This window comes from Pseudoalteromonas sp. SANK 73390, assembly GCF_054966645.1.
This window is the reverse complement of sequence record NZ_ARPN01000018.1, coordinates 1-43,525: the sequence shown is the minus strand read 5'-3', so window position 1 is coordinate 43,525 and position 43,525 is coordinate 1. Positions and strand designations below refer to the sequence as shown.

Below are 43,525 nucleotides of genomic sequence, written 5' to 3'. Positions count from 1 at the left end.
ATACATGACCAGCTCAGCAAGTGACCCAGATGGGACCGTAACAAACTATCAATGGTCACAAAAATCAGGTTATGCAGTGACCATCCGAGATAAAAACCAAGCTAATGCTTCTTTTACCGCCCCCGTACTAGATGCTGATACAACACTTGAATTTGAGTTGGTTGTTAGGGATGACAAAGGGGGTGAAGCAAAGGATACGATTAGCATTACAGTAAAGCGAGCGGCGCAAGCGCAAAGTGGCTTTGACAGTTGTAATGTTGAGTTGGCTCGTAGCGCTTTGGACACCTATAAGCAAACGATGAACTTTGAGTCGAAAATAGCACTTAAAAAATGGTTATGTAGTGCTCCATCGCTACAGAATAACGACCTTGCAAAAAGTGTTAGCAATATTTTTTCACTAGATGATAATAACGTTGATTTAGATGAATGGAGAGCCACCCATTGCTCCGATGATGACATCAATTTTGCAGACAGTAAGTCATCTCATGTTTTACTGCACACAGCGAGCGAAAAAGCATCATCAACATGGACGCAGTGTATGCAAAACAACAACGCTTTGGCGTGCTATGCTACGCAAGGCGACCGAATACAGCCTGAGAATAAGCATTCTGTTGTACTTAACATTAATGTAAAAGCCGATAGTGGAAAGTTACTCAATACGGATATTGTTACAACTAATTTAACCACGGTAGATAATGTACCAAGTGCTTTAAAGTCTGGAAAAACACAGCTACATTATAAACTGAATGATGCTAACGGTGAGGCTCACTTTGAGATCAGTGGCAATACCAACAATGAAAATGTATCTTGTGCTTACAGTATGCCAACAAAGCCGACAATTGAGGCAGATGCATGTGAGGTGTTTAGGACACAATCATTTGTACAAGGTAGACTCTCAGAGCGCGATTATGAGTATTTGAAAGAAACCGATCAGGTGCCACTTTTCAGCTCTAATGATGGCAATTTAGTTGGGTATTACTCATGCTCACTTTATAGCAACTAAATGCGGATGGTTATTAATAGCAAATAGCCTAAAGGTAAAAAAGAGCACTGTGATGCGATAGCATCACAGTGCTCTTTCGTTTTTTAATTGGTTAATGAAAAAGGTAAACTGTCGCGTAGCGCTAAGCGGTGCATCATTTCTTGCTCACCATCGGAAGCCAAATAGCCAGATAAAAACCCTTGAGTGACAATAAGTTGGTTTTTACCTTCCTGCTTGGCATCTAGAGTGTTGATTTGGGTGTTATACAACTGTGCCGTAATCGTCGACGTTTTTACTGAGATGACTTTATCAAGTTCCCCGTCTTGAGCAATTAAAGTATCTTGCGTGCTTAAGTATTGGGCATTTTTTAATATGCCTTGAGCAATGAGTAGAGGATGATCTTGTGTGACAGTGAGCGTTTTACCATGCTGAGTGTGAATGGTCACAACTTCTATTTGTTGTATATCGGTTTTTTCAGCGTTAATTGTGACTTTTTCTTCTTGATAATATAGATTATTTAAAGTCGCGTGCTCTCCAATCACAATCAATTTCTGTACTTGCTGTGTGTAAGCATCATAAACAGATAATTCACCTTGAGCAAAAAGTAAATCGGTGGCTGGATAACCACTGTTAGCCACGCAAGAGAGCCATGGTGAATAGCCATGGCTCTCGCAATTGGCCATCCTTACTCTCGGAGCTGAAATCCAGTCATTGAAGTTTGCTGCTTTGGTGAAAGATGGGTAGATGGGACGTTTACGCTGTTTTCCATAGTCGTCGTTAACATAGTAATCATACGTTCGAGGGAGAATATGCCCGCATCGTAAGGCCCATTCATTTCTACCGAGCGCTTCAGAAGGAACGAGTGAGTCTTGAATGCCACAGCGCTTTTTTACTATGTCAGTATTTCTTGATGAAAGCGCTGCTGCATTACTGATAATAAGAAATGATACAGTCAATAAAGTGAGGCTGCTTGTTTTTATCATACTTAATTCCTTGTGTGTTTTTAGTTTCTGAGGGTGATATAAATGATTACTACGACTCATACCTAACTTTAAACTTGATGCAGATCGCAGAGTTCAACCAAAGGTTGTCAATACGTCGCAACCCCTCCAATTTTTACGTATTGCTTCAAAAAATGATGAAAGTGAGTTGTATTTCACACTATTTAATATGGTTAAAGCTGGAGAGAATCATATTACAGTGGTTTAGTTGCCACTGTTAGCTCCAGTCACTTTTCAGGTGGATTATTGTAAGTAGTCTTCAGGATCAGGGCCTGGACCAATACCAACATCAGGGTTGTTGAACATTAAAGAAGAACAAGTTACGCTTTTTATATTAGTGGGTATTTCGCAACGATTTGGTGCAGCTCTTGATGTGGTCGGCGCACTAAACTGTTTTTCAGGATTGTTAGCATAGTAGTAAGCGTTATAGTAAACATTCAAACGAACTTGACCAGAGTCTAAATATTTGTAGAATTTGTATGTCCTTATTGACATGTGTCCACAAAATGCTTCCCAAGCATTTCTGCCAATTGCCTCATTATGATATAGATGATCGTTGCTACAGATTTGCATCGTTTCATCCAAAGTTGCGGAAAAGGAAAGGTTACTTTTTATTATAATTGATATATTCAGTATAATGATTATTACTTTAGTTATTTTGTTCATTATTAATTCCGTTTAAAAGGTGCAATTAAAATTGCACCATAAAATAGCTTAATTGTACTCAGCGCAGCTATAGTAGCCAATCATCTTATTTGTTCTACTTGAAAATAATGGCACTTGGTTAGTTTCTTTTAGATATTCATAGTCATATGGAGAAATCCTATTATTTAAAAATGATTGCATTCTAAAGTCTTCACAGCGCTGCAACTGATCTCTAGGTAATGATGAGTTATCAAGCACAGTACATTTAAGCGATTCAGTATACTGGTTGTTATTACCTAAATCACAGCTTGCACCTGCATATGTAGGTGCTTCAAACCAGCTATAGAAATCATATGGTTTGTGATAGGTATTATAATTTGGCGTTTCTTTATATGTACCGTCTTGGTTATACATATAATCGTTGTATGTACCGCGACTTATATGGCCACACTGGCGAGCCCAATCGTTTCGAGCTTTTGCTTGTGAAGCCGTAAGATTGTCATCAAGTTGACAGCGTTTATCTTTTCTAGAAATATTTGCATCAGCATTAAAGCAAAGTACGAGTAACGCAATTAGAGTAAAAATTTTGACTTTCATTATCCTTCCTTAATTTTTTTAAGTTCTTTGTGCAAGTTTGAGCGCATTGCTGCTGAGTTGTTCAGCTTTAACAAGCGCAAGTTGGTCGACATAATCTACTAATTTTGCATGCTTATCACTGTAAGTGGCATTTGTTTTATAAGATTCCCATGCTTCTTTGTGATAAACAGCTAGCACCATACCCAGTTCGACTTTGTCACCTACAAGTGAGCGTCGTAAATCAAGATCTTGCTCAGGTTTTACGTTGTCATGATAAAGTGCATCCAATGCGAGTTGTTTGGCATTATCTAATTGGGGTGAGTTGTATTTACCAACAAGTACAGTCGTAAGGTACTCAATTGAGTCTAAACGTTGCCTTTCTTGAACGAGGTCTAGCTCTTTTTCATTTACATCTTTAAGTAAGATCTTACGGCTAGCATCAACTAATTTAGTTTCATACATTAGTTGAGCAAGTCTATCTTTGTCAGCAATACTCATAAGTGGCTTATTCGATAATTCTATAAACTCTTTAAATTCAGGGGTCACCTTCCTCCATTCAAGTTTATTTTCTTCCACTCTGTTCTCTCGAATTGTGGTGTCAACTTGAGCATTTGTAACTTTACTGTCAGCTTCAGTCACACCAGGATTAGGTGTGGCAGAAAGCTGTTCAGACGTTGCTAATAGCTTAGTATTATGTACATTTGTAGAACTTGACGTATTGGTTGTTAAAAGGTGATCTTTATCAGGGTTTTTATCCACGACCACAAAAACTATCAATGCGACAACAGCAACGGCTAACACCTTTAAAAGTGATTTCAATTTAACCTCCATTTATAAGCAGGCCGAAGCCTGCTTTAACTCAATTAGATCAAATCACTTGGTAGGCTATCGCGTAACAATAATCTGTTAACGTGATTAGCACCGGTGTTTTGGTAATACATTGAACCTGAAAGGAAACCCTGTGCCACAACGATTTGGCCGTTTAGGATAACGCCTTCTTCACTATCTGAGTCAGGGCGCACGTTATAAACCTTTCCTAAAAATTCAACCTCTTCGATTGATGTGATCTCATCGAATTCGCCATTTTCAGCAATTAATGAATCGCCAATTTGGATATCTTCAGCATTTTTCATATGACCAGTTGACAAGATGAGTGGGTGGTTTAATGTCACTTTTAGTGAACCACCATTTTTTGTCTTGAACTCTAGTATACGGTGTACTACGTCTTTGACTGACTCACTATAAGCGTCAACATTACGAACTGTATAAGAGATATTATTTAGGTTTGCGTCATCATCTAATGTAACTATACGACTAACACGGCGAGTGAACGCATCATAAATAGCCAATTCACCTTCAGCAAATAGTAGCTTTTGATCTGGTGTATAACATGAAGAAAGACACGTGATCATCGCTGTGTGTCCATTCAGACCACATGATCCACCTTTAGCTGTTGGCGCGCGGAACCAATCGTCAAAGTTGCCAGGTTTATAGAAACTTGGATAATATACACGAGAGCGACGGTTTCCCCAGTCATCATTTATATTGTAGTCAAATGTACGTGCTGAAATATGTTGACACTGAAGCGCCCAATCATTACGGCCAACACCAGCACCTGTACTAATTGAGTCATCTTCACAACGTTGCTCAACACGAACAGGGTCAAGTGCAAGAGCAAAGTCTGATACTACAACTAGTGCTGCTGAAACTGCTAATAACTTAAATTTCATAGTAAAAGTCCTTTTTAGTTAGTGAATAATGAACAAGCGTAGTTACCAATTAAGCCACCGTGACGGCTGCTGAATAAAGGAACTAGATCATAATCACGTAAGTAGTTGTAGTCATAAGCTGTGATTTTGCCTTGTGATAGCGACTGCTTTCTGAATACTTCACATGCGCCGGCATCAATAGTTGCTTTTTTGGGTACTGTGTATGAACAAGAAACGTTTTTATAGTCAGTATTACCATTTAAGTCAAAGTAAGCCTCTTGACTCTTATTATCAATGGTATATCTGATGTTCGCTTCGCCAGGCCATAACTCGTCGGGTACACGATTTACTGCGGTCATGTTGGTACCAACAATGTCAGTGTTAACAACATTACCGCTACCATACTTAACATCAATCTTCATTAGTAGTGAGTCGTGTGTTTCTTTAGCATAACAAGATAGCGTATTATTGTTCTTGTTTTGCATACACTGTGACCAAGCGTTTACAATAGTATCGCTCGCTTTTTGAATTAGCACATGTGAAGCTTTACTATCTTCATAAGACCGATCATCTTGAGAACAGTGCTCTTTTTTCCACTCCTTGACGTTACCACCGCCGCCGCCAAAGTTGAAAATACCGATAACATCCAAAGATAGGTTACCACCTGCGTCGCCTTTGCTGTACTCCGAACTACAAACCCACTTTTTAAGTGCGATTTTAGACTCAAAGTTCATGGTTTCTTCGTAATTATCGAAAACGCCGCCAGCAAGAATGGCATTACAGCTTTCATATTGATCTGCTGCATGTGCCGAAATAGAGGCAGCTACAGAAGAGAGTAAAAAAGGTAAAATATAACTTTTATTTTTCACGATTAATTTCCATTTATAAAGCTTAAAATGCAAATGTCACACATAATTTTCAGTTTAATAAAATGCTGACATCCTTGATTTCCTTGTTGGTTTAAATTCTATTTAAAATATATAAAAACCAACAGGGAGATGGTAACTATGCATTTTATCTTTGGCAATACGGTTTTTTATAGTTAATTTAAACATTGTTGTGTTTTGTTTTATGGTTTTATTTTTTATATATGGTTTTTCATATTTTTGTTTTTTAGATTGTTGTGCTTTTTTTCTCTTTATTTCCCCAGTTGTTTGTGTTGTAAGGTTATTTTTTCATGATAGTTTGGTTTTTTTGTTTATTTTTAGTCGTGGTTTTTTTGGTTTTTTTAGTTCTCTTTGTTTTTATACAATAAATGTAAACTAAATAAAATTATGATTTTTATAAAAATAGTTCTTATGTGTGGTGTGTGTTTTTTTGTGTTAATTTTGTTTTGAATTTTCCTTTTTTAAAATAGTGTCTTTAATAAGGTGGGTGGCTTTATTTTTTAGTTAAAGTTCACACATGCAATGTGATTTATATGTTTTCTGGTAAGTGGTTAGCTATTGAAAATGGGTGTGAAATGAACGAAAGTTATAAATGTAGTTTTAACTTTAATTATCATAAAATTTAAATGAGGTTAATTATTATAAGTCAGGCAGGGTAAGCTGATTTTACATGCTTTATAGCTTGTTTTAGTTTGATAGAAAAAAAATTAATAGTGGTATTGTTAAAGATTTTTGATGATAAAAATATCCAAGAAAATAAACCCCGAAAATAAAACGGGGTTCATCATCAACCTAAAATATAATTAATTCTAAATTAAATCATCAGGCAGGGTGTCACGTAGGAGGTATTTATCTACATAGTTAAAGCCAGTGTTTTGGTAATACATAGATCCTGACAAGAAACCTTGTGCAACAACAATTTGGCCATTCAAAATAACTTCATGTTCACCATTTGAATTTGGCTCTACGTTATATACCTTTCCATAGAACTCAATTTCTTCAATTGCGGTTATTTCGTCAAAATCACCACTTTCGGCTATCAGTGAGTCGCCAATTTGAATGTTTTCTGCATTTCTCATTTGTCCAGACGATAAGAGTAGTGGGTGATTAGGCGTTACTTTTAAAGACCCTCCATTTTTTGTTTTGATGACTAAGATCTCGTGTGAAACATCAACAAGGGATTCACTATATGCTTTAAGATCTCTAACAGTATAAGTGATGTTATCGAGGCTGGCATCATCACCTAAGGTAACAATCTTACTCACTTTTCGAGTAAAAGCGTCAAATATTGTGAGCTCCCCTTCAGCAAACAAGAGCTTTTGGTCTGGTGTGTAACATGACGCTTGACATTGCACATTTGGAAGGTAACCTGCTGGTACATTACAAGAGGCATTTTTTGTGGTTGGCGCGATCCAGCCTAGGGTATGATTCGTTCCTTTTATAAAAGTTGGATAAATAGGTCTCGCTCGTTGTCGGCCATAATCATCATTCATATAAAAATCATGAGTTCTTGGTGAAATTTTCCTACATTCTTTGGCCCAATCGTTACGGCCTTTAGCTTGAGAAATACTGAGAGAGTCAGTTTCACACCTTTTACTAACACCCACCATCTGTGCTTGAGCGACCATGCTGGTTAATAGTGTGGCTGCTGTTGAAAGTACAATTAGCTTTAATTTCATCTTATTCTCCTTATTGTATGAAGCCATCACAGGTAAACATTCCTATAAAACGGCCATCCTGATAGTCGAATAAAGGCACCTTGTCATGTTCTTTCATAAACTCGTACTCGCGTGCAGAGATTTTGTTTTGTATGAAAGATTGTTTTCGAAATACTTCGCATGCTTCTCTTTCAATCGTGGGCCTAGGCGGGGGTGAATATGAGCAAGACACCGAACCATTATCATCATTTCCGTTTAATTCAAAATATGATTCAGTGTTTTTGTCATTGATTTGGTAGCGAATGCTTGTTAAGCCTTGCTCGATGATTGTAGGCTCGTCAGCTTCAGGCGTGAGGTTAGTAGTGTAATTTGTTACATTTACTAAGCTACCATTAATAGAGTTGGCATCGATATTCACGACAAGTGCATTACCAGCTTGTTCGGCATGACATGATAGAGGGCTATCATTGACTTCTTGCATACATTGAGACCATGCAGACACTGTGCTGATGCTTGCTGATTGAATGAGTGCATGAGTTGCTTTGCTGCCTTGATATGATTTGTCATCGGTCGAGCAATTTTTATTTTTCCACCTATTAAGGCCACCAACGTGTCCATCTACAGAAAAAATGCGCGCTGCGTCTTTTGCTAAATTGCGAGCGGAATCATCCGAACTAAAATCTGAGCTACAAATCCACTTCTTTAGCGCTATCTTAGTTCTGAAAAACATTGTGTTCTCATAAACATTTAAAGCGTTATGAGCGAGGATTGCATTACAGCTTTCATATTGTTCGGCTGCGGATATTGGTATGGTAGCCGTTGCACATGTTAATGCAAGCGGTAAGATATAGAGTTTATTTTTCACGCTTAATTTCCATTTAAATAATTAAATAAAATGTCTTCACTATTTAATTTAAGCTTCGACATCCTTGAATTAAAAGTTGGGGTTGCAATTTATGATTAACTCACCTCAAAGGCGATTTAACCCAACGTTACAAATGTTATCGTCTAGTATATTTATTGGCAACAGTTGTTTTTAATGTGTTTTTACTTTGTTTTGTTTTTTATTATAGGTTTTTTTGATTTTCACTATTGTGTATGTGCAATAATGCATTTTGCAGAATGGTTTGACCATGAAATAGAGTGGAGGTTAATGTTATTTTGTTTTTTTAATTATTGTTTTTTATTATGCTTGGTTTTTGAGGTTTTGATTTTTTAAACAATAAATTTAAAAAATTATATAAATGGAGCAACTGGTTATGTTCTAAAGTTTGGTTACTATTTCTTTTTGCTTTGTTACCAAATAACTAACTAGTCGATTCTAAATATTAATGCTTTTGTGCTCAGGCATTTTTTGAACGGCTTCATCAAGACTGAGCGTTATGCTTATCTTTGTTATCCGCTGATATAAAATCCAGGCATAAAAAAGCCATTGTCTCGCTAGCGTTTTACGACAGTTTTGGCCCACGCCTGCCAGCACTGCCTCAATCTATTACCCAACTTTTTGCTCAGACCTTGGCTTAGTCGGTTGTAACTTTGGCGAGAGCAATGCCACACTTTTTAGCAAACCCAATCCGGTTACTACGACATTTATCTAGCAGTTTGCTGTCCGTTAGATGGCAAATATTTTTCACCATCACCGTGCTATCTTCGACAACGTCTCTCAAACTGGACGGTTTAATCGTCTTACTTTGAAGACCAGCGTCAACGATAGCATCAACTCTGCGCCATGCTCACCTATTCGCTTACGAAAGCACGTCATTGAACTTGGGTCACAAGGCGGCTCGTGAGTAAAAAATTGCATGCCATAAAAATATTGCCAAGAAGGGCTTTTACACACATTGCCACCGTATTTTCGTCTGACAATTTGTGGGTTTGTTTAAGATATTCAAGCCGGAAGAGAAGACAAATGGGCTTTGCGCCAGCGCTTTTATCGCTATAGTGCTGCCTAAATTCAATGTATAGGCGTTGCCAATCAATGAGTTTGCAAGTTTCACTCACTCATGACGTGGTAAAACAATATCAACGCGTTCGAGCTCAAATAATCGTTTTTGTGGTGCATTAGGGGTCGACTTTGGTTTCATTTTTTATACTCAAATTACAATGTTTTGGTTGTGTGATTTACAAAAAAGTTGCAATTTTAGGGCCGTAAGACTGCTTAGATCTTCAGTAATTCAAAGAATTAAATTGGTATCAGGATAGACTAATTGGCATTTTTTCATTACCAGTTCCTTATTATGGAGTCTGGTGAGTTTTATACTTATTTGATTTTAAGCACATTTCATGTTGTGTTAACGAGAGTGTATTGTCGGTATATACAAGAGAACAGCTTTTAGTTGAACAATAAAAAGACCGCATAAAAGAAAGCAGCCTATTTATTTTTGATTAAGATCACTTGCTGGTAATAAGAGGTAATGCTTCAATATTATTTGGAACATCAATATATTGCGCTTGAGTGAAGCTTTGTTGCTTAATCGCATCAAAGCTAATTGTATACGGAATAGGTGAGTCATACTTACGAATTTGATACTCGCCATGGGTTAGGTCTTTAACAACAACCCATTGCGTATAGTCACTACCAGTACTATTTTGAGCGTCGCCATAACGAGTTACACCTTTTGCTAAATCAACGGAGTTAATTAAGTGATAGGCAAGCGTTTTAGCGTCTTTTGCTGTTTTTATGTGGTATCCGGCTTGTGCATCGGTTGCAAATTGCTTTAAAACAGCTGTTTTTACAAATCGTGACGCAGGGATAGGATCACCGGGTAACCCTGACAGGCCATATCCCTCACCTTGTGGTGAAAGTATTGGGCACTGTACTTGAGAAGGGTTGTAAGGGCTAAATTTATGCAACCTAGCCATGTGATTTAGATTAGCGAGCTGTTCGGGAAAAGTAGGCGCATTAGTTAATACACCAACATGATTGTCATAAACACTAGGCAACCCATCACTGGATGTGAACTCTACCACAATGCTTTTGCCTGCACTGTCTGTAATAGGAAAGTGCAGCGGCAGCGGATAGCCATCAACTTCGTAAAAACGGTAATCACCCGATGTTATAGCCTGTTTTACTTTTTCAGTAGAGCTAAAGTTACCTAATACCCAATTGTTAAATAGGTAAACAGGTATGCCATTTTCTTTAAAGTTAGATGATGTGATGTATTCAGACCCCGGCAGCCATAACGAGCCACATGTTAGGCCTTGTTCATTCATGCCATCAGATAAGCAATTGGCTAATACTGGCGCTTTGTCATCTTTTATATTTACACCCACGATATCGTATTGGTGGTGTGCATTGGTACTGCCATAAGAGTAGGGTTGCTCACCTTTAGGTAATATTACAATTTGCCCATCGGCAACGGATTGTTCACCAAACTCCATTGTTCTGCCGACAATAACAGCATTTATGCTGGAATTAGAGTTGGATTTTTGGGTGTCGAGGTCAATAGCTGTAATAACAAAATTGGTACACATAGTATTCTCCTTGAAGTTCATAAAGAGTATAAAAGTGCAACCGAAGGATAGCTATTACGCCTTATTACATGCGCTGAGCACGAAGCTCAGCGTTTTGGTTATTGTTCGATATAACAGATAATTGCTTCTTGTTTCGGGTTTTGCTGTGTGTCTTCAATCAAGTAGCTAGACTTTTTGCTATTTTGACACAAGCACATATCATAGTGGTTAATCATGTATGCATTACCTACGGCGTCTTCATCTGTTTTTTCGATGCTACAAGTAGGCTCTCGCCAAATTGGATCCCAGCCGCTTTGGCCAATAGCAACAATTTTTATGCTTTTTTCTGCTGCAGGAGATAATGCTTGTTCAGTATTAGCAAGTGCACTTAGTGAGAGTGTAGCGGTGATCGCAAGTAGTAACTTTTTCATTTTTCATCCTTAAGAAAAGTAAATTAGAGTTTTAATTCTAGCTCAGGGTGTATTTTATGCTCATAGTTATATAATTCAAGTGTTTGTTTTTTATGACTAATTATTTATTTTGATATATGCAATATGAAAATCGGTCTTAATTATGAAATTATTAATATTTCTGCATGGTGGTGTACATTTGAGGTGAAAAACCAATCAAATAATTTAACATAATGAAATAGTAGTATTTGTAGAGGCTGCATTGGCAATGAGCATCCACTTTTAGTTGTGAAATAACTTTGGGTTCGTAACGCAGTATTTAATACTTGCCAATAAAGTGTTGTTGAGTATTAAAATATACAAAATTCAACAGTCTCTAGGGCATACAACCCTAGCCTGATTGTTTTATTAATACAATTCACAATTCACAATTCACAATTCACAGTGAGCTTCAATAGGGTAGGGTTGTAAATCCACATTATTGTCTATCCCTTTTGGTATTCGAATAACAAAATGAGCACCTTGGGAGTCCTCTATACATTCGACTTGCCCATTCATGATATGCACAACAGAATTGTAAATGACATTTAACCCCAAACCTAAGCTTCCTTCTCCTAAGCGCGTGGTGTAAAAGGGGTCGAACACTTGTTTGCGTTTGTCTATCGGGATACCCGTTCCATTATCTTTGTAATGAATGATGACTTGATTGCTGTCATCTTGTTCAACTTCAATATCTATTTGTGGCTCTTTTGTATCGGTGAAGCCGTGTTTAACTGAATTTTCAATAAGCTGGGCTATAACTTTAAGTAAAACGGGTGCATAGTTGGTGACGTTTACATTGTGCCCTTTTAAGTTGAAAGCAACATTTTTATGTTCAGAGGTAATCAAGATGTGGGTATTTTCTGATAAGAACGTAAGTAATGGGAAGTCACTGAGTTCGCTTATTTGTAATTTTGCAGACATCATTTTAAACCGCTGAACCATATCTGCTGCCTTTTCACTGTTTTTTTGACTCAACGTAGCAAGTTCGTTAGCTTGATTTATAAATTGTGAAAGCCGCTTTTCAGTTAAAGTTTGCTTTGAAAATTGCTCAGCGAGTTGCTCTATTAAAGATTTTAACGTTGAGTCAGCCGTTATGACTAACCCCAAGGGGGTATTAAGTTGGTGCGCCATTCCCGAAACCAATGTTGTCATGGCTCGCATTTTTTCAGATTCAATCAGCTTTTCTTGGGTGTTCTCTAAACGTACTATTAGGGTTTGTAGTTGGCTTTTTCGCTTATTCAGTCGGTATATAAAGCCAGACGACATGATGATTATAGCAATTGCACTGGCTAGAATAATCCAGCCTTGACGGCGCTGTGCATTGGACGTTGCTACGGCGATTCTGCGTTCCTGCTCTACTTCTTTTAGTTCTATTTCTTTAGTTTGTAGCTCTGTTTGCGACACCATATATGCCAACCCAATCGATGCTTGTTTTTTAGCAAACTTCTCAGTCACTGCGTTGTATTGTTCAAGGGCCTGTAGGGCTTGCTTTAAGTTGCCAGTTTGGGTGTTAAGCTTACTTTGTAGTCTAAAAGCTTTTTGTTGTGGAATTAGATGGTTATGTTTTGTCGCAAGCATGATGGTTTTATCAAGTGTGGTATTGGCTTCATCGATGCGATTTTGACTTAAGTAAATGCTCGCTAACTCTAATAAGGGTTGCACCGTTTTTGATAGTGCGTTGTTATTGCGCCAACTAACTATCGCGTCTTTGAGGTACTGCTCTGCGAGTTTAAAGTTTTTTTTGCTGGCATATACTCTACCTAAATTATATAAAGACCAAGATAAGTGATAGTCATAGCCATTTGCTTTACGAATTGTTAATGATTGCTCATGAAATTGCTGCGCTTTGTCTAATTTGCCTCTTAAATAGGCGACTTCCCCTAAATTATTCAATCCTGTAGCTTGTTGAGATGGCATATCCTTTTGTACGGCAAAGTCGTAAAAGCGCTGAAAATAATGCTCTGCTTCGTCTAATAAGCCCAGTTTTAAATAAACGTGCCCAATATTGTTCTCTGTTTGGCTGATAAATTGTGGGCGATTTAATAAAGGAGCTTCTTGGTACGCTTTTAAATTATTTTCCAGCGCTAAATCGTATAGTTCAACGTTGGCAAAAGCACTGGCAGAAATACTGTAGTAACTATATAAAATGCCTGGTTCGTCTATGTCTCTGGCCATTAGGCGAGTTTGAGCGAGAGTCTCTATTGCTGCCTCTAACCTATCTGCGTTAATTTGATACCATGATTTTATATACAGCAATCTAATTTTTTGTGCTTTAGCAAGCTGGTGGTTATGCTCGTTAATTATCTGATCAATTTTGTCAATGCCTGTTAATGGTGACTTACCACCGGCCTTACTCACTTGTGCACGTAACTGGCTGAATGCTTCATCAGGAAGCTTTGCGGTTGTTGGCAAAGAAAGTAAAAACAACGAGGAAAGAAATACCCAAATACAAGCTTTCATTAAGCGTTACTTACTGCTGGTTACATCTTCGTCTAAGTTTAGATTAATTTGCTTTATTTGCGAGCTGGGTGTACTTGTAATAACGACCTTTCGAGCAAAGTAAAGCAGCACTCAATTGGCAAGTGCTGCTTAATGACTATAACTTCCTACCTAGACGTTTTTCTATTTGGCGCTTTTCCCAACTAGGGCCAAATAAATTAAAAATCTCGAAGGTAGTAATGCCATGACTGATAATACCAATGCCCCAGCCAAGTGCGGCCCACCAAGCCCAAATATATTCAGGTGAAATTATATAATTAAGTATGAATAACAATATAATAGTGACCACGTAGGTGATCAGATGCCCGTAAAAACCCTTAATGGCCCTGACTTGTTCAATCACCTCATGTTCTTCCTCAGTTATATTGATATTGGAATGCGTATTTTTCATGTTAAGCTCCTGCTGAAGATCAGCCACAGTAGTTTCAAAAACAGCAGCTAAAGACTTTAGTGATTCTAAACTAGGCTTATGGCCTTGCTCTATACGCTGAATTGTTCTCAGGCTCAAGCCACTGAGCTGTGCTAGTTGCTCTTGTGACCATGCTCTTTGTAATCTTAGTTTTCTCGTAATCACTGTGTTAGTCCTTGCTGTTGTGCTTAATAAGAGCCTACTAAAGCTGGGCCTAAATTGGGTGCGTCATCAATGCGTTATTAGTATGACAAAGTTTATTTTTCAATAAGTTAAGCGAATAATTAAAACAGGATCTGATACACTTTTTAAAAAGTGCGTCTAGTTGTTTACTTAACCTTAGGTTTGGATAAGGGTTTTGAAATAGTAACTACGTAATAACTCATATATTTATCATCCAATGACGATGTTTTGGTCAATATCAAGGCGATTTTATGCAGTAATAGCTGACTATAACAAGTAAAAGCAACGTAGATAGTGGGAAAAATAGCTTTATTGGGCAAATTCTCTTATCCAGAGCTGAGGTTACTCAGTGTGATGGATTGAATACAGGCTGGCAAGCAAAATTCTTGGTTGTAAAGTGTATTATTTAATGTGTTTTTAGCCGATGCTTAAATTATGACTTTTGAAACATAAAAAGGCCAAGCTTTCGCTTGGCCTTACATACAAGTAGTAGAAGACTTGTAAATTTATAAACTAAATGTGCGAGATGCGCTTAATACAATTCGCTCATCAGCAGTGTTGTAGTCTAAGCTGGTATTTTCAGCAGCAACTTCAATATTGAAGCCTTCATAGCTAGTTTGGTACGCAAGACGATAGTGGTTATATGATTTGTCACCTGCATCCCACATGTATTTGTCACCATCTAATGAGTTAGATATGTCAAAGCTTGCACGTAGTGTATGGCCTGGCGCTACTTCAATGCTGTGTGCAATCATTGCTATAGTATGATCTGCCCCAGTGCCAAAGTAATCCCAGCTATACCAAAAGTTGAATTCAGTTTGGCCCAGAGAGTTGGCAAAACCAAACTTAGTGTAAACTTCTGGGTAGTTTCCATCATCAGAGCTACTATCACCATGGTAGCTGTAATAGGCGATACCATAATCTGCGCTCCAGCTATCATTGAGTGTTACATATTTACCGACGTAAAAGTCCCACTCAAGGTTTGTGTCGTTAGCAAAGTCTACATTTGATGCCCAAGTGCCTGCATATACGCCGTTGTCAAAACCATAATCAAGACTTGCTTGCAAAGCTGGGTCGTTTTTGGTTTGACTTACACCGTTAAAGGTATAGTCAGAAGCAGCAGTAACGGTTGTTGACCAATTAGCCATTGCATGGCTAGAAGCCAATGTTAGTGCGCTTAATAGTAGAGTTCTAGTTGTTGTCATTTGGTAATCCTTAGCTAGCAGTTTCAATTTTGCTGTAATCAATTTTGTTGTCTTCAGGTGAACTGTCAATTTGGCTTACGGTTTTAAACTTGCCATAGCCGATATATGCGGCACATGAGAAGAATAAACCAATTACTAACGCGCCAACCCATTGAATTTGTAAAAACTCGAGTTTGAACAATAGCGTTAATAACGATAGCGCAACAATGTTAAATAGCATGTAGTTGCGCATACCTAAACGTTTTACAGTTAAATTTAGGTTGTCTGTATATAAGCGAATGAGTGAATCGAGTGAGTTAATCACAAAGACGACACCGACAAACACCATGGCAAAGTTTTTAATGCCTTCAGTTGGAATGCCTGCTTCATGATAGTGATATAACACACTAAACCATATTGCGATTGGTATTGATGGGAATATCAACATAGCACCGAGCACTTGATATGTTTTAAGGCCACCGACAAAGCGCGAAGTGAATTGCCCAATCATAATACTCCATGCAAACCACCAAAATAAGTAAAATTCATGATAATCATTGAGAGGGAGTACAAACTCATTAATATGTCCAAAGTAATCACCAATTAGGGCAAATTTATTGGCAAATTCTCCCATACCGCTATCGCCAAATATAAATGCCGCAGCCCACATATATGCAATTAAGGCGATAAACATCCAAGTGGTCGAAATACTTAAAAAGCGTACGTATTTTAAACTGGTGCTCGAATAAACAGCAAAGCATATTGCCGCAAAGACTAATAAGTAAAAAGTAGGAATAATAGAACTACCATCGCCAACCTGAGGTAGGTACCAAGGCAGGTTTGAAAGCAGTAAATATGCAGTAAATGCACAGGTACCAATAATGATTACATTATTAATTAACTTCACCAAAGGAATTTCAAAAAATTTCACTTTGGGTTCTATTACGCAGAAATAAAAACAGGTGAGGAAGTAAAATCCCCAGATTAAAAACCCCCAAAAACCAAACTCGATGGCCAGTGGGTTTGCAAACGCATACTCTGGGCTTGCTTTTATGTCTGCGTAACCCGCAAATTCAGTAAGAGGAAACATGATTAGTCCGACATCTAAGCCTGACGTAAATAGTATGGCGATAAACGTAAACGTTTTAACTGGTGTTACGCCAACACACTGTAAATTACCCCATTTAAACAACACTAAAGCAATCGCTAATAGAGTGAAAATAATACCAGCACTAAGCCATATGGTCATTGTCACCCTCCCAAAATAAGTAAAAATAACTCATTATTTCTCCGTTTGTTTTTCTATAATCTTGCATTAATGCTTAAGTGATTGAATAGGCCAATCACCTTGGGATAACCAATTTATCCCGCACGCCACGGCAAGCTCTTGCCTAAGTAATGCTACCTAGGCAAGTGGCAAATTTAAAACTGGGAACTACGCTGACGGCTTTGCCATTGTGGCTCCATGGCTACCGTTGCATCTGGATTAGCCAATGTGCTTTTACCTAAAATATGATCGGCTGCTTTTTCCGCTACCATAATCGTGGGCGCATTTAAATTGCCGTTAGGTATCGTTGGGAAAATAGAAGAGTCCACCACTCGCAAACTGTTTATACCGTGCACTTTGGTGTATGAATCAACCACCGCTAGTGCATCTTCTCCCATTTTGCATGAACAAGAAGGGTGGTAAGCGCTTTCTACCGCTTGACGTACAAAGGTATCAATTTGTTCATCGGTTTGTATGTTTTTACCCGGTTGAATTTCATCATCACGGTAGTCATCAAAAGCACTTTGTTCGATAATTTCACGTGTCAGGCGCACACAGGCTCTAAAGCCTTCGATGTCTGCTTGGTGTTGAAGATAGTTAAACTGTATTTTTGGCGCGTCATCAGGGTTACTTGATGCAATGGTAACCGTGCCTCGGCTTTTAGGCTTGTTATGACCAACATGAACTTGGAAGCCGTGGCCTGCGAATGCACTTTTCCCATCGTAGCGAATAGCTGCTGGTAAAAAGTGGTATTGTAAATCTGGCCATTCAACCCCTGGTTTTGAGCGAATAAACGCACAAGACTCAAAGTGATTGGTAGCCCCTAAGCCATCTTTAGTCAGTAACCAACGTGCACCAATTAAACCTTTAGACACTAGCCCTAGTTTTCCATTTAGCGTGATAGGTTGTTTACACTTGTATTGAAAATAAAACTCCAAGTGATCTTGTAGGTTTTGACCGACGCCAGGTAAGTGGTGTTGCACTTCTACGCCAGCTTTCTCAAGTATGTTTTTATCACCAATACCTGAGAGCTGAAGTAAATGTGGTGAACCAATTGGGCCTGCACTTAATATGACCTCTCTGCGGGCATGGGCGGTGACCACTTTACCTTTTAATTTGTACTCAACCCCTTGTGCCTGCTTCTTTTTGAGTAGCACGCGTTGGGCCTGAGCACCAGTGACGATAGTCAAATTACTGCGACGCTTGATTGGGTCTAAATAGGCACGGCTTGCAGAGCAGCGGCGGCCATTTTTAACCGTCATATGCATCGGGCCAAAGCCTTCTTGCTGCGCAGCGTTGTAGTCGTTAGTTTTGGCATAGCCAGCTTGTTGGCCCGCTTCAATAAAGGCACGGTAAAGTGGGTTTGCCATTTCGTTACCATTATTAACACCCAATGGCCCTTCTGAGCCACGGTGCGCATTTTCACCTAAGTACCAAGACTCTGCTTTTTTAAAATAGGGTAAACAGGCTTGATAATCCCAACCTTGCGCGCCGTGTTGTTGCCATTCATCAAAATCTTTTGCATGACCACGTACGTAAACCATGCCGTTAATTGAAGATGACCCACCAAGTACCTTACCGCGGGGGCAGTGCATCTTGCGATTATCTAAGTATGGTTCGGGCTCTGTGTGAAATTGCCATGCATATTTATCGGTGTTCATGGGAATAGACAGTGCGGTAGGCATTTGAATAAAAATGCTTTTGTCACTACCACCGGTTTCAAGTAGCAATACTTTATGCTGGCCATTCTCAGTGAGTCTGTTAGCTAATACGCATCCTGCGGAGCCTGCACCAACTATGATGTAATCATATTTCTGGGTCATGATGTCTCCTATTAAAACGGGCTGTCGATTTTGTTCATACCTACGTACACCGACTTAGTTTGGGTGTAGTGATCAAGCGTTTCGATACCATTTTCTCGACCAATGCCTGAGTGTTTATAGCCACCAACAGGCATTTCGGCGGGTGAATTTCCATAGGCATTGATCCAACAGATCCCAGCTTGTAGCTGGTGAATAACACGGTGTGCGCGTTGAATATCTTTGGTAAATACACCCGCAGCTAAACCTAAGTGGGTGTTATTGGCACGCGTAATAGCTTCTTGCTCGTCATCAAACACTAATACGCTCATAACTGGGCCAAAGATTTCTTCTTTTACAATGGTCATATCATCTTGGCAGTCGACAAAAATTGTTGGAGCGACAAAATAACCATTAGGGGCTGAATCTGGACTAAGCGCATTACCACCAGTTAATAGTGTTGCTCCCTCTTCAATGCCTTTGGCAATATAATCAAGTACTAGTTGCTGATGAGGTTTTGAAATCAGCGCGCCAAGATTTACCTCTGGGTCCATAGGATCGCCGGCGATAATATTGCTTTCAGTGCGTGTTTTAAGCTCGCTAATGAACTGCTTGTATACATCTTTGTGAACGTAAATACGTGTACAGTTAGTGCAAACTTCGCCTTGAGTATAAAAGTTACCTAGCATGGCAGCGCTTACCGCTTCTGTAATGTCTGCATCATTAAATACGAGTAATGGGGACTTACCACCAAGCTCCATAGTCACATCTTTTAAAGTGCTTGCTGCACTGGTCATGACTTTTTTACCTGTACCCACTTCACCAGTGAAAGACACTTTTTCAATATCTGGGTGGGCTGTTAACCACTGACCTACTTCAGCAGCACCTTGAACTACATTAAATACGCCGTCAGGAATGCCTGCTTCTGTGAAAATTTCAGCCAGTTTTAATGCGCCTAATGGTGTTTCTTCAGAAGGCTTAAACAACAATACATTGCCTGCTGCAAGTGCTGGGCCTGATTTCCAGCATGCTATTTGTAGTGGGTAGTTCCAAGCGCCAATACCTGCACAAATACCTAGCGGTTCTTTGCGTGTATAATAAAAGTCTTGACCAACCATTTGTTGTTGCCCAACTTGTGCTGGGGCGAGGCCTGCAAAATATTCTATTACATCTGCACCTGTTTGCACGTCTACGCATTCGGCTTCTTGCCATGGTTTACCCGTATCAAGCACTTCAATTTTAGCCAGCTCATCATTGCGCTCACGCAGCAGCTCTACTGCTTTGAGTAAGATTCGACTGCGCTCAATGGGTGCCATAGCAGACCAAGTAGCAAACCCTTGCTTAGCACTTTCAATAGCGGTTTGTTGAATTGACTCATCAGCCACTTCAACCCGATAAATCACCTCATCAGTAGCTGGGTTTGTCACCTCAAAATACGCACCACTTTGATTGGCCATAGGACGACCGTGCACAAAGTTCTGATAAGTCACTATTGAGGCTTGAGTATTGTTTTGCGTCGTCATATTAGGCTCCATACTGCGCTATTAATGAATGAACATACTGTTTGGCGAGTTGTTCACTGTGTTTAAATTGATCTTTATCTGATTGACTCAATACTGCTCTAAGCCAAAGCCCATCAATCATGGCGGCACTTAGCTCTGCGGCGAGCTTTGCCTTATCAATGCCCATCAATTCTTTAAATGAGCTGGCCAAGTTGCTGTACAAGCGCTTGCTGTTTACATTTTGCAGTCGATGTAACTCTGGGTCGTGCATTGACTGTGCCCAAAAACTTAGCCACGTTCGGGTAGTATCTTTACGTTGTTGCACTAAAGCAAAGTTAGCTTCGATAATGTACATAAGTCTTTGCTCAGGAGGTGTTCTCGGTGAGACTTGTTTTAGCAGCTCGTATTTTAAACTGGATAATAAATACCGAACCGTTGCCTCAATAAGACCTTGCTTACCACCAAAGTAGTGGCTGATTATCCCTGATGATAATCCCGCTTTTTTGCTGATACTATTAATAGTTGTACCTTGCAAGCCAAGTTCAGCAACCGACTCAATCGTGGCCTTAATTAACTGTTCTCGACGTACTGGTTCCATTCCAACTTTGGGCATATTTTTATTAATTGAACGTTCAATAAAGATAAAGGTTAAAGGGTTAGCGGTTACATTTCAAGGTTGACATTTGTAATACGGCTTAAATTCAAGTCGCTTTATGTTTTTTAACTTGTTGATTATTAAAATTATTTTTGCCACTTTAAATTTCTAGAATATTTTTTGTTCAAGCTGGTTGGGTGGTCGTGTTTTCACCTAAAGTAGTACAAATAGTTAACAGTTCAAAGCTAAAAGGCAGAAACACTTGCAAACGAAATGAAATTTTTGTGCTTAATTTAAACCCTTCTACACGGTATGACGGTGCAAGCTGCTTGGCTTGTTTTTAATTTAAAAAATGAGAGGGACGGGTATGAAGTCATTTATTATATTGATTAGCTGGTTTTTGGTGTTGATATGAGTCAATGCTTAAAAGACGCCTTGCGCCTCTAAAAATGTCTGTATCTCATCTGTATGGGGTGCAAATCTTTGCCAACGACCAATTGAATTACTATTGAGCGGCTGACGAACTTGTACTTTGCTGGCAGTAGAAACCGCTGCGGTATTTAAATGAAAATCAACACATTGGCTTTGCCAAGGTAAGTTGCAGTAGTTTAGCAAGTCTTGAATTTGTTGCTCAGGCTCAGCGACTAATTCTTCATATTGCAGCAGTTTAATATGTTCACCATGTAACACTTGCCAATGTTGCATGAGTTTATAAAATCGTGCATAAAATTTGGCAGTGTCCATTAAATCTAATGAATATTGGTAATATGGATTATTAATAGTAAATAGCTGGCGATAGTTACCTATACAAGTATCAAGTGGATTGCGCAGCAAGCAGATGATTTTGGCATTGGGTAGCGCTTTGCGAATTAAGTCTACATAAAAAAAGTTAAATGGTAATTTGTCGATGAAATGGGCCGTTTTTCCAGTAACAACTCGTGTTGCACTTAAATAACTTTGTCCAAGTGTAGCAAAATTAAGTTGATAGGCTTTTTTTATGGTTGCCTCATCAAGTACATGGGGGCTGGCAGTTTGGCCTAATTGCTTGGTACAAATACCAAAGTCTTGTAGTTCGCCAGCCGACATTACATCACTGTGGCTAGATAAAATACGTTCAACCAAGGTGGTGCCAGAACGAGGCATACCAAGTACAAATATCGGCTCGTTGCTTTGTTCGCCGTGGATGCAATCGCTCTTATTTTGCATACTTAAACTAGTTATGGTGTTGAATAGTTGCTCAGAGGTGGCGTTGTCAAACGGGGTTTGTTGACGCTTAAGTGATTTACCTTGCTCTAGAGCGCGAAAGGCTAAATCATAATTGCTAGTATCTTGATATTCTTTTGCTAAAGCGTGGCCGATGTGTAATTTTGCATCAGGATGCGTGGCACGCTCAAGTGTCTTTATCAGGCGAGTGATATGGTTGTTCTTTTCATCTGCCTTGGTTAAATCAGACAATGCGAAATGCGCCTGATGATGATCAGGGTTAAGCGTAATAGCTTGTTCAAAGGCGTTTTCGGCTTTGTCGAACAGTCCTAGAAACTTACAACAGACCCCATAATTATAAAAAAACTGCGGTTGGGTTTTGGTTAGTTCGAGTGCTTTTTCATAGTATTTTATGGCTTGTTCATGTAAACCAATATGACTGAGTGCAACGCCTAAAGTGTCAGCATTGAGTGCGGAATTGATTAAGTAAGGGGCGATTTTTTGCGCCGTTTTTTTAGCAGCATAGAGTTGACCATCTAAAGCATAACATTTTGCCAAGTGAACTTGATACTCAGTATTTTTAGAAAAACTTAACGCTTTTTCAATTAGCTTTATGGCTTTTTTTATTTGTCCAACTTGCACATTTACCATGGCTAGCAAGAAGTACCCATCGGCATGGTTAGGGTCTGTTTGCACTAAAGTGACTAAATATTGATGGGCTTGTTGAATTTGCCCATGATTCAAAGCCTTTATGGCTTGCTGGTGCAGGTGTTTTACATTGGGCATCATGATGTTAATTATTCTTATGTAAATAAAAAGGCTCAAACACCGTTTGAGCCAAAAGCGTAACCTGTAGTTAGTTACAGTTCAAACTGATAATCAAACTTAATACCGACGGTAAGCGGACGGTTTAAGTAATGACCGTAGTTACGTTGAATATTGGCACCATTAGCGGATGTAATATCTGCTTTACTGCGCCTGACAGATGTGAAAGCATATTTGTTGAATAAGTTATTTACGTACAAAGTACTAGACCATTGATCGCCAGTTAACTTAGCTGAAATATTACTCAATGCATAACCTGGCAAGGTTTCGCCATTATCATGTAACCCCACTTTTGAGATAAAGTCGCTTTGTGCAGTCAATCCGTAGTTAATATCTAGCAGCTTATCGTTAAATATTTCAGTTTGATAATTGATACCCAACGAAAACTGATGTTCTGGAGAGCCTGGTAACCTGTCACCATCCATACCACCATCTGTGCCATCGGTATTAAATAAAAACGGTGCATCTTCGGTGAGCTCTACTTTGGTATACGCATAAGTTGCATAAGCGGTAAAAGCGTCTGTAAGCATAGCGCGTGTTGCAATCTCAATCCCTTTGGCATTGGCAGATCCCGCATTAGAAGTATAAGGCAGCTGCCCAATCTCAGTAGCGCCACCAATTTGAGCATCTTCCCAATCTACATTAAACAGGGCTGCATTAAAGTGGAAGCGGTTCTTCATCCAGGTGCTTTTTAAGCCGAGTTCGTAGTTGGTCGTGGTATCGTCTTGGTAGAGCATTTCGTTTGGTTTACCGCAGCCCGCTTGATTAGCAGGAAGTGGTTCTGGGCAGGGGGCTAAGCCATTTGAGCCTCCAATCCGAAAGCCTTCACTTACCGTAGCATATGCCATAACTGTGTCAGAAAACTGATAACTGACATTAAACTTAAATAAGCTGCCATCATCTTCTGCAAAACTGTTTTCAAATACGAGGTTCACATCATCAGGGCCCGCATCACCAAAAACTGTATTCAATAATGGGAAATCGACGGCAGAGTCTGCATCGACTTTATATTCATAAAAGCGCGCACCAAGTGTTAGAGTCAACTTATCATTGACCTGATAGCCGACCTCGCCAAATATTGCTTGTTCTGTAATTTCGCTGCGATCTGCTGAATAATATTCTAAACTGTCAGGACGAACTTGTGCGCCGCCAAAGTTAGCCACTGCGAACTGACTAAAGCCGGGTGTATACTCTTTGCTTGACCCATTGTTTTTAAATTTATTGTAAAACCCGCCAACAATCCAATTCCAATCAGAGTCACCTTGAGAAACTAAGCGCAGTTCTTGCGTGAAGGTTTCTTCTTCTTCAACTTCACGGGTAAATGACGAAAATGAAGGAAACTCTTCATAACCGTAGTCTAAACGAATTAACAAGTCGGTTTGGTCGCGCTGGCCATCGGCTTCAAACTCAGAAAAGCCAGTTGCGGATACAAGCTCTGCAAAGCCTAAGTCTGCTTTAATTTCTAAGCTCAGTAATGAATCTTCTTTTTCTCTTGGCTCTTCGTAGCGATAAGCAGACTCGTACTTGCCAATACGGGCACTTAAACCATTATTTGAATTTAGACTGTTATGATGAACAATTGAACGGCCTTCGCTGTCTTGTTTCTGATAAAAGTAATTAAGGGTACTGTCTAGCCAATCATTGGGTGCCCAGCGCAGTGATATACGCCCAGTCGTGGTGGTTTCACCATTATTATCTTTTGCTTTGCGTAAGTTTTGGTCTACATCGCTTTGGTTGGTCCAATCAGGATCTGGTTTCGATACGCCTGCATCACGCACAACATAATTGTAATCAATAAAGCCTGGGTCTTTATAAACATTGACACTGGCACGTATAGCGAGTTCGTCAGCAATGATAGGGGTGTTAAAAATAAAACCTGATTCGCCACCAAGTGAATCACTTTCGCTATTTTGGAATAAGTCGCCATACAATTTGCCCGTTGTTAAGTCTAACTCAGGGGCTTTAAGCATATAGCGAATGGCGCCGCCAAGAGTTCCAGCACCATATAAAGTACCTTGGGGACCAATCAACACTTCAACTCGTTCAACATCGGTTAAACGCATATCAATACTAACGGGTATCTCACCAATGTAAGTGGCAACGGTGCCACCATCAGAAGCCGGGCCAGATGAATTAGTATTCAAACCGCGCACTATAATGGGAGAGCCAGAGCGCCCCCCTTGATCTGTGACCGTTAGACCAGGAACCCAACGGGCAACATCGGCGAGTTCGCCGATATTTTGATCCTGCATAACATCACCATCAAGAGCGGTAATATTTAAAGGTGCTTCTTGTACAGAACCGGCACGTCGTGTTGCTGTAATTTGAATAACTTCAAGCGACTTGTCTTGTTGTGCTTGTGTATCATCGGCATACACAGATGTTGGAGCTAGAAAGGCACTGGTGAGCGCGCCAGATATAGCTAATGAAAGTAAGCTTGGTTTAAACATGTTTTTTACATCCCCGTTGGTACATTGTTGTTTTTATACTCATAAAGGAAAGCATAAATTATGGTAAGCGACAAGCTACGCAATAAAACAATTTGAATTTATATTCACGTTAAGTGTCTTTTAATGCATCATAATGTTGGTTTTTATAAAAATATAGTGAAATGATGAATTAAAATATTTTTTATATTTTTAGCACCAATGATAAATAAAGTTTTCACATTATTAATTAATATGCATTAATTTTGCATAAAACTTAATTATTACCGTATTTTTACAATTTGTGTGACATGATAGTTGGTACGAAAATATACAGAGTGTATTTATTGGGTTAAATAGGTGCACTAACTTGGCTCATCCTGCGTAGCCCGTCATATGCTTGAAGTGATATGTTGCTAGTACACACCATTGAAAGCGATAGAATGAGATTTGATAGTTAATAACTTTTTGATTTATAATAGTTAAATATCATGTAGGATAATGATTGTTGGTGTTTTAGGTACTTCAACCCTTTATGCACTAACATTCTATTATGATTTTCTTGGAGTAAACAATGAAGTTTCAAATTCTCGTTTCAGGGCTGGCCTTTGCTACCCTTTCAGCTCAAGCTCAACTAAATGTAGAGCTTAGCACTCAAGTAGGAAGCCCCTCGATAAGAAAGGAAGGTGGCGTGCTTGAAGTACAAAAAAAGGTTACTAATTTAGGGGCTAGTGATGCTTCAGTTAAAGTGTATAGTCACCTTATCTTTCCTGATGGCAAAACCTATGTAGACGCAGTGCCAGCGGAAGTTTATTTAGCACCTGGTGAAAGTTATCAAGATGGCAATATGCTACTTGACGTACCGGCCAGTTTTCCTCGTGGCAGTTATAGTTATCATTATAGTGTGTACAACCAAGATAGCAGCCAAATCTTGAGTGACAGCGTTACTTTTGAAAAGAAAAGTCGCATTATTGATGTGGATGTAAGCCACGATATCGCATGTGGTACAGATATGACTGGTACTTTATGTTGGAAGCTCACGGATGGTACAGTGTTTTCGCCAACACCAGAGCCTATTTTTGATGTCAAAGATATCGCGATCCATATCAAAGGTGGCTGCGCTATCATCGATAAAGAAGTGAAGTGTTGGCAGACTAATATTTCTCGCAATGCCGTAACCTCATTCTGGAAGACATTGCCAAGAGGTGTGTCATTCACTGACCCACAAAGAGTATTTGTAGGCCCCGTGGGTCGTAATTTCTGCGCTATCGACAGTGGTGAAATCATTTGTTGGGGGTCTGGTGTTTGGAGTAAAGGAAACGCCTTTGTAGATGCACCAAGATATTCAGACTTACGCAATCCTGGAGACATACAAGTTGGCGCTTCGGCGGCGTGTATTCGCCACGACGACGGCATTGACTGTTGGGGTGCTAAGAAGGTGTTTAATAAGCCCACATTTACCATGGACGTTCCCCTGTTCACCAACCCAACTCATTTAGTTGTTGGTCACTACTATGCTTGTGCTAAAGGTGATGAAGGTACGAAGTGTTGGGGGAGAATACCTGAAGGTGGCTATCAAGCCCCTGAATTATTGCCTCACACTGAGTTAAGGTTTGGCTATCCAGGTGTTTTTTCTTACGATGAACGAGGCTTGTCGACTTGGTCTACGCGCCCTGCGAAAATTGGCCCGTTTGAAATGCAGGAATTGGTGAACCCAATCGATATTGATTTCGACAACTGGTATGTATGTGCGCTAGATGACACTGGCATTGTGTGTGGTGGGCGCAATAATGCAGCTGATACTGTACCAAGTCGTTTCAAATATTAATCTTATGTATTAGTCATTATGTATGCCGTGCTACAAAAGCGCGGCTTTTAGTTTCTAAAACAACTCTAGTGGCTAGTTCTCTTATTGTTTGTTCTTTAGAATCACCAAGAATGACCGAAGGAATGTATGATGCATTAGAGAAGAACTTACTGGGGCACTGTGATGAGGCTGGATCAAGACGCTCATACAAGTATTTTTATAATTATCAGTGCTTAAATGTGTATAGTTACACCCCAGCAAGTTCAAACTGTTTTATAACTGGTGTTTACCCACTTGCCACTGGTTGTGAGATAAGTAAGTTTGTCCTGCATCAATAGCGCCTGTTTCTAATGTAGTAGCCATTGAGTCATTCCAGCGGTTTAGGTAACCAAATAAAGAAATAACCCCCAGTATTTCAACAACCTCTCCATCATCCCAATGCGACTTTAATTGACTTTCAATCGTTTGATCAACTGCGTTTGGAATGCTAGATGCAGCTAAAGCAAATTCAAATGCTGCTTTTTCGGCGTCTGAAAACAGCGTACTGTCACGAAATTGCCAAATATTTTGTAAGCGGTCATTATCACCTCCATAGCGCTTGGCAGCTAAGATAGTGTGTGCTTCACAATATCGGCAGCCCGTATTTGCGCTAGTGATATAACCAATTAGACGTTTTAATTCACTGGTTACTTTGCCGTGGTTCTCCATTACCGCTTTATTTAGGTTTATAAATGCTTTGGCAATATGAGGGCGGATCTGCATGGTTAAAACGCTGTTTGGACAAAAACCCAAGGTCTCATTAAAAAACTTTGCAAGTTCTGCAACTTCTTTGTTTGCATCTTGTGCGAGAGGGGTAACTAACGCCATAATGTAATCCTATTAATGTTTTTATGTTGCATTTGCAACATAATTTAAGCGGTTTTTAAGTACTTGTCTACTAAAATGTGGGCAGCTTTTAATGTACTGGATGAGATTATGAGTAACAAAGCGCGCCAAGCAGCTTTTGAATTATCAAAAAATATAGAGCAACCATATGATTTATATAATCATGTTCCTTATCGAATTGCGGTTGCGAGTAACTTGTTAGCAATGGATAGAGATGCTTATATAAAAAACTTAACAGGACTTGAAACTAGAGAGATCCGAGTGCTGTTGAATATTGGTTCATATGGACCTATTAATGCTGCTGATATAGCATATCAATCTCGTTTAGACCCTTATTCAGTGAATCGCGCAATTAATACCTTAATGAAGTTGGCGTTAATTTGTGCTGATAATGACCATGCTAAGCAACGCAGCAAATTGGTTAAGCTAAGCGCACATGGCTTACCACTTTATGAGCAGGTTATAAGTCATATGCGTGAACGTGAGGCAAGTGTGTTGTCCGACATCAATGAGCAAGAAAAGCAATTGTTGCTCTCATTACTTGAAAAAATTGAGTTGCGAGCTGAAACCGCCCTTGCACAAAGTGCGTCGCAGCTGCAAGCTCAAGGTCACTCAATAACACGAGATCAAAAAGAGTTAATTCGTTGGCATAAGCGTTCAACTAAGTAACCTCAGCTCTGGATAAGCGAAAAGCTTGGTAATTATTTATCGGGCCATTATCACGAAATTTAATATAGTTTAAAATGGTTTTTTCACATGACTTCACGGCCATAGAGGGTGGTGTTGCGGTATTTTTACAACCGATTATGGCTAACAATAAAATTGTGATGAAAAGTGCTTTTTTTGTTTTCATTTGTAATATCTGTTAACTTTTATTTACTCAGGCTACTGTCACTAAAGTAATATTTCAATTATATTGACGACAAATAATCATATTATAGTGACTCTTTAGCTCACGGAATATTATAAACAAGGATATTTAGGATGAAACAATCAGTTGTTTGGCAGCTTGCGCTGTCGTCTGTTATTTTGGCAACCGGATGCCAATCTACACCCAATGACAATACTCCCCCTGTTAGTAAAACTGAGATTGCAACGGTCGCTGCACCTATTGCCTCTAAAATACCCCATAAAACGACGATACATGGTTATGAATTGGTTGATAATTATCACTGGCTGCGTGACGATACTCGTACAAGTAAACAAGTTATAACTCATTTAGAGAAAGAAAATCGCTATACTGACACGGTGTTAGCACCAAGCGAAGCATTGCGGACGCAACTGTTTAGCGAAATCAAATCAAAAATTGTTAAAGACAATCGTTCTGTACCTGTTCAAGAGGGTCGCTTTTTTTATTTTACAGAGACGGTTGGTGAGCAAGAATATGCGTCTATCTATCGTAGTTTAAATGTTGATGGCTCTGAGCCAGAGCTGTTACTAGATGTAAACGAGCTTGCGAAGTTACATGATTTTTATTCGTTAGGTGATATAGAAGTTAGTCCAAACACCAAACTACTTGCTTATACGGAAGATACCCTAAGTCGCCGAATTTATACGGTGAAAGTTAAAGACTTAATAACGGGCAACATGTTAGAAGACGAGTTGAGAGGTGTGCAAGGTGGTGTAATTTGGGCTAATGATAACAAAACACTTTACTATGTTAAAAAAGATCCCGTTTCTTTGCTTGGTACGCAAGTATTCCGACATATTTTAGGAACGCCACAAAGCCAAGATGAGCTTGTATATGAAGAAGCGGACAATACCTATTACACCTATATCAGTCGCAGTAAAGATGGGGAGCAAATTTTTATTCATCACTACAGCACTGAGTCCAAAGGTATATCAGTTATGTCTGCTAATGAGCGTAATGCGAAACCTAAGCGATTGATTGCTCGTGAGAAAGGCCTTGAATATAGTGTCGCAAAACATAATGATTGGTATTATATTTTAACCAACCTTAATGCGGTTAACTTTAAGTTGATGAAAGCTCCGGTAGCTAACGTATCAAATAAAGAAAACTGGGAAACCGTTATTGAGCACCAGCCAGATGTGAAGTTAGAAGACATCAGTTTATTTGACGGCCATTTAGTGTATCAAAGTCGTCAGCAAGGTCAGTCAAAAATAATTATTCGAGAACTATCAAAAAATAAAGAACATGAGCTTGCGTTTAACGACCCTGCATATAGAGTGTCTATGACTGGTAATACCACACTAAGTAGTGATAGTGTTCGAGTGAAATATGCCAGTATGACGACCCCCAGTACAACGTTTGAAGTTGACTTAAATGACTACACTAAAACCACGTTAAAACAAGATAAAGTACTTGGTGAGTTTTCATCAGATGATTATCAATCTGAACGCGTTTTTATAACTGCTCGCGATGGTGCGAAAGTGCCGGTGTCAATCGTGTATAAAAAATCTTTATTCAAAAAAGATGGCAGTAACCCGTTATTACAATACGGATATGGTTCATATGGCCATACCGTTGACCCTAGTTTTTCTGTAAGCCGTTTAAGCTTATTAGATAGGGGCTTTGTCTATGCGATTGCACACATACGAGGTTCGCAAATGTTGGGTCGCCCTTGGTATGATGAAGGAAAGAAATTAAACAAAATGAATACATTCAACGATTTTGTTGATGTAACAAAAGCGCTCGTTGCTCAGGGTTATGGTGATAAAAATCGTATTTATGCACAAGGTGGTAGTGCAGGTGGGTTATTAATGGGGGCTGTCATTAATCAAGCGCCGGAGCTATACCATGGTGTGCATTCTGCAGTACCATTTGTAGATGTGATCAATACCATGTTAGATGCGTCTCTTCCTCTGACAACCAATGAATATGACGAGTGGGGCAATCCAAACGATAAAACATACTTTGATTACATGCGTTCATATTCACCTTATGATCAAGTATCAAAGCAAGACTATCCAAATATGTTGGTAACAACAGGTTTGCACGACTCTCAGGTTCAGTACTTTGAACCTGCAAAATGGGTTGCTAAGTTGCGAGAATTAAAAACTGATGATAACAAATTGTTGTTGAAAGTAGACATGGAAGCGGGACATGGTGGAGCATCAGGGCGTTTCAAACGTATCAAAGATACGGCATTAAACTATGCTTTTTTCATTGAGCTGGCAAACGGGCGTCTATAAGTACTAACGGTTAAAATATTGATTATTCTAGTGTGCTAAATGATGTATTAACTGCGTCAAAATGACTGATGTAGAATGATTACGTTGCTTGGTTACTAAGCCATTTATCTGTCGCCTTCTCCGATGAATGTAGACAGAGTTTTATATCAACCAAAAAATAAAGCCTCGCGAGAGCGAGGCTTTGCATTCAAATCGAAGCTTAGATATTAAATTTATCTAAATAGCTTCCAAGCTCTTTAATTTGTTTTGCATCACAAAATATTTTAGCACTTTCACGACTGTCAAAATTAATTACTAAGCATTTCCATACCAAATAATTTTTGACTTCAATTGCTTTAATACTAGAAAGTTTTTTATGGTACGACAGCTTCGTAATACCAATAATCACTTCTTTATTCTTAAAGCCCACTTTAGAAAATGAACCTGAGAAATAATTAATTTTTCCTTGATTGTTATACGTAAAACAACCTGCATATCTGATCAACTTTTCAAAATTAGCATTTATTCGGTTTCTGGTTACAAGAAGAGCCAAAACACCAAAAAATAAGTAATCTGCTATGAACAAACTTATTATTAAAAAAACTATCATTAAACCCCGGTTAACTATGGTGCTGAGTTGTGTGGAGCAGGCAGGCAGATACAAAGGTAGGCAAGCTTGTAATGTTGTTGCCAAATATTAAATGTATTTTATGAGCTTGGGCTAAGTTCATGATTGTTTTGCCATTCTCAAAGTTGCTGATTGTGGCTTGGTCAACTCCCCGTAACGCCCCCAGTTGTTTTTGTGTGAGGCCCCGCTCTTTTCTGATAGCACGGATCATGTTTTGTAGTTCATTTTTAGATTGATCGACTAGGGCTTTTCTGCGAGCGGTGTTGTGTTGCATGATCTCTTCTTATAGCAAAATTGTATTGATCAAGTTTACAGCCATGTTTAGTGGCATAGCCCTTTGCTTTACGAGCTCCTCAGAAATTCCCTGTATTGCTTCGTAATCATCTAAAAATAGCGCTAAATCATACTCGCTACTGTTGTGGCTTTTAAAATGCACCAATACATAACAACGCAGACTTAATCTATCGAGTTGGCGTATTAGGTCAATATCTTGTGCTGTCATATTTGGTTTTAGTCGCTGAGCAAATTTAGCGATAAAAACATGTTTAATGTAAACGGTTTGCTTATCTTTTTTGTATACAAAAGTATCTTTAAAACCATTGGCAGCCTGCACTGTTGCTTCAACACCGTTAAGTAAATTCGTTCTATCCATCATTTTAGCTTCGCTTTTGTTACCTTGGTTAACATTATGTGAAATGCGATGGGTAAAAATCTCCCCAAGATTGTAAAATTTTAGAAAATTAGTAGGGTGAAGCAGTAAAGGTTATAAGATTAGTAAAATGAACAGAAGGTTTGATGTGAGTATGTTTAATAAGAAAGCTTGTTAAAGAGGCAATAGTGCGTGCCTACTAAGTAAAATGAAGAGATAGTAGATTGCAGTGTGATCTTGTTGGTTTCTTACCTTTCAAAAAGACTAACTCTTTATGAGGGGTTAGTCTTTTGAGTTTGACTTGTCTTGTCAGTAGATATAACCATTGTTAGTAACAAGGCGCAGGTAACAGCCCAAGCAATGTAAATTAAGGTTTTAAAGTTATGGTAAACACACTTACTCAAAATTAATGAGAAGCGGCGAATTAAACCAATCAAGGCAAAGTGCTAGCGAAGAGTATTAAGTGCAATTGCTATAATTAAAGCCCAGTACGTTGTATTGGGCTTTTAAATTGAGTTACTTTTTTTGGGTTTTTGTGTTTTGATCATGCGCGATGCGAGTGCATATACAACATAGATAAGCACCAGAGAATTACTAATTACTAGCATTTCTTTATCTGTTATAAACATCCAAATCGCCGCTAGTACAGTCAAAGCAATGGTAAAATGCGACACCAAAGGGTTCACTTTTTTGTTTTTCATATACGAAATAATGCTTACTTTTAAACTCACCTACAGGTAATTATAACGAGTTGGTAGGTAGAGTGCGAGTTAAGATTTAAGGTGCATTAGAATATTGTAAAATACGGCTAGCTTAATTAATTTTATATTTCTCATTCGCTTTAAAAGCTTCGGCTTCATATGGAGCATCAGCATATCCATATTTTGCCATATCTAAGACGTGCTTTTTTATGTAAGCCAAGAGTGAAGGCGCTTGTTCAATTTGCTTAACATGTACGAACTCGTGAGCTAATTTTGGTGTATTTAGTTTAAAGCCTTTTCGTACATATATTGAGTAACCAAATACCTGTGCGTTGTTAATAATGCCTTCACCAATAAAACCAATTTGTTCACCCATTTCTTTGAGTGCTTTGTTTTCATAAGGGTAGGGAACTTGATCTACGTGCACAATACGTACTTTACTCGGATGAGCAACACCTACCTCTTTAGCGAGTTGTAATTGTTGTTCATTCAGTGGAGTGCCCGTTTCTTGGCCTTTTTTATCAATTTTTATTGCCCAAGCAGCGTATTGCGGTAAAACAGATAGAAACTCTGTGATTTTAGGCTGAGCAGCGAGCGTTGAAGAGCTAAGAAAAAGGGTGAGTGCTATGGTTTTTATGTACATAAGTATGCTCTATAACATTTATTTTTATATAAGAATATTATAGGAACAAAGCTTGGATTGTAAGTATTCAAGCAACTTAATAGTTATTGCTATAATTGTTGTTTGATAGTAGCCACACAAAGAACGTTTGTTTTAGAGTCGGTAACACTCAGTCCAAGGCAGGTAACCAAATTTTCACGATTTGGAGGGCCTGCCCATGAACAAGGTTGGTTTTACGAGCATCGAAAATTCACGGTAATGACGTACGGTGCACCCATTGAGTCAAGTACAGCCACACCAGCTAATGTTGTGACTGCGGCAACATCGTCAACATAACCATCACCGAGTATCCACAGCCATGTACTTGCCTCTGTAACAAACTCTGCCGTTGAGTGGTTGTCTAAATATTCTTTTTCAGGTTCTTCACCCTGATAGTCTACTTTTTCGTTTATTACTATGAATTTACTGTTATTTTTTTCGCCAAAAATGTTCTGCCTGACCAAGGGCTTCTTTAATGCCTTTATTTCTGTCTACTGATTTAACGACAACATAATGTTTGTTGCTTCCTGGTCTAACATCGTCATGGTGTGCACATGCTGCTAAAAATACCGTGGTCGTGATCGCAATGAGTAAGTGTTTCATCTTTTAACCCTGAGTTATTTATTGATGGCGCTATTATTTGTGGTTGAAGTAAATAGAGCCAGTAAGAAACTGTAAAAATATGCGTAATAGTGCAGCTTCAGAAATGTTTTGCCCAACAGTTCTAAGCAATAAAAGTAAAGCGATGGATTGAAAATTCCGAGCCTTTTTTGGGTATTTTATGAAAAGGAACAACTGTTTAACGGAGATTTTGTACTGGTGTTCGCAACTTTGTTGATCCACCTATATGTTATAGGTAGTTTAGTAAATTATTATTTGGCGTTTTGTTTGCCTGATTAACACAAGAAGGTGTGAGAACTTATGGATTTGTCTGTCACTCGCTTTTATAACTTACAAAGCACTGAGCAAAGGTATCAATATACTCTGCATACGCTTTACCAACGTTTAAAAGCAGATCATTGCGTAATTGGCAAATTTGTTAATAACGGGAGTCAGGTAAAAACACTTCATTATTTACATGACGGCCAACTTAGAGATAACTTTTTATATGAGTTAGCTGGCACACCTTGCAGCGATGCTAATGAGCAAAGCTGTGTTTGTTTAATAGACAGTAAATTACAGCAGCTTTACCCAAAAGATGAGCTACTTAATGTATTAGATATACATAGTTACTTGGGAGTAACGTTGCGGGCACCAGACAATAAAGCCGTTGGCATACTTGTATGTATGTTTAATGAACCTTTTACCGTAAGTGACAAAGATAAACAATGGTTTTTGGAATTGAGTTTGATTGTTGCAACGGAACTTAGCCATAATTTAGAGATGGCAGCGAAAGAGCTGCTCTTGAAACAACTAGCCAAAGGCGAACGTATCGCAAAACTGTGTTCTTGGAGTTGGTACATTACGCAGAATCAGCATTGGTTTAGCCATCAGATGTCGAGTTTATTACATATTGATAGCAATGAAGCTTCATTCGATTGTTTTTTAGCTAACTTACACTGTGACGACAGTCAAAAGCTCACCAAAGAGCTTGAGCTTGTCCGACAAGGTAAGATCAATAAGTTTGATATGTTGGTGTGTCATAAGAAGATGAGCGCAACGCAAGGGTTATTGCATATCGTTGGGGAAGTTGAATTAAGCGATGAACATGTAAATGAGCGAGTGCTTCGAGCAACACTTCAAGATGTAACTTATACCTCGTCATTGAATCGCCAATTAGAACTAACAAATGTGGTGTTTGAGAATGCATCGGAAGCATTTATGATCACAGATCACCGTAACAAAATCATGATGGTTAATCGCGCATTTGAACAACAAACAGGGTACTGTGCAGCAGAGCTTTACGGTGAAGACCCCGCCATTTTATCATCTGGTAAGCAACCTAAACAGTTTTATAAAAGCATGTGGCAGCATCTGCAACAAACAGGCTTTTGGAAAGGTGAAATATACAATAGAAGAAAAAACGGTCAGGTGTTTCCGGAGGAGCTTACGTTAAACGCAGTGCGCGGTGATGATGGGAAGATCACAAACTATGTTGCTATTTTTCGAGATATTAGCAATTGGAAGCGAAATGAGGCTCAGCTTACCTTTTATGCTAATCATGAAGCGCTTACAGGGCTGTTAAATAGACGTAGTTTTATGCTCAGCCTAGACAAGCACCTAGATAAGTCTTATGGGTTTTTTAATATATCTTTAGTGTTCATCGGCTTAGATCGATTTAAGGAAGTTAATGACATATTTGGCCCTGAAATTGGCGATAAAGTACTGATAGCGGTTGCTGATAGGTTGCAAAGTACACTAAAAAGAAAAGATATCGTCAGTCGTTATGGTGGTGATGAGTTTGCGTTGCTAGTTCAGCAGTTGCAGTCTGATCAGGTTATTAAATACGCCCAGCAATTAAAGCAGCGACTAAGTGAGCCTTATATTATTGATGAGCTTACCATTGAATTGACGGTCAGTATTGGCGTTGCTCATTTAGATGCAAAAAATAAAATACATGGACCAACTTTGGTACGTAACGCTGCTCATGCGTTGAGCAGCGCAAAAAAGCAGGGGAGATCATGTGTTGCCTTGCATGATGAAGCAACACAAAGCGCTTATCTGAAAAAAATAAAGTACAGAGATAAGCTTAAGCACGCGTTAAAAACAGATGCTCTGAGCGTGTATTACCAACCTGTGATATGTATTAAAACCAGTAAGATAATAAAATTTGAAGCGTTAATCCGTTGGTTTGATGATGAGTTTGGTACTGTATCTCCTGCGTATTTTATTCCTATTGCCGAAGAGTTTGGCTTGATCTACTTAATCGGACAGTACGTGCTGGAAACAAGTTGCCGAGATCTTGCTATGGTCCATAGTAAAGGTTTTAAAGATATTAGCTTTTCTATCAACCGATCTATCAATGAATTTCAATCTAGTAACAATCAAATGGCGCTCATACCAGAGTCAATAGAGCGTTTTGGCTTGCCTTATCATGCCCTTACAATAGAAGTCACAGAGTCTATGGCCGCAAATAAGTATACGTGGAGAGTATTAAGAGTGTTGAGAGAAAAGGGAATTCAAATTGCTTTAGATGATTTTTGTACTGGTTACTCTTCTTTAAGTAACTTAATTGAAAATCAAGTGGATTTTGTCAAAATTGATAAGTCGTTCATGGACAGTATGGGTGAGGACCGTAACAAGCAAATTATGGTGAAGTACTTAGTTGATTTAGGTTCTCAGTTAGGTATAAAAGTGATAGCAGAAGGGGTTGAGCAGTCAGACCAATTACAAATGCTCTGCGATTTTGATTGTCATTTAATACAAGGTTTTATTTTTAGCCCAGCTAAACCGATACATGAATGTTTGCAGATGCTTAAAAAATACCAGCAAGTGCCTATACCGATCAAGCAACGCAACTGCTAAAACATGAGACACTTTATTTACTTTGGATGATAATAAACTCTTCAATTCGGCGCGCTAAGATAGCTTTCAATTAGTCACAATGAAATTCAGGTATTATACCTGCTCTATTATTGGTTTAACTGGCTTTAAAGTAACTATTTTTCAGTATGTTATTGGTTTTATATTTGGTAGTCAATGAGTTTATGTTAGTGTGAATAGTTATAATAGGTTCGCGTTTGAGCTGTTTTTTTAGAGGTAAGTAAATATGGTGCAGCAGTATTGGGTTGGGGATTTTTTTATTGATTTATCTAGAAACCAAATCACTAAAAATGAGGAAACTCAAACCTTAGCACCAAAGGCAATGCGTGTTTTAACTCATTTAGCAAATAATCAAGGCAAAGTGATAAGCCAAGATGCGTTATTAGATCACGTTTGGCAAGGCACGGTTGTGTCACCTAATACACTACAAAGAAGTATCGCCCAATTAAGGCGAGCATTTGGCGATGACGGTAAAGATCAGGCTTATATCAAAACGCATGCTAAGCAAGGTTATAGCTTGGAGTGTAATGTACGCTGGGGCGAAGAAGAACCCGCTATTATAAGCGCCAATGCAAAACACTCGACTAGAAAGGCCGCAGATAAACTTCAAAGTGTGATTCAATTTAGGTTGGTTCCTATAGTGTTGCTAACCGTACTTATGCTTATGATCTTGGGTGCGACTGGCTATCGGTACATGATTGATAATTCAGCACCTCAGTTAGTTATTTCACACATGCGAGCGCTGACCGCAACAGATAATAAAGAAAGTGCCGGTATATATTCGCCCGATGGACAATATATTGTTTTCCATCGTTTTTCAGAGCAAGAATGTATTAATAATATTTGGGCTAAAGAGATTAAATCTCAGCAAGAGTTTCAGTTAACAAAAGAGTTAGGCGTATATAGTAACCACAGTCTTTCACCTGATGGAAAGAAGCTAACTTTTATCTCTATAGGAGATTGTTCTGAGCCAATTACTCAAAAAAAATGCTATCAACTGGTCAACTTAGATTTTAACAAGGCATTACATAGCTCACAATTGCCTACGGTATTGATGGAATGTAAAACCTCAAAAATCCGTAACCCTATTTGGCTATCAAACAATAATATTGCACTCATGCAACAAACTTCAGATAGCTGGAAGCTCATTAACTACTCAGTAGATCAAAATCGCAGTGAAGTCATTTATGAGGTAGAAAATGGCAGTGTGATAGATTATGACTTTTCTATACACAAGGGACAGATAGCATTAACCAGTATTCATGGTGATGGACACTACTATATTGACATGCTCAAGCCTAATGGTGAGGTGATCTCAAGCAACCGTATAATGCACCCGGAAAGTATCGGAAGGTATCGATTTATTTACCCAAATTTTTCACCTTTGGATGATAGGTTAATTTTTAGTAATGGTAAACGTCTGTTTATGTTGGCAACGGATGGTACAGTTAGTAGAGTTAGTTTGCCATTAGATGAGCCTATTGGAACGCCGAAAATTCATCCGCACGGCAGCAAAATGCTGGCTATCAAAGGTTACTACGATAGCGATATCATATCGATGCCAATTTCTGATATTGGTAAGCTTAGTCAAAATACCAATGAACCTGTTTATGCAGTTTTACAGCGTTCAACTGTAGTAGAAGACAGCGCAAAATTTCAGCCTTCAGGTGAACTTATTGCATTTAAATCTGAACGTTCAGGTGAAGAGCAAGTTTGGATTGCAGATAAAAATGGAGTGCGGCAGCTGAGTCAGTTTTCTATGGATACCTATTTATATGACTTGCAATGGGCTAAAGACGGAAAGAGCATTTTAGTCAATGCTGATAAAGAGTTTGTACAATTGTTTTTAGATGGCACAGTTAATAAATTTGACTTAAAACATGCAGCTGATGAGTTATTTCATTGGGATAGTGTTAATCAAACAGCTTTAACACTCATATGGTTTAATGGAAAAGAGCGGCTTGCACAGCTTAACTTAGTTAACCCCAGTGAGCACATTATTTATGATAAAACGGCTGTTTGGGCGCAAAAAAATGCCAGTGGAGGTGTAATATTTACCGATTTAATGGGTCGGTTTTGGCATCCAGGGCCTGCCGAAGACCAATTGATAGAGGCACTAAACGGACAGGGTAGTGATAGGCGCTTCGTTATAAATAAAGATATTATTTATGGGATTAATGATGACTTTGAGTTGTGGTCATATTCACTCAGTGATGGTGAATTTAAACTATTCGGAGATGTGCCTAAAAATATAGATCATGTAACTGATTCTGATGGTGAAAATCTATTAATGAGTATTCAGATTGCATCGAGAAAAGAAGTGCTTGAACTTTATTTTGAATAATAAAAGACTAAAATAAGTGGTTTTGAGCATACATAGTGCTTTAGTAAAAGATCACTAAGGGGATAGTACTTATATTATTGGCCAGAGCACAGCGATAAACACAATGTATGAATATGGAGGTGTAAGTGGAATATTTTATCGAGTATAAAGCAACAATTCTAGTTACCGGTTTGATAGGGATGTTGATGTTCACCCAGTTAGTTATCTTAGATGTAGTAGCAATATTAAAAAAGCATGTTCCCGGGTATCTTGTAGAAAATAGTCATAGTGAATTGTTATTTCGGGTAACTAGAGCTTACTTAAATACAAATGAAAGTGTATCCATTTATATTTTATTTGTATGCTTTGCATTACTCAGTGCGGCATCACCAAGTGTTGTTAATACAAGTGCTTGGGCTTATTTAGCTGCAAGATTAGCGCATATGGTTTTTTATTACCTAAATATTAAAGTTGCGCGCAGTGCTGCATTTGGAGTTTGCTTGTTATATTTGTTGCGGGCATAACTAGCTGGCTCTAAATTAATACAGTGCCTGCATCATGATTTGGTTGTAGGTATCCAGAAAAATTAACAACGAAGGTATAAATGGTTATACCATCATGTAGGTTGGTCATATTGGTTTGCTAATTCTAATCAGATTTAGCTATTACAAGGGTTCAGTTATGAATGTAGAGAAAGCAAAAAAACGTATCGCAAAGCAAGTTAAAAAAGGCTCTAATGGCTACCCTCAAATCTCTTTAGAGTACTTTGGAAAAACACCAAGCTGTGCTAATGAAGTGGTTATTTTATTTACTTTAGAAGAAGGCGCACAGCCACAAGAACAAAAGTTTTCAAGTGAAAGTGACGCCAGAGAAGATGAAACAATACAGTCTATTTTAGTGAAAATAATTGAGCGAGCCAATGCCAATACAGTGATTGAGATTGAAGGTGTTTCTATCATGGCATGAGAGGCTTATGAATCGCGCGAGCTAGCGACTGAGACCACTTTCATTAACATATTGATCATTCTAGCGAACTCAATGACTCATGTAGAATAACGATATACCGAAATTTCTGCCTTGTTACTAAGCCATTTATCAGTCGCAAGATATTAACATTGGCGTTATTAGTCAATGAGCATGTTTGAAAACTAAAATAGCAACATAACATCAACGCAAAGTAATATAGTTTCTTATTAAGCTGGTTCCTTCCTATCATTCGGTATTATTGTATGTTTTCGTTATTTTAAAGTCTTCTAATACGAGTCATGGTCATAACTGTTGGTTTAAAGGTATTTACATTATTAATCTTGATTTAGCAATCCCATTTCCAAGGTTTTGAGTATCGCTTGCGTACGGTCTCGTACTTCGAGTTTACTCAAAATATTAGACACATGGTTACGAACGGTGCCTTCGGCTTTAAAAATTTTGGCTGCTATTTCTTTATTAGATAAACCAGACACCATCAATTTTAAAATGTCTATTTCTCTGTCTGTGAGCAATGGCATGTGAGTTTTAACTGGTTGACGCTTAGCTTTTAAAAGCTGCTGAGTTAACTCATTTTGTAGAACGATTTCGCCTGCTTGCACTCGCTCAATAGCGTCGACAAGTTCCTCAAGAGATACGTCTTTAAGTAAGTACCCACTTGCGCCGGCTTCCATTCCACCGAGCAAAAAGTTGTTCTCGTTAAAGGTAGTTAAGATTAAGAACTTAATCTGACTTTGATGAGCTACCGGAGCGTTAAGTACATCAAGGCCTGAGCCGTCTTCCATGCGCATATCTAGCAGCACAACATCAGCATCAACGCTTTTTTGTGATAGCAGCTGTAAAAATGCGTTACCGCTACTTGACTCGCCTGTCACGCTGATATTTTGAGTCAGTTGTAACAGTGAGCGCATGCCTTGTCTTATTAGGGATTGGTCATCAACTAAGTGTATTTTTATTTTATTCATAAGGTACTCTAATGGTGATCTTCAGCCCTTGTATAGTTTTATCTATACTCAGTCGCCCTTTTACTTGTGTTACTCGTTCTTGCATGCCTGTTAATCCATTGCCAAAATTGATGTGTCCTTTAACTTGCCCATTGTCTGTAATCGTTAGTAAAAGGTCTGAATTGTTACGATGTAAAGCAATATTTATTTCAGAGGCATTTGGAGCATGTTTCAGCGTGTTAGTGATAGCTTCTTGAGTGCATTTTAGTATGCATTGTGAGATATCTATCGGAACGTGATCTATGGTCTGAGTGATGTCAATATTAACGGCTAACCTTGGCGTTTGCTTTGCTAGCTGTATTAAGCATGTCACTAAATCAAAGCCAATATCACCGCGATTATCGCTGACAATTATTCGCGTTGTACCAAGTGCTTGTTTTGCTTGTTCGTAGCAGGCTTGTATTTGTGTTTTTTGCTCATCAGAGCAGGTGCGCCTTGCGATATCTAAATTAATGATAAGTGATGTTAGAGAGTGCCCCATTTCATCGTGTAAATCTCTAGCTAAGCGCAGGCGTTCATTTTGTGCAGCTGCACTTCCTAATAGCTGTTGTGTTGCCTCTAATTTCGCATTGGTCAACGCCAGTGCCTCTTTGGCGCTGCGCTCACTTATCATACGTTGAGTCATCATTAGAGCAAAAAAGTGAAATGCCATGAACATGCCCGCATGAGACCATTGCCAGCCTGTTTGCCAATAAAGTGCATGGCAAGCTAGAAATAAGCCATGGATGACTAATATGTAAAGGTAACAGAGCTTTATAGGGGCATAAAAAGCGAGAATAGAGCAAAACATAACGCTGTAGATGAGTGCGATGGCTAAAGGTGATACAAACATCAAGCTGAAAATAGTACTAGCAAGTAGCGTGAGAAAATAGTAGCGAATTTTATAGCCAAAGTATGTTGATTCGTTAATGACCAGCAATGTGAGCAGTAACACTACACCGTGCATGGCATATTCAATGTAATTTATCCCAAGCCTAGATGTATCAAACAAGCTAGATAGTGCAACAGCTGCCCAAGTAAATAGGACGGTTAATAATGAGCTTAGGGGGTACTTAAACACTGATTTTATTCCTTTTTTTCATTATCATAGCGATGTTCCATGTACCTTACCAGCCTAAAATGTTGAGTCATGACATTTGTCATAGTTAGGATATGACATTCGTGACTGTGCCAATTCAAGCGCTTTGTGTAACTTTGTCTCATAAATTTTGATTGAGGACAAAGTCGTGGAATACATACATAAGTTTGTGGTTTATACACATATAATATTAGGAAGTTTTGCTTTGGTGTTATTTTGGATACCCATCATTGCAGCTAAAGGTAGTAAAACACATAATCGATACGGGCATTACTATAATTGGGCAATGTATGGAACATCAATTTTAGGCGTTATTGCCTGTATTTTAGTGCTTATTGACCCTATGAGTGTTAAGCCAAAAGTGTTCGCTGATACACTTGAGCAAGCACAATATATCAAAAAGAACCGCATATTTTCATTGTTTTTACTGATGCTTTCCCTTTTGGTATTAGTTTCTATTTATCACGGTGAGCGCGTGTTAAAAGTTAAAGCGAATAATGCATTATTACGTACACCATTACACTTAGGGTTATTAATATTATTGGCTGTCACAGCACTTGTTTCAATGGTGCTGGGTGTTATGCACTCTCAAACGTTGCTAATGATATTCTCTGGTGTATCACTTATGGTAGTAATTGGGAATGTTTCTTATATCTTCACGACTAAACTAAAACCCAGAGCTTGGATTATTGAACATTTAATTGCAATGTTGGGTTCCGGTATTGGTGTATACACCGCATTTTCAGCCTTCGGTGGGCGTCATATTTTTAGTTACATGTTAGGTGATGAAATGGTGTTATTAAGCTGGATAATGCCTTCGGTAATCGGTGTGGTGTCGATTTCGTGGTCTAGACGCTATTTTGAAAAGAAGTTTAAAGTGGTGAAATAAATAAACAAGTATAAAAGAATCTCTTAAGACGTTTTTTATTCATATC

39 protein-coding genes are annotated in these 43,525 nt (G+C 38.7%); 9 read left to right on the top strand and 30 right to left on the bottom strand.

Annotated features, from left to right (window positions below):
- Positions 1-1,003: PKD domain-containing protein (locus SANK73390_RS01985; RefSeq protein ID WP_462762886.1), on the top strand; the 1,003-nt coding region annotated here is incomplete at its 5' end.
- An 83-nt stretch (positions 1,004-1,086) separates the two neighbouring features.
- Here the strand turns inward: SANK73390_RS01985 and SANK73390_RS01980 are convergent.
- The 20 genes from SANK73390_RS01980 to SANK73390_RS01885 all read right to left on the bottom strand — a co-directional run bounded on the left by SANK73390_RS01980 (position 1,087) and on the right by SANK73390_RS01885 (position 25,279).
- Complete coding sequence (locus tag SANK73390_RS01980) at positions 1,087-1,965, bottom strand: hypothetical protein (protein WP_462762883.1); 879 nt, start codon at positions 1,963-1,965, stop codon at positions 1,087-1,089.
- A gap of 261 nt (positions 1,966-2,226) precedes the next feature.
- The gene (locus SANK73390_RS01975) at positions 2,227-2,556 is read right to left on the bottom strand and encodes a hypothetical protein (RefSeq protein ID WP_462762880.1); all 330 of its coding nucleotides are present in this window, start codon (positions 2,554-2,556) and stop codon (positions 2,227-2,229) included.
- Positions 2,557-2,697: 141 nt separating this feature from the next.
- Positions 2,698-3,225 (bottom strand): hypothetical protein, encoded by a 528-nt coding sequence (locus SANK73390_RS01970; RefSeq protein WP_462762877.1) that lies wholly within the window; start codon positions 3,223-3,225, stop codon positions 2,698-2,700.
- 18 nt (positions 3,226-3,243) lie between these two features.
- A complete protein-coding gene (locus tag SANK73390_RS01965) occupies positions 3,244-4,023 on the bottom strand; it encodes a hypothetical protein (RefSeq protein ID WP_462762875.1) in 780 nt (259 codons plus the stop codon).
- A 44-nt stretch (positions 4,024-4,067) separates the two neighbouring features.
- Complete coding sequence (locus SANK73390_RS01960; protein WP_462762873.1) at positions 4,068-4,934, bottom strand: Hint domain-containing protein; 867 nt, start codon at positions 4,932-4,934, stop codon at positions 4,068-4,070.
- 14 nt (positions 4,935-4,948) lie between these two features.
- Complete coding sequence (locus tag SANK73390_RS01955; protein ID WP_462762871.1) at positions 4,949-5,782, bottom strand: hypothetical protein; 834 nt, start codon at positions 5,780-5,782, stop codon at positions 4,949-4,951.
- 827 nt (positions 5,783-6,609) lie between these two features.
- The gene (locus SANK73390_RS01950; protein ID WP_462762869.1) at positions 6,610-7,479 is read right to left on the bottom strand and encodes a Hint domain-containing protein; all 870 of its coding nucleotides are present in this window, start codon (positions 7,477-7,479) and stop codon (positions 6,610-6,612) included.
- A 10-nt stretch (positions 7,480-7,489) separates the two neighbouring features.
- Positions 7,490-8,323, bottom strand: a complete 834-nt coding sequence (locus tag SANK73390_RS01945) for a hypothetical protein (RefSeq protein WP_462762867.1) — start codon at positions 8,321-8,323, stop codon at positions 7,490-7,492.
- Between the two features lie 798 nt (positions 8,324-9,121).
- A complete protein-coding gene (locus SANK73390_RS01940) occupies positions 9,122-9,298 on the bottom strand; it encodes a transposase (protein WP_462762865.1) in 177 nt (58 codons plus the stop codon).
- A gap of 551 nt (positions 9,299-9,849) precedes the next feature.
- Positions 9,850-10,932 (bottom strand): linear amide C-N hydrolase, encoded by a 1,083-nt coding sequence (locus SANK73390_RS01935; RefSeq protein ID WP_462762862.1) that lies wholly within the window; start codon positions 10,930-10,932, stop codon positions 9,850-9,852.
- Between the two features lie 98 nt (positions 10,933-11,030).
- Positions 11,031-11,342, bottom strand: coding sequence for a hypothetical protein (locus SANK73390_RS01930; RefSeq protein ID WP_462762859.1), 312 nt, complete (start codon positions 11,340-11,342; stop codon positions 11,031-11,033).
- Positions 11,343-11,753: 411 nt separating this feature from the next.
- On the bottom strand, positions 11,754-13,823 hold the full coding sequence (locus SANK73390_RS01925) for a tetratricopeptide repeat protein (protein WP_462762857.1): 2,070 nt from the start codon (positions 13,821-13,823) through the stop codon (positions 11,754-11,756).
- Positions 13,824-13,959: 136 nt separating this feature from the next.
- Positions 13,960-14,436, bottom strand: coding sequence for a 2TM domain-containing protein (locus SANK73390_RS01920; RefSeq protein WP_462762854.1), 477 nt, complete (start codon positions 14,434-14,436; stop codon positions 13,960-13,962).
- A gap of 524 nt (positions 14,437-14,960) precedes the next feature.
- Complete coding sequence (locus SANK73390_RS01915) at positions 14,961-15,659, bottom strand: TorF family putative porin (RefSeq protein WP_462762852.1); 699 nt, start codon at positions 15,657-15,659, stop codon at positions 14,961-14,963.
- 10 nt (positions 15,660-15,669) lie between these two features.
- The gene (locus tag SANK73390_RS01910) at positions 15,670-16,887 is read right to left on the bottom strand and encodes a BCCT family transporter (RefSeq protein WP_462762849.1); all 1,218 of its coding nucleotides are present in this window, start codon (positions 16,885-16,887) and stop codon (positions 15,670-15,672) included.
- A gap of 173 nt (positions 16,888-17,060) precedes the next feature.
- Complete coding sequence (gene betA, locus SANK73390_RS01905) at positions 17,061-18,728, bottom strand: choline dehydrogenase (RefSeq protein ID WP_462762846.1); 1,668 nt, start codon at positions 18,726-18,728, stop codon at positions 17,061-17,063.
- An 11-nt stretch (positions 18,729-18,739) separates the two neighbouring features.
- The gene (gene betB, locus SANK73390_RS01900) at positions 18,740-20,239 is read right to left on the bottom strand and encodes a betaine-aldehyde dehydrogenase (RefSeq protein WP_462762844.1); all 1,500 of its coding nucleotides are present in this window, start codon (positions 20,237-20,239) and stop codon (positions 18,740-18,742) included.
- Complete coding sequence (betI, locus tag SANK73390_RS01895) at positions 20,229-20,819, bottom strand: transcriptional regulator BetI (RefSeq protein ID WP_462762842.1); 591 nt, start codon at positions 20,817-20,819, stop codon at positions 20,229-20,231. Before betI ends, betB begins: the two co-directional genes overlap by 11 nt.
- A 405-nt stretch (positions 20,820-21,224) precedes the next feature.
- Complete coding sequence (locus tag SANK73390_RS01890) at positions 21,225-22,793, bottom strand: tetratricopeptide repeat-containing sulfotransferase family protein (RefSeq protein WP_462762839.1); 1,569 nt, start codon at positions 22,791-22,793, stop codon at positions 21,225-21,227.
- 71 nt (positions 22,794-22,864) lie between these two features.
- Positions 22,865-25,279, bottom strand: a complete 2,415-nt coding sequence (locus SANK73390_RS01885; protein ID WP_462762836.1) for a TonB-dependent receptor — start codon at positions 25,277-25,279, stop codon at positions 22,865-22,867.
- A 550-nt stretch (positions 25,280-25,829) separates the two neighbouring features.
- Here SANK73390_RS01885 and SANK73390_RS01880 point away from each other — a divergent pair.
- Positions 25,830-27,083 carry a hypothetical protein gene (locus tag SANK73390_RS01880; protein ID WP_462762834.1) on the top strand — a complete coding sequence of 418 codons (1,254 nt, stop codon included), beginning with the start codon at positions 25,830-25,832 and terminating at the stop codon, positions 27,081-27,083.
- 252 nt (positions 27,084-27,335) lie between these two features.
- On the opposite strand, the gene SANK73390_RS01875 is transcribed toward SANK73390_RS01880, so the two are convergent.
- Positions 27,336-27,929, bottom strand: a complete 594-nt coding sequence (locus tag SANK73390_RS01875) for a carboxymuconolactone decarboxylase family protein (protein ID WP_462762831.1) — start codon at positions 27,927-27,929, stop codon at positions 27,336-27,338.
- A gap of 108 nt (positions 27,930-28,037) precedes the next feature.
- Here SANK73390_RS01875 and SANK73390_RS01870 point away from each other — a divergent pair, with 108 nt between their 5' ends.
- Both SANK73390_RS01870 and SANK73390_RS01865 read left to right on the top strand, forming a co-directional pair.
- Positions 28,038-28,616 (top strand): MarR family winged helix-turn-helix transcriptional regulator, encoded by a 579-nt coding sequence (locus tag SANK73390_RS01870; RefSeq protein WP_462762829.1) that lies wholly within the window; start codon positions 28,038-28,040, stop codon positions 28,614-28,616.
- 315 nt (positions 28,617-28,931) lie between these two features.
- Entirely contained in the window at positions 28,932-31,100 is a 2,169-nt protein-coding gene (locus SANK73390_RS01865; RefSeq protein ID WP_462762826.1) for a S9 family peptidase, read from the top strand.
- A gap of 199 nt (positions 31,101-31,299) precedes the next feature.
- On the opposite strand, the gene SANK73390_RS01860 is transcribed toward SANK73390_RS01865, so the two are convergent.
- The 7 genes from SANK73390_RS01860 to SANK73390_RS01830 all read right to left on the bottom strand — a co-directional run bounded on the left by SANK73390_RS01860 (position 31,300) and on the right by SANK73390_RS01830 (position 34,321).
- Positions 31,300-31,689: a hypothetical protein gene (locus tag SANK73390_RS01860; protein ID WP_462762823.1), complete on the bottom strand. Its 390-nt coding sequence runs from the start codon at positions 31,687-31,689 to the stop codon at positions 31,300-31,302.
- A gap of 10 nt (positions 31,690-31,699) precedes the next feature.
- Positions 31,700-31,981 (bottom strand): helix-turn-helix transcriptional regulator, encoded by a 282-nt coding sequence (locus SANK73390_RS01855; protein ID WP_462762820.1) that lies wholly within the window; start codon positions 31,979-31,981, stop codon positions 31,700-31,702.
- 9 nt (positions 31,982-31,990) lie between these two features.
- Entirely contained in the window at positions 31,991-32,362 is a 372-nt protein-coding gene (locus SANK73390_RS01850; protein ID WP_462762817.1) for a hypothetical protein, read from the bottom strand.
- Positions 32,363-32,862: 500 nt separating this feature from the next.
- Positions 32,863-33,057 carry a hypothetical protein gene (locus tag SANK73390_RS01845; RefSeq protein WP_462762815.1) on the bottom strand — a complete coding sequence of 65 codons (195 nt, stop codon included), beginning with the start codon at positions 33,055-33,057 and terminating at the stop codon, positions 32,863-32,865.
- Positions 33,058-33,169: 112 nt separating this feature from the next.
- Complete coding sequence (locus tag SANK73390_RS01840; RefSeq protein ID WP_462762812.1) at positions 33,170-33,700, bottom strand: hypothetical protein; 531 nt, start codon at positions 33,698-33,700, stop codon at positions 33,170-33,172.
- Between the two features lie 212 nt (positions 33,701-33,912).
- On the bottom strand, positions 33,913-34,182 hold the full coding sequence (locus SANK73390_RS01835; protein WP_462762809.1) for a hypothetical protein: 270 nt from the start codon (positions 34,180-34,182) through the stop codon (positions 33,913-33,915).
- Positions 34,148-34,321 carry a hypothetical protein gene (locus SANK73390_RS01830; RefSeq protein WP_462762808.1) on the bottom strand — a complete coding sequence of 58 codons (174 nt, stop codon included), beginning with the start codon at positions 34,319-34,321 and terminating at the stop codon, positions 34,148-34,150. The genes SANK73390_RS01835 and SANK73390_RS01830 overlap by 35 nt, the downstream gene beginning before the upstream one ends.
- Positions 34,322-34,639: 318 nt before the next feature.
- Here SANK73390_RS01830 and SANK73390_RS01825 point away from each other — a divergent pair, with 318 nt between their 5' ends.
- The 4 genes from SANK73390_RS01825 to SANK73390_RS01810 all read left to right on the top strand — a co-directional run bounded on the left by SANK73390_RS01825 (position 34,640) and on the right by SANK73390_RS01810 (position 40,490).
- The gene (locus SANK73390_RS01825) at positions 34,640-37,183 is read left to right on the top strand and encodes a sensor domain-containing phosphodiesterase (protein ID WP_462762806.1); all 2,544 of its coding nucleotides are present in this window, start codon (positions 34,640-34,642) and stop codon (positions 37,181-37,183) included.
- A 244-nt stretch (positions 37,184-37,427) separates the two neighbouring features.
- Positions 37,428-39,545, top strand: coding sequence for a winged helix-turn-helix domain-containing protein (locus SANK73390_RS01820; protein ID WP_462762803.1), 2,118 nt, complete (start codon positions 37,428-37,430; stop codon positions 39,543-39,545).
- Between the two features lie 125 nt (positions 39,546-39,670).
- A complete protein-coding gene (locus tag SANK73390_RS01815; RefSeq protein ID WP_462762800.1) occupies positions 39,671-40,048 on the top strand; it encodes an MAPEG family protein in 378 nt (125 codons plus the stop codon).
- A 157-nt stretch (positions 40,049-40,205) separates the two neighbouring features.
- Positions 40,206-40,490: a hypothetical protein gene (locus tag SANK73390_RS01810; RefSeq protein WP_462762798.1), complete on the top strand. Its 285-nt coding sequence runs from the start codon at positions 40,206-40,208 to the stop codon at positions 40,488-40,490.
- A 335-nt stretch (positions 40,491-40,825) separates the two neighbouring features.
- On the opposite strand, the gene SANK73390_RS01805 is transcribed toward SANK73390_RS01810, so the two are convergent.
- Together SANK73390_RS01805 and SANK73390_RS01800 are read right to left on the bottom strand one after the other, a co-directional pair.
- A complete protein-coding gene (locus SANK73390_RS01805; RefSeq protein WP_462762796.1) occupies positions 40,826-41,473 on the bottom strand; it encodes a response regulator in 648 nt (215 codons plus the stop codon).
- Complete coding sequence (locus SANK73390_RS01800) at positions 41,466-42,572, bottom strand: sensor histidine kinase (RefSeq protein WP_462762794.1); 1,107 nt, start codon at positions 42,570-42,572, stop codon at positions 41,466-41,468. Before SANK73390_RS01800 ends, SANK73390_RS01805 begins: the two co-directional genes overlap by 8 nt.
- Positions 42,573-42,738: 166 nt before the next feature.
- Between SANK73390_RS01800 and SANK73390_RS01795 the strand changes: the two genes are divergently transcribed.
- Positions 42,739-43,479, top strand: a complete 741-nt coding sequence (locus SANK73390_RS01795) for a hypothetical protein (RefSeq protein ID WP_462762791.1) — start codon at positions 42,739-42,741, stop codon at positions 43,477-43,479.
- Positions 43,480-43,525: the final 46 nt, after the last annotated feature.

Bases quoted from the DNA above. Each gene is read 5' to 3' on its own strand.
- SANK73390_RS01960 (WP_462762873.1), bottom strand. From the start codon at position 4,934: ATGAAATTTAAGTTATTAGCAGTTTCAGCAGCACTAGTTGTAGTATCA.
- SANK73390_RS01910 (WP_462762849.1), bottom strand. From the start codon at position 16,887: ATGACCATATGGCTTAGTGCTGGTATTATTTTCACTCTATTAGCGATT.
- SANK73390_RS01850 (WP_462762817.1), bottom strand. From the start codon at position 32,362: ATGATGGATAGAACGAATTTACTTAACGGTGTTGAAGCAACAGTGCAG.
- SANK73390_RS01825 (WP_462762806.1), top strand. From the start codon at position 34,640: ATGGATTTGTCTGTCACTCGCTTTTATAACTTACAAAGCACTGAGCAA.
- SANK73390_RS01970 (WP_462762877.1), bottom strand. From the start codon at position 3,225: ATGAAAGTCAAAATTTTTACTCTAATTGCGTTACTCGTACTTTGCTTT.
- SANK73390_RS01810 (WP_462762798.1), top strand. From the start codon at position 40,206: ATGAATGTAGAGAAAGCAAAAAAACGTATCGCAAAGCAAGTTAAAAAA.
- SANK73390_RS01950 (WP_462762869.1), bottom strand. From the start codon at position 7,479: ATGAAATTAAAGCTAATTGTACTTTCAACAGCAGCCACACTATTAACC.
- SANK73390_RS01975 (WP_462762880.1), bottom strand. From the start codon at position 2,556: ATGCAAATCTGTAGCAACGATCATCTATATCATAATGAGGCAATTGGC.
- SANK73390_RS01860 (WP_462762823.1), bottom strand. From the start codon at position 31,689: ATGATAGTTTTTTTAATAATAAGTTTGTTCATAGCAGATTACTTATTT.
- SANK73390_RS01865 (WP_462762826.1), top strand. From the start codon at position 28,932: ATGAAACAATCAGTTGTTTGGCAGCTTGCGCTGTCGTCTGTTATTTTG.
- SANK73390_RS01880 (WP_462762834.1), top strand. From the start codon at position 25,830: ATGAAGTTTCAAATTCTCGTTTCAGGGCTGGCCTTTGCTACCCTTTCA.
- SANK73390_RS01820 (WP_462762803.1), top strand. From the start codon at position 37,428: ATGGTGCAGCAGTATTGGGTTGGGGATTTTTTTATTGATTTATCTAGA.
- SANK73390_RS01885 (WP_462762836.1), bottom strand. From the start codon at position 25,279: ATGTTTAAACCAAGCTTACTTTCATTAGCTATATCTGGCGCGCTCACC.
- SANK73390_RS01840 (WP_462762812.1), bottom strand. From the start codon at position 33,700: ATGTACATAAAAACCATAGCACTCACCCTTTTTCTTAGCTCTTCAACG.
- betA (WP_462762846.1), bottom strand. From the start codon at position 18,728: ATGACCCAGAAATATGATTACATCATAGTTGGTGCAGGCTCCGCAGGA.
- SANK73390_RS01980 (WP_462762883.1), bottom strand. From the start codon at position 1,965: ATGATAAAAACAAGCAGCCTCACTTTATTGACTGTATCATTTCTTATT.
- betB (WP_462762844.1), bottom strand. From the start codon at position 20,239: ATGGAGCCTAATATGACGACGCAAAACAATACTCAAGCCTCAATAGTG.
- SANK73390_RS01870 (WP_462762829.1), top strand. From the start codon at position 28,038: ATGAGTAACAAAGCGCGCCAAGCAGCTTTTGAATTATCAAAAAATATA.
- SANK73390_RS01805 (WP_462762796.1), bottom strand. From the start codon at position 41,473: ATGAATAAAATAAAAATACACTTAGTTGATGACCAATCCCTAATAAGA.
- SANK73390_RS01925 (WP_462762857.1), bottom strand. From the start codon at position 13,823: ATGAAAGCTTGTATTTGGGTATTTCTTTCCTCGTTGTTTTTACTTTCT.
- betI (WP_462762842.1), bottom strand. From the start codon at position 20,819: ATGCCCAAAGTTGGAATGGAACCAGTACGTCGAGAACAGTTAATTAAG.
- SANK73390_RS01890 (WP_462762839.1), bottom strand. From the start codon at position 22,793: ATGATGCCCAATGTAAAACACCTGCACCAGCAAGCCATAAAGGCTTTG.
- SANK73390_RS01855 (WP_462762820.1), bottom strand. From the start codon at position 31,981: ATGCAACACAACACCGCTCGCAGAAAAGCCCTAGTCGATCAATCTAAA.
- SANK73390_RS01830 (WP_462762808.1), bottom strand. From the start codon at position 34,321: ATGAAACACTTACTCATTGCGATCACGACCACGGTATTTTTAGCAGCA.
- SANK73390_RS01915 (WP_462762852.1), bottom strand. From the start codon at position 15,659: ATGACAACAACTAGAACTCTACTATTAAGCGCACTAACATTGGCTTCT.
- SANK73390_RS01845 (WP_462762815.1), bottom strand. From the start codon at position 33,057: ATGAAAAACAAAAAAGTGAACCCTTTGGTGTCGCATTTTACCATTGCT.
- SANK73390_RS01875 (WP_462762831.1), bottom strand. From the start codon at position 27,929: ATGGCGTTAGTTACCCCTCTCGCACAAGATGCAAACAAAGAAGTTGCA.
- SANK73390_RS01935 (WP_462762862.1), bottom strand. From the start codon at position 10,932: ATGTGTACCAATTTTGTTATTACAGCTATTGACCTCGACACCCAAAAA.
- SANK73390_RS01930 (WP_462762859.1), bottom strand. From the start codon at position 11,342: ATGAAAAAGTTACTACTTGCGATCACCGCTACACTCTCACTAAGTGCA.